Origin of the sequence: Streptomyces sp. NPDC002773 (assembly GCF_040295605.1) — a bacterium.
Taxonomy (GTDB): domain Bacteria; phylum Actinomycetota; class Actinomycetes; order Streptomycetales; family Streptomycetaceae; genus Streptomyces.
This window is the reverse complement of the sequence record NZ_JBEOVO010000003.1, coordinates 169,067-224,096: the sequence shown is the minus strand read 5'-3', so window position 1 is coordinate 224,096 and position 55,030 is coordinate 169,067. Positions and strand designations below refer to the sequence as shown.

Genomic DNA, 55,030 nt, shown 5'->3' with positions numbered 1-55,030 from the left:
CCGTCGCGCGGGCCCGCAGACTCGCCGAGGAGCGGCTCATCCTCTGGGGCTGCGGCCCCGACATACGTGACACGGTGGCCCTGGTCGTCTCCGAGCTCATCACCAACGCCGTGGTGCACACCGCGAGCGACCGGGTGATCTGCGAACTCCGCGAGGACGAGGAGACCCTGCGGATAGCCGTACGGGACGAGGGCGGCCCGGCGGGACCGCGGATACGCGACTGCGGCGAGGAGGAACGCGGCCGCGGACTCCTCATCGTCGACGCGCTGTGCACCGCCTGGGGCGCCGACCGCACCGGACACGGCACGGCACAGGTCGTCTGGGCGGAGCTGGCCCACGGCATGGGGGAACCGTGCTGAGGTCGATGACCACCCGCATGTTCCCGCTGCTTCCGCGGACCCGCAGGTCCCCCGACTCCGGCCGCGTACCGGAACCCCGCCGCTCACCGGAACTCCTCACCGGCACGCGCGGCTCCGCGGGCCCCCGGGACCTGGGCGTCACCCGCCTCGCCGTCCCCGCCGGCCTCCCCACCGACCTCGGCCGCGACGCCGTCGGCGTCCCCGCCCGCTTCGGCTTCAAGATCCTCTCCCGCCTCCCCGCCAACGGCTGCGTCTACGCCGACTCCGACTGGTGGTGGTGGCTGGTCCCGGCCGGCTCCGACCACGACCTGACCTGGCCCCTGCCCGGCTGCTACGCCCCGGGCGCCGAGATCCCGAACCGCCGACCGCGCCTCATCCACCACCCCGACGGCACCTCGCCCTACACCCCGCCGATCCCCCTCTACCTACTGGTCTGCCAACTGACGGGAACCGCCCCGTCATGGACGGCGCCGCCGGTCAGCAGCTCGCTGTAACGGCAGGCGGGGATCGCCCTGACCGTACGGGTCCTGCGCGGCGGCCGGGGAACGCCCTGACCGTACGACTCCGGACGGCATAGGGTCGGGAGCATGTTCACCCCGCAGGGTCCCAGCCTCCGCGAGCTGACCGCCCAGGCCCTCTCCTCGGTCGAGCACGGCTACGACCTGCTCGCCGACACCTTCGACGCGACCCCCTTCCGTACCTCCGACCGCCTCCTGACCGCCGTCACCCGCACCCTGGAACCCCTCGGCCCCTTCGACTCGGGGCTCGACGTCTGCTGCGGCACCGGCGCCGGCCTCGGCGTCCTCCGCGCGGTCTGCGCGGGCCGGATCACCGGCGTCGACTTCAGTACGGGCATGCTGACCCGGGCCCGCGCCGCCCACCCCACCGCCGACCTGGTCCGCGCCGACGCCCTGGCCCTGCCCTTCGCCCCGGTCTTCGACCTGGCGGTCAGCTTCGGCGCCTTCGGCCACTTCCTCCCGGACGCCCAGCACACCCTGTTCGCACAGGTCCACGCCTCCCTGCGCCCCGGCGGCACCTTCGCCTTCCCCCTCCCGGCCCCGCCCCCGGTCGGCTCCCGCCTCTACTGGATCCTGTGGGGCTTCGACGCGGCGATGCGCGTCCGCAACGCCGTCTGGCGCCCGCCGTTCGTCATGTACTACCGCACCTTCCGTCTCGCAGACGTCCGCACCCGCCTGCGGGACGCGGGCTTCGACGTCTCCCTCACCCCGGTCGAGACCCTCGGCCGCAGGGAGGACGGAAGCCCCCGGTGCCGGCTGGTGGTGGCACGGAAGGGCTAGGAAGGAGCACTCAGCGGTTCCCGGCACCGCCGGCCGCACAGGACGACGGCGCCGGACGCCCCTCCGAGGGGATGATGCCGAGGCGGCTGAGCGGCACCTTGAGCACTTCGTTCCCGTCCGGGGCCCACAGGACGACCGTGCCGCCCGCGTCGCCGATCCTGACGTACGACCGGGACGGATCGAGCACTCCTCCGTCCACCGGAATATCCGTGGTCTTGCCGACCGGCCGGACGCACACCCACTCGGGCTCGACACCGTAATAGGCCGCGGGTGTACGCCCCTGAACCGCATCCCTCACAGCTTTGGCACCGGCCTCGCCCGCCGCCAGCAGGCCGAGACCGAGCACTCCGTTGACCAGCAGCGCCACACTCACGACGAGCAGTACCGCATGGCCGAACCACCGGTCCTTCACGTGCCAGTGGAAGTGCTTCATGTAGCCGAGGAGGCTCGGGGCCATGAACCACAGGCTCATACACGCGGTGAGCTTCAGCAGTGCGAGGAACTGGTACGCCTTGGGTATCTCGATGTCCTCGAGGTCGACCCCGAACTGCTCCAGGTACATCACGTGCACGCTCAGGCCCAGGCCGGGAAGGAATCCGAAAGCCAACGGCAGCAGGGCGGGGATCAGCCAGGGGGCAGCACGCTGCCAGGTCCACTGCCGCACCAGGAGCCGCAGCCCGTTGCCCACGACGGCCGCACAGAGGGCAACGAACAACACAGCGGAGCCACGCCCCGCGTCCGGCGCCGTCAGAGCCGTCCCCGCACCGATCCCGAGCGCCGCGAGCCCGAACACCACACCCAGACCGTACGCGGCCGTGTCGGACCCCTCAGGTAGGAGGCGGCGCCCGACCCGCGCCATCCCCCAGGTCACGCCGATCGCGACCAGGGCCGCCCACCCCCACGCGCCGATGCCCTGGGCCCGGCCGTCCGTGATGCGGGCCCCGGCCCACATCCCGATGGAGAGCAGTACCGCCAGCCGGACGAACAGGGCCGACGATTCCCGCCGACCACCGGCAGGCGGCCGGGGCCGAGGGCTCGCCCCCATGGGCCGGCGTGCGGCCAAGCGACCGCTCCGCCTGGGCGCACCGGGGAGAGGGCGCGACGCAAGGTGCTCCGCGGCTCCCGCGGAGGCGGCGGTGATCAACCGTCCCGTGTCGCGTATCCCGGTGTTCTCCGCGAGCCACAGCCGCACCCGCTCCGCCCACCGCGTGCGCCGCGGCAGGTCGGGAACTGTCCGCGCGTGTACCTCGGGCCGTTCGTAGGCGAACCAGTGCGGCCTGTCCGCCGGGTCACGGACGACGCTCTCCACGGCCTCCACGTGGAGATCGAGGAGCAGGTCGTCAGCGACGAGCTCGATCCGCTCCCGCGCTCCGCGGGCGGCGTTGACCCGGCTGCCGGGGAAACGGGCCTCGATCACATACCAGACGGGCCGTTCCGAGCTCTCCGACAGTGCTGCGCCGCGTCTCTCCAGGACGGGCCACCCGCGCTCCTCGAGCGCGGCTTCGAACAGGTCGGCCTCCGGCCGAGTACACCTCAGTTCGATCAGAGCGACCGCCCTCTGATCGAATCTTCCCGCCGCCCCCACCGCTCCCCCTTGGCAGACCGCACCGATCAGGCCTTCTGTACGCCAACGCGAAATGCCGGTCGATCCGAAGATCGACCGGCATTTCTGCTGGTGTCCGAGGGGGGACTTGAACCCCCACGCCCGATAAAGGGCACTAGCACCTCAAGCTAGCGCGTCTGCCATTCCGCCACCCGGACCAGGTGTCTGTCGCTTCGGGTTTCCCTCGCGGCGACAGATGTAACTCTACCAGGGGTTCCAGGTGCCTTTCACCAGCGTTTTCCGTGGTCAGTGGGGCTCCGAGGGCTCAGCGGCCCTTCTCGCGCAGGGAGTGGAGGTGGGCGCTGGACCGGCGGGCGAAGCTGAGGGAGTCGACGGGGTTGTCGCGTTCGGTCTGCCAGTGGTGGGCGTGCCTGCCGTGGTGGGTGCGGTTGACCGCCGAGATGAAGCGCCGGTAGTCGATGTCGCCGTCGCCGACGTCCGTCATGCGGTAGCCGTAGGGCACCGCGGAGTCGTCCCGGTCGCCGTCCTTGACGTGGAAGAGGGGGAACCGGTGGGGCTGGGCGAGGACATAGTCGAGGGGGTCGAAGGGGGCCGGGGTGCCGTCCGGGCGGGTGGAGTAGCGGTACTGGCCGACGTACGCCCAGAAGACGTCCATCTCCAGGTGGACCAGGTCGGGGTCGGTCTCGGCGAGGAGGACGTCGTAGAGGCGCACGTCGGGGCGGTCGGTGGCGAAGGAGAACTCCTCCGAGTGGTTGTGCTGGTAGAACTTCATGCCGCGCTTCTTCGCCTCGGCGCCGTACCGGTTGAACTCCTCGGCGCAGCGCTTCCAGCCGTCGACGGTGGCCCCGTAGCGCCAGGGCCCGGAGGCGGTGCCGATGTGGGGCAGACCGAGGGCCGCGGCGTCGTCGAGGACGCGGTCGAGGTTCTGGGCGAAGGTGTACGCGGTGGGGTCGTTCGCGTAGTAGCCGACGTGGCTGCCGATGGGGCGCAGCCCGTGGTCGCGGGTGAGGCGCCTGAGCTCGGCGAGGGTGAGGGGGCCGGCGGCTCCCTGGCCGTAGCCGGCGTACTCGACCTCGTCGTAGCCGTACTTCTGCAGTTCGGCGAAGACGGCGGCGAAGCCGAGGGTGGCGACCTTGTCACGCAGCGAGTAGAGCTGGATGCCGAGGCGGCCGGGCGGCAGCACGGGGCGGCCGTGGCCGTGGCCCCGTGTGTCGGGGCCGGCGGCCGGGGAGGCGGCGGCGGGGGTGGCCGCCGTGCCCAGGAGGGCGGCGGCGGTCGCGCCGGCGGCGACACCCAGCATGTTCCGCCTGCTGAGCCTGTGGACGAGTTCGGGGTCGGCGGCGGCTTCGGTACGGCGGGCGCGATTCATCTGTGGATAACTCCTTGGGTGTCGTCGGGGCCTGCTTCACTGGATTCAGCAGGCGGCTCCGGCCAGCCTGAGCAGCAGGTTCTTCACATCGGTGGCCGCGACGCGGCCGTCCAGGGCGCGGGGGGTGGAGCACAGGATGAGCGGACCGTCAGCACTGTCATCGCTCGTGGGAAGGCGGCCGTGGCTGCCGCGAAGAGGTGAGGGATCGAGGGGGACGACCGCGAGCCGGTACCGCATACCGAGCTTCTTGCGGGCGATCTCCCTGGCGGCCTTGATCCGTACGTAGGGGTCGAGCGGGTCCATGAGGAGTTCGGCGGGGTCGTAGCCGGGCTTGCGGTGGATCTCGACGAGCTGGGCGAAGTCGGGGGCGCGGGCGTCGTCGAGCCAGTAGTAGTACGTGAACCAGGCGTCGGGCTCGGCGAGGGCGACCAGCTCTCCCGAGCGCGGGTGGTCGAGGCCGTGTTCCTTCTTGCCGTCGTCGTCGAGGAGCCGTTCCAGACCGGGCAGGTCCGCCAGGGCTTCCCGGACGGCCGGCAGGTCCGCGGGGCGCCGGACGTAGACGTGGGCGATCTGGTGGTCGGCGACGGCGAAGGCACGGGAGGTCATGGGGTCCAGGTACTCCATGCCGTCCTGGGTGTGGACCTCCAGGAGGCCGGCCCGGCGCAGGGCTCGGTTGATGTCGACGGGGCGCTCGACCCGCGTGATGCCGTACTCGGAGAGGACGACGACCGTACGGCCCTCGGCCCGCGCGTCGGCGAGGAGCGGGGCGAGGACGGTGTCGAGCTCGGCGGCGGCGCGGAGGGAGCGCGGGTCGTCGGGGCCGTAGCGCTGGAGGTCGTAGTCGAGGTGCGGGACGTAGCAGAGGGCGAGGTCGGGGTGGCGGGTGCGGAGGATGTGACGGGTGGCGTCGACGATCCAGCGACTGGAGACGAGGTCGGCGCCGGGGCCCCAGAAGTGGAAGAGCGGGAAGGTGCCGAACTTCTCGGTGAGTTCGTCGTGGAGGGCGGGCGGCCGGGTGTAGCAGTCGGGTTCCTTGCGTCCGTCGGCGTAGTACACGGGGCGGGGGGTGACCGTGATGTCGGTGTCGGCGCCCATGGCGTACCACCAGCAGATGTTGGCGACGGTGTAGTCGGGGTGGGTGCGGCGGGCGGCGTCCCAGAGGCGGTCGCCGGTGACGAGGCCGTTGTGCTGGCGCCACAGCAGGACGTCTCCGAGGTCCCGGAAGTACCAGCCGTTGCCGACGATGCCGTGCTCGGCGGGGAGGGTGCCGGTGAGGAAGGTGGTCTGGGCGGTGCAGGTGACGGCGGGCAGGACGGTGGAGAGCGGTGCCTGGGAGCCGTCCCGGGCGAGAGCGGCGAGGTGGGGCATGTGCGGCAGGAGCCGCGGGGTGAGACCGACGACGTCGAGGACCAGGAGGGGGGTGGGCCCGGATGTGGCTGCGGTTGCGGGAGTGGGCGCGGGGGTGGGTGCGGGGTCGCTCATGGCAGTTCCTTGAGGCCGAGGTCGGTCAGCAGGTCGCGGGCCAGGGTGAGTTCGGCGGCGATGCCCTCCGCGAGACGGGCCCGGGTGCGGGGCCGGCGGTCGGGTGGGAGGGCCTGCCAGGTGTACGTCTCGACCTCCAGGTGATGGGTGCGCGGGTGGGGGCCGCCGACGAGGAGGGCGAGGGTGTCCTGGAGGACGGGGAGCGTGGAGTCGAGCGGAGGGGCGGGGGGAGCGTGCAGGGGGACGTGGAAGTGGGCGCGCCAGGGTGTGGCGTCGGGGAGACCGGGGCCGGTGGGGTGGCCGGGGGCGGCGGATCCGGGGTCGTGACCGGTGCCGGCTGGTCCGGGGGTGCCGAGGGCTTGCGGGAGGTCGTCGGTGCCGCGCAGGCCGGCGGCGGTCCTGGTGCGGGTCTGGTGGAGGAAACGCGGCTCGGCGAACGCCGCGAGCGCCGCCCGGACCTCGGGGAGGTGCGGCTGCTCGGCGTGGAGCGCGGCGGACAACTGGGCCTTCGGGACCGGGATGCCGGCGGTGGCGAGGGCGTCGAGCGCGGTGCGGGGGTCTTCGAAGGAGGTCGCGAGGTGGCAGGTGTCGAGGCAGACGCCGATGCGGGGGCTCGGTACGGTCGCGAGCGCGGCGACGGCGTCGGCGACGGTCTCGACGGTGCAGCCGGGTTCCGGTTCGATGCCGATCCGGATGCTCCTCCCGGTGAGTTCCTCCAGGGCGTCGAGGCGCCCGGCGAGGGTGGTCAGCGCGGTACGGGCGAGGGCGGCGGCCCCGGCGTCGAAGGGGGTACGCCAGGCGAGGGGCAGAGTGGACACGGACCCGTCGGTGACGTCGTCGGGGAGCAGCGCGGCGAGGAGCCGGGCGAGGTCGGTGGTGTGGGCGAGGCGTTCGGGGTGGGTCCAGTCGGGCCGGTAGACGCGGTACTTGACCTCGTCGGCGCCGAAGCCCTCGTACGGGAAGCCGTTCAGGGTGACCACTTCGAGGCCGCGACGGTCGAGTTCGGCGCGCAGGGCGCGGAGGGAGGCCGGGTCGGTGGTCAGGGAGCGGGCGGCGTCGCGGGCGAGCCAGAGCCCGATGCCGAGGCGGTCGCGGCCGAGGCGGCGGCGGATCGGCTCGCAGTGGTCGCGGAGCTGGGCGAGGACCCCGTCGAGGGTCTCGGCCGGGTGCACGTTGGTGCAGTAGGAGAGGTGGACGGTGGAGCCGTCGGGGTGCCGGAAGCGCATGGGGGCACCTCATTCCCCGCCGCGGCGGACCGAGTTGCCCTCGTGGAGCTCGGGCGGGGCGGGGACGTCGAGGTGGAGACGTCCGCTGAGCCCGTAGAAGGCGACGGGGTTGCGCCAGAGGACCTGGTCGACGTCGTCGTCCGTGAAGCCGGCGGCGAGCATGGCGTCGGCGACCGCGCGGGTCTTGAGGGGGTCACTCCTGCCCCAGTCGGCGGCGGAGTTCACGAGGACGCGGCCGGTTCCGTACTCCTTGAGGATCGCGACCGTCCGGTCCTCGTCCATCTTGGTGTCGGGATAGACGGAGAAGCCGAGCCAGGCTCCGCTGTCGGCGGCCTCCTTGACGGTCGTCTCGTTGAGGTGGTCGAGGAGGACGCGGTCCGGGGCGAGCGCGGACTCGCGCACGACGTCGATCGTGCGGCGCAGGCCGGTGAGCTTGTCGCGGTGGGGGGTGTGCACGAGGGCCGGGAGGCCGTGGTCGGCGGCGAGTTGGAGCTGCGCGGCGAGGGCGGTGTCCTCGGCCGGGGTCAGGGAGTCGTAGCCGATCTCGCCGACGGCGACGACACCGTCCTTGGCGAGGTAGCGGGGCAGGGCGTCGAGGACGGGGGTGCAGCGGGGGTCGTTCGCCTCCTTGGGGTTGAGGGCGAGGGTGCAGTGGTGGGCGATGCCGTACTGGGCGGCGCGGAAGGGCTCCCAGCCGAGGAGGGAGTCGAAGTAGTCGAGGAAGGAGGCGGGCGAGGTGCGGGGCTGGCCGAGCCAGAAGGACGGTTCGACGACGGCACGGACACCGGCGTCGTACATCGCCCGGTAGTCGTCCGTGGTGCGCGAGCTCATGTGGATGTGGGGGTCGAAGATGCGCATCAGGACTCCTCGGCGGCGGCGGTGAGGGCGAGGACGCGGGTCAGATCGGCGGGGAGGGCGCGTCCGGCGGCGGTGCGTTCGGCGGCGTGGTCGGCGAGCATCCGGGCCAGTTCGGCATCACCGGCGGCGCGCTCGGCGAGTCCGGCGACGGCGCTGACGGGGACGCCGGTGAACAGGCATTTGAGGAGGGCGTGGCGCCAGGTGTGGGGGGTGAGGTGGGTGGCGGCGTAGGGGCCGAGGGCGGCGGCGAGCAGGGTGGTGTCGTGGGTGCGGAGGGCGTCCTCGACGAGGGGAAGGGCCTCGGGCCCGGTGACGAGGTCGGGGAGGGCGAGGAGGACGGCGCGGCGCTCGGCGGCGGCGCCGTGGTGGTAGAGGCGGGTGAGGGTGCCGGGTCCGGCGCCGGACGCGCGGAGGAGAAGGACGCGGGCCTCGTCCGCGTCCGGCCGGCCGCAGTGCCGTCCGGCGGTGACGAAGCGCTCCTCCCAGGCGGGGGTGCGGGCGGCGGCTTCCGCGAGGGCGGAGTCCAGCCAGGCACGGGCGGCGGCGGTCAGCATGTCGGGGTCTCCCGGCGCAGGAAGGAGAGGGAGGTGCGGGCGAGTTCGGGTCCGGCGTGGGAGTGCCGGGGCAGTTCGACGACGGTCAGCCCCGGGTAGCCGGCGGCGGTGAGTTCGGCGAGGGCGGCGAGTACCGGTGGGAAGTCGATCTCTCCGTCACCGAACGGCAGGTGTTCGTGGACACCGCGGCGCATGTCCTCGATCTGGACGTGGTGCACCCAGGGGGCGGCGGCGCGGAGGCAGTCGGCGGGAGGGAGGGGTTCGAGGCACTGGCAGTGGCCGAGGTCGAGGGTGAGGCCGAGGGCTGCGGGTTCGGGGTCGCCGAGGAGGCCTCGCAGGTGGTGGAAGTCGTCGAGGGTGGCGAGGAGGTGACCCGGTTCGGGTTCGACGGCCAGGGGGATGTGGGCGGCTCGGGCCGCTTCCAGGACGGGGGTGAGGGAGGCGGCGAGCCGTTTCCAGGCCTCGTCGGGCGGGGTGCCGGTGGGGAGGGTGCCGCTGAAGCAGTGCACGGCGTGCGCGCCGAGGTCGGCCGCGACCCGCACGGCCCGCAGCAGCAGCTTGACGCGGGCGGCACGGTCCTCGGGGTCCGGGTCGAGCAGGGACGGGCCGTGCTTGCGGCGGGGGTCGAGGACGTAACGGGCGCCGGTCTCGACGGTGACACCGAGGCCCAGCTCGTCCAGGCGCCGGGCGACCCGGGCGGTGCGGGCGGCGAGGGCGGGGGCCAGGGGGTCGAGGTGCATGTGGTCGAGGGTCAGCCCGACGCCGTCGTAGCCGAGGTCGGAAAGGAGCCCTAGGGCGTCGTCGAGCCGGAGGTCGGTGAGGCCGTTGGTTCCGTACCCCAGCCGTAGCGGGGAGGTGGGGCGGGCGTGGCCCGTGGTGCTGCTGCTCATGTGGGGCTCACCTTCCGGGCGAGGGCCCGGGCGGCCGGGACGAGACCGAGCAGCGCGAGCGCGGTTCCCGGCGCCCCGGCGCGGGCGGCGAGCGCGGCCTGGAGCGGGATGGTGGCCCGGATCCCCCCGGCGACGGCACGCTCGGTGAGCGCGGCGGACGGGTTGAGCGCGGCGTGCAGGAGGAGGGTGGCGGGGGTACGGGCATAGGCCAGGGCGAAGGAGGGTCTGAGACGGCCCGCCACCGCCAGGGTCACGGCGAGTGCGGCGAGCGGGGCGCGGCTGGAGCCGCCCCGGGTCTCGTGTCGGGAGACGGCGGTGACGGCGTAGGTGTGCGCCCCGAGCAGAACGGCCGAAGGAGCGGCGCGCATCGCGGCCGGGACGGGTCCGGTGGTCCTGCCGGACGCGCCGGCCCCCGGGGTCGCGGCGCACGTGGTGGCCGAGGCCGTCGCGCCCAGGAGGAGGTCCAGGGCTCGGGCGGTGGCCATGGTGGCGGGGCCCGCCGGGGTGTGTTTGAGGCCGAGGTCGTAGGCCCAGACCGTGGTGGCGAGGGCGGTGGCGACCGCGAGGGCCGGGCGGCCCGCTTGGGCGGCAAGGCCGAGGCCGGTCGCGGTCAGGGCCGCCGAGGCGGCGAGGGCGGCCCCGGGGGTGATGCGGCCCGAGGGCAGTGGGCGGTGGGGGCGTTCGGCGGCGTCCTCTGCTCGGTCGGCCCAGTCGTTGAGGGCCATCCCCGCCTCGTACAGGCAGAGCGAGGCGCCGATCGCGCGGAACGTGCCGCGTCCGGGGCGGGCCCCGGCCGCAGCCGCCCCGGCGAGTGCGTCGCCGGGTACTGAGAACAGTGCCGACACGCGGAGGAGTTCCGCCCAGGCGCGCGCCCTTCCGGCCGGCCCGGTCATCGGGTCGTCTCCGTGCCCAGGGTCCGGCCGAAGGTCAGCAAGCGGGCGTACTGGTCCGCGAGGGAGGCCGGTGGGGTGCCTTCCGGGTCCTTGAAGTAGAAGGCGAGGTCTTCCAGGGGGCCCGTGAGGCCGACCTCGTGGGCGCGGGCCGTGAGGCGGGCCAGGTCGAGGACGAGGGGGGCCGCGAGGGCGGAGTCGCAGCCCTGCCAGAGGGTCTGGAGGATCATGCGGCTGCCGAGGAAGCCGTCGAAGGCGATGTGGTCCCAGGCGGTCTTCCACTCCCCCAGGGCGGGCACGTCGTCGATGTGGACCTGGCCTTCGACGCCGGTGCCGAGGATGTCGGTGAGGACGCGCTCCTTGCCGGCGTTCTTGGCGGCGGCGGCCGCCGGGTCGGCGAGGGCGGCTCCGTCGCCGCCGCCGAGGAGGTTGCTGCCGGACCAGGCGCGTACGGTCAGGGCGCGCTGGCGGAACATCGGGGCGAGGACGGCGCGGAGGAGGGTCTGTCCGGTCTTGCCGTCGCGGCCGGCGTAGGGCAGTCCGCTCGCGGCGAGCGGTGCGGCGAGGGCGGGGTGGCGCAGTCCGGTGGACGGGGTGAAGTTGACGTACGGGCAGCCCGCGTGGAGTGCGGCGGCCGCGTAGAGGCTGCTGGGTGGGAGCCCGGCGCCCCCCGACGCCGGCTCCGTGGAGGCCACATTGACGACCACGACGCGGTCCAGGCCAATCCTCTGCCGGAAGTCCGTCAGGTCGTCGGTGAAGGCGGTGATCAGTTGTTCGTCGGTGCGGGTGTCGCCGGGGGCGGGTCCGCCGGGGCGGATCTCCCGGTCGGCGGCTTCGAGTTCGGTGCGGACGGCGTCGGCGAGGCCGTACGGGAGGACGCCGGCGGTGGTGAGCTGTTCGGCGCGTTTGGGGAGGGGGCATGGGGTGGTGTCGTGTCCGCCGAAGACGAGGGAGGCGAGTGGGGGTAGGCCGGCGTCGGCGAGCCCGGGGGTCTCGGTGGCCAGTCCGGTGGGCGGGTGGAGTCCGGCGACGAGGGCGGCGCAGCCGGCCACGGTGGTGGTGGCGACGGAGCCTCTCGCGCCGATGAGCCAGATTCCGGTGCGGGGTGCGCGGTTGGTCATGGCGTCGGCCTCCCTGGGGGTCACGTGCGGCCTCCCTGTGGCTTGGAGGGGTGGGGTGACGGTGGGCGGGGGGTACGGCGCCGCCCCGCCCACCGTCGGCTGGGTGGGCTCCCGTCAGGAGGGGAGTTCCTTGATCCGGATGTCGCGGAAGGCGGCCTGGTCGTCGGCTCCGTGGTTCTGGATGCCGATGTGGCCACTGGCGAGGCTGCGGGCCGGGTCGGTGTTCGTGAAGTCGTTGATCTTGATGCCGTTGAGGAAGACCTGGAGGCGTTCGCCCTGGACGCGGAGTTCGTACGTGTTCCATTGGCCGGGCGGTCGGAGTGCCTGGTCGCGGGCCTTGAGGTTGGCCGACTTGAAGCCGTACACGGCTCCGGTGGTGCGGTCGGGGGCGTCGATCTGGATCTCGTAACCGTTGTTCACGGCGGACCAGGGGTCGTCGGAGGCGGGGAAGCCGACGAAGATGCCGGAGTTGTCGTCGCCGGTGAGTTTCCAGTCGAGGGTGAGGGAGTAGGACCGGAATTCCTTGGCCTGGTACCAGAGCATGCCCATGCCGCCGGTGGAGCGGAGTTCGCCGTCGGTGATGTCGAAGGCGCCGGGTCCGGCCTGCCTCCAGCCTTCGCTGGTCTCGCCGTTGAAGAGGTCGCGGTAGCCGGTACGGGGCCGGCAGTCGGCCTTGACCTGCCCGGTGGCGTACTGGAGTCCGCCGAGGAGGTGCTGTCGGAAGGCGGGTTCGGCGTACGACTCCTTGGTGTGGCCGCCGCCGGTGTAGAAGGAGCGGCCGCCGCCGTAGGTCTGGCACCAGGCGATGGGGTGGTCGCCCTTCATGGTGCCGCCCTGGTAGGTGGTCTCGTCGAGGGTGGCGAGGACGCGGGCCTGGCCGCGGGGGTTGGTGCGGTAGTTGTACCACTCGTCGGTGCGCTGCCAGGGTCCGTCGAGGTGGGCGGTGGCGGGGTGGTCGTGGTCCTCGACGCGGACGGTGGCGGGCTGGATGTGGGGGTGGGAGTGGAAGTGGGCGCCGACGAGTCCGCCGTAGAAGCTCCAGTCGTACTCGGTGTCGGCGGCGGCGTGGACGCCCATGTAGCCGCCGCCGGTGGAGACGTAGTTCTCGAAGGCGGCCTGCTGAGTGGCGTCGAGGACGTCGCCGGTGGTGGAGAGGAAGACGACGGCGTCGTAGCGGGCGAGGTTGTTGGTGGTGAACTGGCGGGGTTCCTCGGTCGCGTCGACGGTGATGCCGTTCTGGGCGCCGAGTTCCTTCAGTGCCGTGATGCCGGTGCCGATCGAGTCGTGCCGGAAGCCCGCCGTACGGGAGAAGACGAGGACGCGTGGGGCGTTCCGGTCGACGGGGGCGCTGGAGAGGGTGAAGTCGTCGACGTCGTAGAGGGCGCCGGTTCCGCCCTTGAAGACGAGGAAGAGCTCGGTGGTCTTGCGGGGTAGGTTCCGCAGGGGTACGTCGATGTCCTGGAAGGTCTCCCAGCTTCCGGTGACGGGGACGGGTGCGGAGCCGTGCAGGGTGCCGGTGGGTGAGCCGGTGCGGACTTCGAGGAAGCCGCCGACGCCGCCGGAGGAGACGCGTGCGGTGAGCTTGGTGGCTCCGCTCAGGTGGTAGGGCTTGAGGGAGATCCAGTCGCCGTCGTGGATGTCGCCGACGGTCCGTCCGCCGTTCGCCTGGGTCTTGTCGAAGACGTTGACGCCGTGCTGGGCGTCGAAGTGTTCGGCCTGGCGGTGGCGGGGCTGGAGTTTGGCCTGGTCGTGGGTGGTGAGGGCGGCCTGTCCGCCGCCTCCGCCGTCGGTGTACTCGGCGTCGAAGACGGCGAAGATGTTGGCGTCGTCGTCGTGGCCGCCGTCGGAGGAGGTCTTGATGGTGCCGGTGCAGCCGTTGGCCGAGGTGACGGGGTGGCCGTGGCTGTCGTGGCCGAGGACGTAGGTGACCTTGACCTTGGCGCAGTCGATCGTGCCGTCCTCAGGGTCGGTGACCTTCACCCGGAAGGGGATCTCGTCGCCGAAGGCGAAGAGGGCTCCTTCGGCGGGGAGTTCGAGGGCGACCTTGGGTGCGGTGTTGCCGACGACGACGTGGACGGAGGCGGAGCCGGTGCGGCCGGTGGCGTCCTTCGCCGTCACGGTCGCGGTGTACGTGCCGTTCTTGCGGTATGTGTGTGTGGGGTGGGCGGCCGTGGACGTGCCTCCGTCGCCGAAGTCCCAGCTGTAGGTGAGGGTGTCGCCGTCGCCGTCGGTGGTGCCGGCCGAGGAGAAGGAGACCCTCAGGGGGGCCGTGCCGGAGGTCTTGTTCGCGCTCGCTTCGGCGACCGGGGAGCGGCCGCCGGTGGCGTTCTCGATGCGGTAGAGGCCGGAGTTGTGGTCGCCGCCGAACCAGGCGGTGCCGTAGTCGAGGACGTACAGCGCGCCGTCGGGTCCGAAGGCCATGTCCATCACCTGGGTGCCGGTCCAGGGCATGGCGTTGATGGAGGCGACGGTGCCGTTGTCGTCCTGGTCGACGCGCTTGATCCAGCGGCGGCCGAACTCGCCGGCGAAGAAGTCTCCGTCGTACGCCTCCGGGAACTTCACCGGGGAGGTGTTGGCGGGGTCGTGGCGGTAGACGGGTCCGCCCATGGGTGATTCGGAGCCGGTGCCGAATTCGGGTACGGAGCCGCCGTTGTAGGGGATCCAGGCGGGTTCGGCGGGCGGCAGGTCGACGAGGCCGGTGTTGTGCGGGGAGTCGTTCTTGAGGGCGCCGCAGTCGTAGGTGGCGCCGGAGGTCCTGGTGCCGAAGTCGTAGTCGACGTAGGGCTCGTTGTCGCCGGTGCAGAACGGCCAGCCGAAGTTGCCGGGCTTGGTGACGCGGGCGAACTCGACCTGTCCGGCGGGGCCTCGCTTGGGGTCGGCGGCGCCGGCGTCGGGGCCGTAGTCGCCGACGTAGAGGATGCCGGTGGGCTTGTCGACGCTGAAGCGGAAGGGGTTGCGGAAGCCCATGGCGTAGATCTCGGGCCGGGTCTTGGCGGTGCCGGGGGCGAAGAGGTTGCCATCGGGGACGGTGTAGGTGCCGTCGTCGGCGACCTTGATGCGGAGGATCTTGCCGCGGAGGTCGTTGGTGTTGCCTGAGGTGCGGCGGGCGTCGAAGGCGGGGTTGCGGCCGGGGCGTTCGTCGATGGGGGTGTAGCCGTCGGAGGCGAAGGGGTTGGAGTCGTCGCCGGTCGACAGGTAGAGGTTGCCCTGGGCGTCGAAGTCGATGTCGCCGCCGACGTGGCAGCAGATGCCCCGGGTGGCGGGGATGTCGATGACCTTCTTCTCGCTGGCGTTGTCGAGGGTGCCGTCGGCCTTCAGCGTGAAGCGGGAGAGGCGGTTGACGCCGTCGTACGGGGCGAAGTCGGCGGGGGTGCCGTTTTCGGGGGCGTCGCCGGCGGGGGTGTCGAGGGGTGGGGCGTAGTAGAGGTAGAGGGCCCTGTTGCGGGCGAAGTCGGGGTCGAGGCCGATGCCCTGGAGGCCTTCCTCGTCGTGGGAGTAGACGGGGACGGTGCCGATGACGGTGGTGTTGCCGGCGGCGTCGGTGCGGCGGAGTTCGCCGCCGCGGTCGGTGTGCAGGACGCTGCGGTCGGGGAGTACGGCGAGGGACATGGGTTCGCCGACTTCTTCGCCGCCTTTGGCGAGGGTGACCTGCTGGAACTGCTCGGCGGTGGGAGCGGCGGGGTCGGTTTCGGCCGCGAGGGCCTGGGGGGCGCCGAGGGCGAGCAGTCCGACGGTGAGGAGGGCGAGTGTCTTCCTGGCTCGGGGGCGTTTTCTCTGCACAGGTGTCCTCCGGAGTGGGGCCGTGGGTGCGGGGTGTCCGGGGACCGGCGTGCGCCGTCACGCTGGTCGCATCACAGTGTTACGTCATGTACACATCAGGGACCGTAGCGAGGTTCGTCCACGCCGTGAAGCCCTTGTGCACACTTCCGTCGAACTTTCCACCGCGAGAGGACAAAGCCCCGCGCGGTGGAAGCGGAGAGCTCGTCAGTCGCCGCCGCCGAAGGCCGCGTCGAAGGAGGCCGTCGGCGGGTCGAAGTCGTACCGCTTGAGGAACGACAGCGCCTCGGGCGCGCCGGTCAACCGGTCCATGCCGGCGTCCTCCCACTCCACCGAGACGGGCCCGGCGTACCCGATCGACCGCAGCATCCGGAAGACGTCCTCCCAGGGCACGTCCCCGTGACCGGCGGAGACGAAGTCCCAGCCGCGCCTCGGGTCGCCCCAGGGCAGATGGGAGCCGAGCCGCCCGTTGCGGCCGTCGAGCCGCTTGCGGGCCTCCTTGCAGTCCACGTGGTAGATCCGGTCGCGGAAGTCCCACAGGAAGCCGACCGGGTCGAGGTCCTGCCACACGAAGTGGCTGGGGTCGAAGTTGAGCCCGAACGCGGGGCGCCGGTCCACCGCGTCCAGGGCCCGCTGGGTGGTCCAGTAGTCGTACGCGATCTCGCTGGGGTGCACCTCGTGGGCGAAGCGCACGCCTTCGGCGTCGAAGACGTCGAGGATCGGGTTCCACCGCTCCGCGAAGTCCTCGAAGCCGCGCTCGACCATACGCTCGGGGACCGGCGGGAACATGGCGACCAGATGCCAGATCGACGAGCCGGTGAAGCCGACGACGGTGTCGACACCGAGCGCCGCCGCGGCCCGCGCGGTGTCCGCGAGCTCACGGGCGGCCCGCCGCCGTACGCCCTCGGCGTCGCCGTCGCCCCAGATGCGGGCGGGCACGATCGCCTGGTGGCGCTCGTCGATCGGATGGTCGCAGACGGCCTGCCCCACCAGGTGGTTGGAGATCGCCCAGCACTTCAGGCCGTACGCGTCGAGCAGTTCCCTCCTACCCTTGACGTACGCGGGGTCGGCGAGGGCCTTGTCCACCTCGAAGTGGTCGCCCCAGCAGGCGAGTTCGAGTCCGTCGTAGCCGAAGTCGCGGGCGAGCCGGCAGACCTCCTCCAGGGGCAGGTCGGCCCACTGGCCGGTGAAGAGCGTGAAGGGTCGGGGCACGGTCGGGCGCCTCCTAGCTCGGTACGGGGGTGGGGACGGCGGTGTACAGGGCGTCGTTCCTGGCGCTGTCCTCCACGGCCGCCAGGACCCGCTGGACCTGGAGGCCGTCGGCAAAGGAGGGCGCGGGGGCGGCGCCGGTCGCGACGGCGTGGACCAGGTCGCGGGCCTGGTGGACGAAGCTGTGCTCGTAGCCGAGTCCGTGGCCGGGCGGCCACCAGCCCTCCAGGTACGGGTGGTCGGGTTCGGTCACGAGGATGCGGCGGAAGCCCGCCGTCACGGCCGGTTCGGTGTGGTCGTGGAAGGACAGTTCGTTGAGCCGCTCCAGGTCGAAGGCGAGCGAGCCGTGTTCCCCGTTGAGCTCCAGGCGCAGCGCGTTCTTGCGCCCGGCGGCCATCCGGGTGGCCTCGAAGGAGGCGAGGGCGCCGGAGGCGAGCCGCCCGGTGAACAGGGCCGCGTCGTCGACCGTGACCTGCCCGTACGCCTCCGATCCCGCTCCCCCGCCGAGACCGCCCGCGCCGACGCCCGCGAGCCGCGGCCGCTTCCGTACGAAGGTCTCGGTGAGCGCCGACACGCCGACGAGGAGTTCCCCCGTCAGGTACTGGGCGAGGTCGACGGCGTGCGCCCCGAGGTCGCCCAGGGCTCCGGAGCCGGCGTGTTCGCGTTCCAGGCGCCAGGTCAACGGGAAGGCGGGGTCGACCAGCCAGTCCTGGAGGTAGGTGACCCGGACGTGCCGCAGGCTGCCGAGGCGTCCGTCCGCGACGAGCCGGCGGGCGTACGCGAGGGCGGGCATGCGGCGGTAGTTGAAGCCGACCATGGAGATCTGGCCCCGGGCCGCGGCCGCTTCGGCGGCCGCGGCCATCGTCTCGGCCTCGGCGACCGAGTTGGCGAGCGGCTTCTCGCACAGGACGTGCTTGCCGGCCTCCAGGGCGGCGACGGCGATCTCCGCATGGCTGTCGCCCGGGGTGCAGACGTCGACGAGCTGGACGTCGTCGCGGGCGATCAGGGCACGCCAGTCGGTCTCGGCGGCGGCCCAGCCGTGCCGACGGGCGGCGGCCCGGACGGCGGTGGCGTCACGGCCGGCGACGGCGGCGAGGACGGGTCGCAGCGGCAGGTCGAAGACATGGCCCGCGGTGCGCCAGCCCTGTGAGTGGGCGGCTCCCATGAACGCGTAGCCGACCATGCCGACGCCGAGCGTCGGCGGTGCGGCCCCGCTCTCCGTCTGTTCCATACGGTTCCTCCGTTTCGTGGTGCGGCGAGGTACTGCTCCCGGGGGGGCGGTCGGGCCGCCTGGGGCTGCCGGTCCGGGGTCGGTCAGTTGAAGCCGGTGGGCAGGTACTCGTCGACGTTCTCCTTGGTGACGACGGCCGAGTAGAGGGTGAGCGAGGCGGGGATCTCCAGTTCGGCCATGCCGCCGATCCCCTTCTTCTGGCCGAGGGCGCGGGCGAGGTCGATCGCGGAGGCGGCCATGGTCGGCGGGTAGAGGACGGTGGCCTTGAGGACGCTGCTGTCGGCCTTGATGGCGTCCATGGCGGACCTGGCGCCGGCGCCGCCGACCATGAGGAAGTCCTTGCGGCCGGCCTGGGCGATGGCCCGGAGCGCGCCGACGCCCTGGTCGTCGTCGTGGTTCCAGAGGGCGTCGAACTTCGGTTGCGCCTGGAGGAGTTGGGCCATTTTGGCCTGGCCGGACTCGACGGTGAAGTCGGCGGCCTGGCGGGCGACCTTGCGGATGTTGGGGTAGTTCTTGAGGGCGTCGTCGAAGCCCTGGGTGCGCTGCTTGGTGAGTTCCAGGCTGTCCATGCCAGCGAGTTCGATCACGGTGGCGTTCGGCTTGTCCTTGAGCTGTTCGCCGATGAAGTTGCCGGCGTTGAGACCCATGCCGTAGTTGTCGCCGCCGATCCAGCAGCGGTAGGCCTGCGGGGAGGCGAAGATCCGGTCGAGGTTGATGACGGGGATGCCGGCCTTCATGGCCTGGAGGCCGACCTGGGTGAGGGCCTTGCCGTCGGCGGGGAGGATGACGAGGACGTCGACCTTCTTGTTGATGAGGGTCTGGACCTGGCCGATCTGGATGGCGGTGTCGTTGGAGCCCTCGGTGATCTCCAGGGTGACCTCGGCGTACTTCTTCGCCCGGGCCTTGGCGTTCTGGTTGATGGCGTTGAGCCAGCCGTGGTCGGCCTGCGGGCCGGCGAAGCCGATGGTGACGGGGGTGCCGGGCTTGTCGTCGGCGGCGGGGGCGGCGCTCGCGGCGGGGGCGGTGTTCCCCGAGTTCTTCGGCTCGTTGCTGGTACAGGCGGTCAGCAGGGCGCCGGCGGAGACGGCCGCGCCGCCGAGGAGGAGGTGTCTGCGGCTGGTTTCGGGCATGGCGGTGGATCCCTTCCGAGGGGTGGTGGGGAAAGGGGGGCGGTTTTCGGGACAGGGGCGCCGTCGGGCGTCGCCGTCAGGTCGCGCCGTCGCGGGCCGTGCGGCGCTGGACCAGGACGGCGGCGACGATGATCGCGCCCTTGGCGATCTGCTGGACGTCGCTCTGCAGGTTGTTGAGGGCGAAGATGTTGGTGATGGTGGTGAAGACGAGCACCCCGAGGACGGAGCCGACGATGGTGCCGCGGCCGCCGCTGAGGAGGGTGCCGCCGATGATGGCGGCGGCGATGGCGTCGAGCTCGTACAGGTTGCCGTTGGTGTTCTGGCCCGAGCCGGAGAGCACGACGAGCAGGAAGGCGGCGATGCCGCAGCACAGTCCGGAGAGCAGGTAGAGGAAGAGCCGCTGGCGGCGTACGTCGATGCCGGCGAGGCGCGCGGCCTCCGGGTTGCCGCCGACGGCGATGGTACGGCGGCCGAAGGTGGTGCGGTTGAGCAGCAGCCATCCGGCGACGGTGACGGCGGCGAAGACGAGGACGAGCGGCGGGATGCCGAGGACGTAGGCGTCGGGGATGCCGAGGTCGAGGACGGACGGGACGGTGACGATCTGGGTCCTGCCGTCGGTGATCTGGAGGGCGAGGCCGCGGGCCGAGGCGAGCATGGCCAGGGTCGCGATGAAGGGGACCATGCCGCCGTACGCGACGAGGACGCCGTTCACGAGGCCGCAGCCGACTCCGACGGCGACCGCCGTGAAGAGGATGCCGGCGAAGCCGAACTCCTGGGTGGCGACGGTGGTGGCCCAGACGGAGGCGAGGGCGACGATCGCGCCGACGGAGAGGTCGATGCCGCCGCTGGTGATGACGAAGGTCATGCCGACGGTGACGACCCCGATCACGGAGGCCTGGGTCAGGACGAGTTGCAGGTTGGAGGTGGCGAGGAACTCGGCGGGCCGGGTGAGGCCTCCGACGGCGATCAGGGCGACGAGTACGCCGAGCAGGGACAGGTTGCGGATGTCGGCCCGGAGGCCGAGCGCGCTCCACCGTCCTTCAGTCGGCGGCGACTTGGCGGGGGTGGTGAGGGTCATGCGGCCGGGCTCCCTTCCATCACGAGGTCGAGTACGCGGTGTTCGTCGAGGTCACGGGCGGGCGCCTGGTGGACGACGCGGCCTTCGCGGAGCACCAGGACGCGGTCGGCGAGGCCGAGGACCTCGGGTACCTCGCTGGAGACGAGGAGGACGGCGAGGCCTTCGTCGGCGAGGCCCCGGATGACGGCGTACAGCTCGGCGCGGGCTCCGACGTCGACGCCTCGGGTGGGTTCGTCGAGGAGGAGGACGCGGCAGCCGCGGAGCAGCCAGCGGGCGAGGACGGCCTTCTGCTGGTTGCCGCCGGAGAGGGTGCGGACGGGGGCGTCGGGGAGGTCGGGGCGGAGCGAGAGGGTGCGGGTGGCGGTCCTCGCGGTCTCGCGTTCGGCGGCGCGGTCGATCCAGCCGGCCCGGGAGAAGCGGGCGAGGGAGGAGACGGAGACGTTGCGGGTGACGGATTCGAGGAGCAGCAGGCCCTGCGCCTTGCGTTCCTCGGGGGCGAGGCCGAGTCCGGCGGCCACGGCGGCGGGGACGCTGCCGGGGCGCAGGGGCCGTCCGTCGACGAGCACCCGGCCGGCGGTGGGTTTCCGTGCCCCGTAGACGGTCTCCAGGATCTCGGAGCGGCCGGAGCCGACGAGCCCGGCGAGGCCGACGATCTCGCCGGGGCGCAGTTCGAGGTCGAACGCCTCGAACTCGCCTTGCCTTGCGAGGCCTTGGACCTGGAGGACGGGTGCGGCGGCGGGTGGTCCGGCGGGGCGTTCGGGGAACACGTAGGGGACGTCCCGGCCGGTCATGAGGGCGACGACCTCGCGGGTCGGGGTGGTCGCGGCGGGCAGTCCGCGGGCGACGGCCCGACCGTCCTTGAGGACGGTGACGCGGTCGCCGATGCGGCGGATCTCCTCCAGGCGGTGGGAGATGTAGACGACGGCGACGCCGTCCGCGGTGAGGTCGGCGACGATCCGGAAGAGGTTGGCGACCTCGTCGGGGTCGAGGGCGGCGGAGGGTTCGTCCATGACGATCAGGCGTACGTCGTGGGAGAGGGCGCGGGCCATGGAGACGATCTGCTGCTGGGCGGCGGAGAGCGCGCCGACGCGCCGGTCCGGGTCGATCTCGGGGTGGCCGAGGCGTTTCAGGAGGGCTGTGGTGGTCGCCCGCGCGGCGCGGGTGCGGACGAATCCGGCGGTGGTGGGTTCGTGGCCGAGGTGGACGTTCTCGGCGACGGAGAGGCCTTCGACGAGGTCGAGTTCCTGGTAGATGGTGGCGATGCCGAGCCGGACGGCGGCGCTCGGGGAGCGGAGCCGTACGGGTTCGCCGTTCCAGGTGATGCGGCCGTCGTCGGGCTGGTGGGCGCCGGCGAGGACCTTGATGAGGGTGGACTTGCCGGCACCGTTCTGGCCGAGGAGGCAGTGGACCTCGCCGGGGGCGACTTCGAGGTCGACGCCGTCGAGGGCGCGGACGCCGGGGAAGGACTTGGTGATGCCGTGCATGGTGAGCAGGGGTGCTCGGGGCGGTTGTTCCTGAGGCATGGTGGAGGTCCCCTCGGCGGGTGCGGGTGGCGCCGGAGCGGGTGGACGGGGTGGGCCCGGCGGTGCGGGCCGGTGGACAAGGTGGGCCCGGCGGTGCGGGCCGGTGGGTGGTGTGTGCCCAGTCGTTCCGGCCTGCGGAACGACTGCCCACGCACCACGGGCGGGCCGGCGAGCTGCGTCGGCGGGGTTACGCCGGGGAGAAGAGGTGGTCGCTGATGAGGCGGGCCGCGCCGGTGACGCCGGCGGTCTGGCCCAGTTCTCCGAGGACGATGGGCAGGTTGCCGGTGGCCAGGGGCAGCGACTGCCGGTAGACCTGGGTGCGGATGCTGGCGAGGAGGTTGTGGCCGAGGCCGGTGACGCCGCCGCCGATCACCACCAGACCGGGGTTGAAGAAGCTGACGAGTCCGGCGATGACCTGCCCGACCCGGTTTCCGCCCGCTCGGATGAGGGCGAGTGAGGTGGCGTCGCCGGCGGCCGCAGCGGCGGCGACGTCGACGGCGGTGAGGTGCCCGGCCGCCGCGAGCCGGGCGGCGAGCTCCTCCGACGCGCCGCCGCGCGCCGCGTCCTCGGCGTCGCGGGCGAGGGCGGCACCGCTGAAGTGGGCTTCCAGGCAGCCGTTGTTGCCGCAGGCGCAGGGGCGCCCGTCGGGTTCGACCTGGATGTGCCCGATGTCGCCCGCGCTGCCCGTCGTACCGCGGTAGACCTCTCCGCCGACGACGATGCCGCAGCCGATGCCGGTGCCGATCTTGACGCAGAGGAAGTCGCCGACGGAGCGGGCGACACCCGCGTGCTGCTCCCCCATGGCCATGAGGTTCACGTCGTTGTCGACCATGACCGGGCAGCCGAGTTCCTGGCTGAGTGCCTCCCGTACGGGGAAGCCGTCCCAGCCGGGCATGATCGGCGGCGCGACGGGGACGCCCTCGGGGAAGCGGACGGGTCCGGGGACGCCGATGCCGGCGCCGTCGAATCCTTCCGCGAGTCCGGTGGAGCGGAGTTTCGCCGCCATCGACAGGGCCTGCTCGAAGACGGCGACGGGGCCCTCGCGGACGTCCATCGGGTGGTTGAGGTGCCCGAGCACCTCCAACTCGGCGTTGGTGACGGCGACGTCGATGGAGGTGGCGCCGATGTCGATGCCGAGGAAGCGGAGTTCGGGGGCGAGTCGGATGTTGTGGGAGCGACGGCCGCCCCGGGAGGCGGCGAGTCCGTCGGCGACCACGAGACCGGTCTCCAGGAGCCGGTCGACCTCGACGGCGAGCTTGGAGCGGGAGAGATCGATCTGATCTCCCAGCTGGGCGCGGGAGTTGGGTCCTCCGTCGCGCAACAGCCTGAGGAGCCGCGCCTGATGCCGGTTGGCAGGTCGTGCCGTCATGCGTCTCACGCGCCCCTCCCTCTCGCACACGCTCGTCTGCGGGCTTTCGAGGGGAACGTAGCAGCGGCGTACCGGAGTGGGAAGAAGTTGCGCAGGAATCGACGCTGACTTCTTCCCGAGTGGGGACAAAGTCAGGGGTACGTCGTGGTGTCGGGTGTCGGGTGTCGCTCAGCGGATCTCGACCAGGCGGGCCGAGACCACCACGTTGCCGGCGTAGCCGTTCTTCTCGGTGAAGGTGCCGCCGCAGGTGATCAGGCGGAGTTCGGGGACGCCGGCGTCGGCGTAGACCCGCTGGGCGGGGAAGCCGTCCTTGGGGACGACCTCGACCCCGTACACGGCGAAGACGGCGGTCCGTCCGTCGCGGCGCGCGATCTCCACGCGGTGTCCTTTGGCGAGAGCGCCGAGGTCGTAGAAGACGGCTCGTCCGCCCGGGGTGTCGACGTGTCCGACGACGACGGCGGTGCCGCGCTCGCCGGGGGTGACGGCACCGGTGAACCAGCCCGCGAGCCGGTCGTCCTCGGGGGGCGGGGCCTCGATCCAGCCGTCCGCGTCGAGCCCGACCCTCGTGACGGGGGCGTCGATCCGGACGGCCGGCACGCGGACCCGGAGCGGCGTGGACGGGGGCAGCGGACGGGGTACGGCCACGGGGGCGAGTACGGCCGTCGCCCGGGTGCCGTCGGGCGCGGCGGCGGAGAGGGGCTGCGGCGGACCGGCGGCTTCGAGCTCTGCCGCACCGCCGCGCACGAGGTGTACGCCGATGAGGAGGACGACGGCGATGACGCCCCAGGCGCCGTGCCGGCCCGTCGGGTCCGTCCTGCTCGTGGCGTCCGACCGGCCCGTCGGGTCCGGCCTGCCCGTGGCGTCCGACCTGCCCAGGCCCGCCGATGGTCCGGTGCCCGGCGTCCGCCCCGCGTTCTCCGACCGTCCCACGTCCGCCCTCTCCTCGCGCCCCCACCCCGTGGATCCCCGCGGGTCATGGCGCCCCTCCGTCCCGGACCTCGTCACACCGGGACGGAGGGGCCGTTTCAGGCCCCCCGGTTCCCTGCCGTCAGGCGCGGCCGCCGGCGCCGCGGCGGCGGGTCAGGACGACGGCGGCGCCGAGCGCCCCCGCGATGAGGAGGACGCCGGTGACCACCTCGGTGACGCCGAGCCCCTCGGACTCCGTGCCGGAGGCGGCGGCGGTTCCGTAGCCGGCCTTGACGCCCTTGTGCGCTCCTGGCTGCATGCCGTTGTCGTGGCCGGTCGTCTTCCCGCCGGTGCCGCCCTGGGCGATGGTGAGGGTGGTGGTGCCGCGCTCGCCCTTGCAGTCGAAGGTGATCTCGTACTGGGCGCCGGCCTTGGCGTCGAGGTCGACGGTCGCCCGGCCCGGACGGCCCTCTTCGAGGGTGACCGTGTCGAAGACGCCGGAGGTGACGGTCACCGACGGCACCTCGCAGCCGTCGGAGGTGAGGGCGACAGTGCCGCCGGGGGCCACCTTCTCGGGGGTGACGGAGAAACCGAACGACGTGATGTCGGGGTCTTCCTCCCCCGCCAGGGCCGTCGGCGCGATCACGGCCACGGCGGCGGCGCTCAGCAGGGCGGCGGAAGCGGCACGTATCGCGCGCATGGCGGTGTCCTCCGTATCACGCGAGGGCCCGGCCGCGGAGCGTTTCCGTGCCGGAAGGCGACGACCCTCACCGCGATCGAAGCTAGGTCCGCCCCCGGGGCGCCGCCACCGGGCTCCGCCGAACGGGTCATGACCGCGCGTGACGGCCCGTGCCGGGTCACGCGCGCGCGTGGCGGCCGGGCGGCCGCTTCGGGGACGTGCGCGGGGTCGCCGTCAGGGAATCCGGACGACCTGGCCCGCGTACGAGAGGTTGCCGCCGAAGCCGAACAGCAGGACGGGGGCGCCGGAGGGCAGTTCGCCGCGTTCGACCAGCTTGGCGAGGGCGAGCGGGATCGAGGCGGCCGAGGTGTTGCCGGAGTCGACGACATCGCGGGCGACGATCGCGTTGACGGCGCCGATCTTCGCGGCGAGGGGTTCGATGATCCGCAGGTTGGCCTGGTGCAGGACCACACCGGCGAGATCCTCGGGAGCGATGCCGGACCGCTCGCACGCCTGCCGGGCGAGGGCGGGCAGCTGCTGCGTGGCCCAGCGGTAGACGCTCTGGCCCTCCTGCGCGAAGCGGGGCGGGGTGCCCTCGATCCGGACGGCGTGGCCCATCCCCGGGACGGAGCCCCACAGGACCGGCCCGATGGCACCGGTGTCCGACTCCGTGGCCTCGACGATCGCGGCGCCCGCGCCGTCGCCGACGAGGACGCAGGTGGTGCGGTCCGTCCAGTCGACCACCTCGGTCATCTTGTCGGCGCCGATCACCAGGACGCGGCGCGCACCGCCGGCCCGTACGGCGTGGTCGGCGGTGGCCAGGGCGTGCGTGAACCCGGCGCACACCACGTTGAGGTCCATGGTCGCGGGCGAGGTCATGCCGAGGCGGGCGGCGACGCGGGCGGCCATGTTGGGCGAGCGGTCGATGGCCGTGGAGGTGGCGACGAGGACGAGGTCGATGTCGTCGGGGTCGAGCCCGGCCGCGGCCAGGGCCTTGCCCGCCGCGTGCGCGGCGAGCTCGTCGACGGGCTCGTCGGGACCGGCGACGTGCCGGGTGCGGATGCCGACCCGGCTGGTGATCCACGCGTCGTCGGTGTCGACCAGTTCCGCGAGGTCGTGGTTGGTGAGCACCTTGGCGGGCTGGTAGTGCCCGAGCGCGGCAATGCGAGTGCCCGTCATCCAGGACCCCTTCGGTGGTTCGATCGTCGGCAGGAGCTACCCAGTCTTGCCAGCGACTGATGGGTAACCGGTGACGTAAACCACCAAGATTCACCCGTACCCCTTGGCCGACCATGACAAGGCCCCGGGCGCGGCACGGCTTCCGCGGCGTCGGGCGGGTGCCGCCTGCCGGAATCAGTTCTTCGGCGGGTCGATCATCTGGAGGGCGAGCGTGGCCGGGGGCGGGGCGATGCCGGGGCCGCCGGCCGCCGTCCAGGCGAGGATGTCGTCGAGGGAGTCCTCGTCCAGCGTGAACGCGACCCAGGCGGCCCGTCCGCCGCGCCTGCGGCCTTCGGTGGAGGGCTGGACGACGACGATGTTGGCCTGGGCGCAGGGCCCGAGGCAGTCGCTGGTACGGACGGCGAGCCGACCGCCGGAGGCCGCGGCGGCGGCCCGGAGGCGGGCGAGCTGGCCGGTGTGGTCGGTGCCGGGGTTCTTGCGGGCGTCGCCGCAGCAGCAGCCGCGGCAGACGACGAGTGAGCAGGGGCGGGCCCCGTACCGTATCGGCACCGGTGTCATGCGGGGCCGTCCAGGGTGATCGCGGAGACGGGGGCGACCGTGCCGAGGCGGGGGAAGTCGAGGGCGACGGACGCGTGGTGCTCGTCGGCGGTGAGCGCGCTCATGGCGTCCTCGGCGAAGACGAGCTCGTAGCCGTGGTCGGAGGCGGCGCGGGCGGTGGACTCGACGCCGAGGTTGGTGGCGATGCCGCCGAGGACGAGGGTGGTGGCGCCGAGTGTGCTGAGCAGCTCGTGGAGTCCGGTGTCCTGGAAGCCGCCGATGGTGCGCTTGACGACGACGGGGTCGCCGTCCTCGACGAGGTCGGGGACGAGGTCGCTGCCGGGCGGCTGGCGGTCGACGTTCGGCCGCTCGACCCGGATGTGGACGACGGGGGCGCCGGCGGCCCGGAAGGTGTCGGCGAGCCGGGCGGCCGCGGCGAGGACGTCGGTGCCGGGCCTGGGAGCGAGGGGCAGCGCGACGATGCGTTCCATGAGGTCGACGAGGACGAGCGCGGTGCGGCCGGGATCGAGTGCGGGCATGGGAGCACCGTAGCGGCCCGGATGATCATCGCGGGCCGGGCGGGGGTGTGATCCGGCCGACGGAGGGGGCGTACGGGGGCACGAGCGGGGCGGTTCAGGCGCGGGTCGCTCGTGCGCGGGGCGGGTTCATGCGCGGGGCGGTTCAGGCGCGGGGCGTTCCGGCGCGGGTTTCCGGGGTGGGACCGAGCTGCTTCGGTGCGGCGGCCCCGGGATCGGGTTCCGGTGACCGCACGGCCTCCGGGTCGTGGGAGCGGCGTTTCGCGATGACCGCGCAGACCATGAGCTGCATCTGGTGGAAGAGCATCAGCGGGAGTACGGCGAGCGCGGCCTGGGCGCCGAAGAGGACGCTGGCCATCGGCAGTCCGGCCGCCAGGCTCTTCTTCGAGCCGGCGAACTGGATCGCGATCCGGTCGGCCCGGTCGAAGCCGAGGCGACGGGCCCCGTACCAGGTCAGGGCGAGCATCACGGCGAGGAGGACCGCCTCGGCGGCGAGCAGCAGACCGAGCCGGGCCGGGGTCACCAGCTGCCAGATCCCGGCGACCATGCCCTGGCTGAAAGCGGTGTAGACGACGAGGAGGATCGAGCCCCTGTCGACGTACCCGAGGACCTTCTTGTTCCGGGCCAGGAAACCGCCGACCCAGCGGCGCAGGAGCTGCCCGGCCAGGAACGGCACGAGGAGTTGCAGCACGATCTTCAGGAGCGCGTCGGCGGAGAGGCCGCCGGCGCTTTCGGCGAGGAGCAGCGCCGCGAGGAGCGGGGTCAGGACGATGCCGGCGAGCGAGGAGAAGGATCCGGCGCAGATCGCGGCGGGGACGTTGCCGCGGGCGATCGAGGTGAAGGCGATGGAGGACTGGATGGTGGACGGCACCAGGCAGAGGAAGAGGAAGCCGCTGTAGAGCTGAGGGGTGAGCACGGTGGGCACGAGGCCGCGTGCGGCGAGTCCGAGGAGGGGGAAGAGGAGGAAGGTGCTGCCGAGGACGGTGAGGTGGAGCCGCCAGTGCGTGAGGCCGTCGAGCGCCTCACGGGTGGAGAGTCTGGCGCCGTAGAGGAAGAAGAGGAGGGCCACCGCCCCCGTCGACGCGCCTCCCGCGACGTCGGCGGCGGCTCCGGACGCGGGGAGCAGCGCGGCGAGGGCGACCGTGCCGAGCAGGGCGAGGACGTATCCGTCGACGGGCAGCCAGGACGGCGGGCGGAGAGTGCGGAGTCGGGAGTGGACGCGGGTGCGGACACGGGTGCGGCGGGGGGCGTGGGGGGTGTGGCCGGGTGTCGGGGCGGTCATGGCTCCACTGCTCTGGGCACGAGGACTGTCGGGGCGCTGGGAACGGGGGGACGGGATGCGGAGTAGCGCGTTCCTATCCTGCTCCACGGGCCGGTGATCGGGAATCCCGTACAGCCCTCTGACTGTCATCATGAAGTGTGATGAACGCGTTGAGCGTACGGTCGTCCCGTGTACGAGCCCACGCACCTGCGTACCTTCCTCGCCGTGGCCCAGACGCTGAGCTTCACCCGGGCCGCCGACCGCCTCGGCCTGCGTCAGTCGACCGTCAGCCAGCACGTACGGCGCCTTGAGGAGGCGACCGGCCGGCCGCTGTTCACCCGGGACACGCACCGGGTGGCGTTGACGGAGGACGGGGAGGCGATGCTCGGTTTCGCGCGCACGATCCTTCAGGCGCACGAGCGGGCGGCGGCGTTCTTCGGCGGGACCCGGCTGCGGGGGCGGCTGCGGTTCGGCGCGTCGGAGGACTTCGTGGCGACCCGGCTGCCGGAGATCCTGGAGTCGTTCCGGCGTGAGCACCCGGAGGTCGACCTGGAGCTGACGGTCGAGCTGTCGGGCACGCTCCAGGCCCGGCTGTCGGCCGGCCGGCTCGATCTGATCCTGGCGAAACGGCGTGGCGCGGAGAGCGAGGGCCGGCTCGTGTGGGAGGACACGCTGATCTGGATCGGGGCGCCCGGGCTGCGGCTCGATCCGGAGCGGCCGGTGCCGCTCATCGTGTACCCGCCGCCGGGGATCACGCGGGCGCGTGCTCTGGAGGCGTTGGAGGCGCAGGGCCGGGCGTGGCGGATCGCGTGTACGAGTTCCAGCCTGAGCGCGAACGTGGCGGCGGCCCGCGCGGGGCTCGGGGTGATGGCGCACACGAGGGGCCTGGTGCCGCCGGGCCTCGTACCGGTGCCGGCCCGCGCGGGGCTTCCGGAGTTGGGTGAGGTCGGTTTCGTGCTGCGCGGGGGCCGTCGGGGCGGGGCGGTGCAGGAGGCGGCGGACGCGCTGGCGGAGGCGATCCTGGCGGGCGGCGACCGGCTGCACCGGCCGGGGTGACGAGGCCGTGGTGGCTCCGCTCCGACCATGAGCGACCCGCCGCACCGGCCCGGGTGGACAGGCGCGGCACGGCCTCCGAGCAGCGCTGCGGTGAGCGGTCGGTACAGATTCCGTGGAGATTCCCGCCCGGGGGACGTACCGAGTGGTCGGTAACGGCCCGGGGGTGCACGTGACTTGGCTCCTCCACCCATCCTGACCTGTGCGAACAGGGAATGTCCCGGCTTGGTGAAGGCCCTGCCGCCGGGCAGTCGTGTGGGGTACCGTCACCCGCGCCGTACGGAGCGCGACAACGGGCTTTTCCAGCCACCGAGCCGTCGAGGAGCAGGTCAGTGCGCGAGTTCACCGTGCCGCCCGTCGAGGCGGCGCCTCAGGTCGGCGGTCTGGCGGACGCCGTGTTCGAGCGCGCACTCGCGGAGCCGGACCGGGTCGCGTTCGGCCGGAAGGGCCCGGACGGGGAGTGGCGGGACGTGTCGGCCGCGCGGTTCAGGGACGAGGTCCTCGGCCTCGCGAAGGGCCTGATCGCAGAGGGTGTGCGGTTCGGCGACCGGGTCGCGATCATGGCCCGTACCCGCTACGAGTGGACGCTCTTCGACTTCGCGCTGTGGTCGCTCGGCGCGCAGCCCGTGCCGGTCTATCCGACGTCCTCCGCCGAGCAGGTCTTCTGGATGCTGCACGACTCCGAGGTCACGGCGTGCGTGGTGGAGCACGAGGACCACGCGATGACGATCGGCTCGGTGGTCGACCGGCTGCCCCTGCTGCGGCGCCTGTGGCAGCTGGACGCGGGCGCGGTGGCCGAGGTGACGGCGGCGGGGGCGGACATCGACGAGGAGGTCGTGCACCGGCACCGGCGGGCGGTGACCCCGGAGACAGTGGCGACGGTCATCTACACGTCGGGGACGACCGGCCGCCCCAAGGGCTGTGTGATCACCCACGCCAACTTCATGTTCGAGACGGACATGCTGGTGGGCCGCTGGGAGCCGGTGTTCCGTTCGCGGCCGGGGGAACAGGCGTCGACGCTGCTGTTCCTGCCGCTCGCGCACGTCTTCGGGCGGATGGTGGAGGTCGCGGCGGTCCGCAGCGGGGTGAAGCTGGGGCACCAGCCGGTGATGGCGGCCGGTGAGCTGCTTCCGGACCTGGCCGCGTTCCGGCCGAGTTTCGTACTCGCTGTGCCGTACGTCTTCGAGAAGGTCTTCGACGCGGCGCGGCGCAAGGCGGAGCGGGAGGGGAAGGCGGGGCCCTTCGACAAGGCGGTCGAGGTGGCGGTCGCCTACGCGGAGGCCCTCGAACAGAAGGCGTTCGGGACCGGTCCCGGCCCTTCGGCGGCGCTGCGCGTACAGCACCAGTTCTTCGAGAGGACGGTGTACGGGAAGGTACGGGCGGCCCTGGGCGGGCGGCTCCGGCACGCGATGTCGGGCGGTTCGGCGATGGACCGCAGGACCGGCCTGTTCTTCGCGGGCGCGGGGGTCACGGTGTTCGAGGGGTACGGGCTCACCGAGTCCTCGGCCGCCGCCACCGCGAACCCGCCCGAGCGCACCAGGTACGGCACGGTCGGGCAGCCGGTCCCGGGTACGACGGTGCACATCGCGGAGGACGGCGAGGTGTGGCTGCACGGCGGCCAGGTCTTCTCCGGGTACCTCAACGACCCCGAGGCGACCGCCGCCGTCCTCAGCGACGGCTGGCTGGCCACCGGGGACCTCGGCTCCCTCGACGAGGACGGCTATCTGACGATCACCGGCCGCAAGAAGGAAATCCTGGTGACCTCGGGCGGCAAGAGCGTCGCCCCCGCGGGTCTCGAGGAGCGGGTGCGGGCGCATCCGCTGATCGCCCAGTGCATCGTCGTCGGCAACGACCGGCCGTACATCGCGGCGCTCGTGACCATCGACCAGGAGGCGGTGGAGCACTGGCTGGCGATGCAGGGGCGGGCGCCGCTCGCGCCGGCGGAGCTCGTACGCGATCCGTCCCTGGAGACGGAGATCCGGCGGGGCGTGGTGGCGGCGAACACGCTGGTCTCGCAGGCCGAGTCGATCCGCACCTTCCGGATCCTGGCGCATCCGTTCAGCGAGGAGCACGGGCTGCTCACCCCGTCCCTGAAGCTGAAGCGGAAGGCGATCGAGCGGGCGTACGCGGCGGAGGTCGCGGCGCTGTACGGCTGAGCCGGGTCGCTGTGGCGGGCTGGGAGGAATGCGTGGCGGCCCGTGATCGTTGACGCTGTGAGTATTCCGTACGGCCTCCAGGGGTCGTACGGCCATCACGACCCGCGACAACGTAAGGATCCCTCCCACGTGAGCACGGACAGCAAGGACAGCACGGACAACACCGTCGGCACGGTCCCCTCGGTCACCCTCAACAACGGCGTCCGGATGCCGCAGCTGGGCTTCGGTGTCTGGCAGGTGCCGGACGACGAGGCGGCGACGGCCGTGACGACGGCCCTGGAGGCCGGCTACCGCTCGATCGACACCGCCGCGATCTACGGGAACGAGGAGGGCACGGGCCGTGCCGTCGCCGCTTCCGGGATCGCCCGCGAGGACCTGTTCGTCACCACCAAGCTGTGGAACTCCGAGCAGGGCTACGACTCGACGCTGAAGGCCTTCGACACCTCGCTCGACAAGCTGGGACTCGACTACGTCGACCTGTACCTGATCCACTGGCCGGTGCCCTCGAAGGACGCGTACGTCGACACGTACCGGGCGTTCGAGAAGATCTACGCGGACGGGCGCGCCAAGGCGATCGGCGTGTCGAACTTCCTCCCGGAGCACCTGGAGCGGCTGATCGAGGAGACCTCGGTGGTGCCCGCGGTCAACCAGATCGAGCTCCACCCGCAGCTCCCCCAGCAGGCCGCCCGTGACGCGCACACCCTGCATGACATCGCGACCGAGGCGTGGTCGCCGCTCGGCTCCGGCAAGGGGCTCCTGGACGTGCCGGCGATCGTCGCGATCGGCCGCAAGCACGGCCGGACCCCGGCCCAGGTCGTGCTGCGCTGGCACCTCCAGCTGGGGAACGTGGTGATCCCGAAGTCGGTCACCCCGTCCCGTATCCGGGAGAACATCGACGTCTTCGGCTTCGAGCTGGACGCCGAGGACCTGGCGGCGATCGCCGCCCTCGACGAGAACCGCCGTCTGGGCCCGGACCCGGCGGAGTTCAGCGCCGGCGCCTGAAGGCGGAGGACGCTGTGGTGCCGCGCCGCCGCTGTGGTGCGGCGCGGCACTGTCGTACCCGGGACGTAGGGTCGGTGACGGCCCGTGGGGGGCCCTGTCGCGGTGTCGTTCCGTGACGTCCGACAGTGGTGCGAACAGAAGGAGTCGGTACGGTGAGTGGTTCTCCGGGACCCGTCGAGGAGGGGCTGTACCGGGTGCGGAACGTGGCCAGCGGGCTGCTCCTCGAGGTGTACGAGGGGTCGGGCCGCAGCGGGGCGAACGTGCAGCAGGGCACGGGCAACGGAACGCCGGGGCAGCACTGGCACATCACGTCCGTTCCGAACGGCGGCGGGCTCTACCACCTGGTCAACGCGGCCAGCGGGAAGCGGCTCGACGTGGCGGGCGCGTCCACGGAGAACGGCGCCAACGTCCAGCAGTGGAAGGCGAACAACTTCGGCGCGCAGGAGTGGATCATCGAGCGGGACCTCCAGTCGCCGGGGACGGTCGCGCTGGTGAGCTTCATCAGCGGGCTGTTCCTGGAGGTCGCCGACAGCTCGACGGCCGACGGGGGGAACGTACGGCAGTGGGAGGACACCGACTCCCCGTTCCAGTGGTGGCGGTTGGAGCCGGTGTCCTGACCCGGGCGGGTCGCCCTCTCCCCCGTCGTCAGCCCTTGCGGGCGGTGTGGACGGTGCGGGCCGTGAGGTGGAACAGGTCCGTGCGGTGGTGCAGGGACAGCTCGTCGGCCGGGTCGAGGAGCCGGTCGAGCGTCGCCCGGTCGTCCGCGTCGAGCCGGGTGCCGCAGCCTTCCCGGAGCCGCCCGAAATGGGCCAGCGCCAGCTCCCGTACGGCCGGGGACACCGGCGCGGGGACGTCGGTGAGGAACGTACGGGTGCCCGCGGGGGTGAGGCCGGCGCCGGCGAGGAGCGCCCGCCAGTCGTCCGGTTCGTCCTTGGCGCCGGGGAGTTCGGCGCGCATCTCGCCGAACCACTCCGCGTTGACGGCGTCGAGCCGCGCCTCGAGGCCCGGTCGGCCGATCCCGATGTGCGAGGGCAGGTGCCGGGTGGGCAGGCCGCCTTCGACGAGGACCATCAGGCCGCCGGGGTTCAGCAGACCGGCGAACTCCACCAGCGCGGCCCGCTGGTCCCCGATGTGGTGCACGGAGTTGCCCGCCCAGATCAGGTCGGCCTGGCCAAGTCCCGCGATGCCCGCGGGGAGTTCGGCGTGGAGGGTGGAGACCCGGGCGCCCAGGCCGCGCGCCTCGGCGCGGGCGAGGGCGCGGGCGAGGAGTTCGGGGGTGCCGTCGACGGCGACCGCCTCGGCGGCGGGGAAGGCCTCGGCGAGGACGCCGGTGACCACGCCGGGGCCGCTGCCGACGTCGAGGATCCGGCGGACGCCCTGCGCGGGCGCGAGGGTGCCGAGCCAGGCGGCGGCGTCCGCGTAGGCGGGGCTCGCGATCTCGGCCTGCCGCTCCAGGAGGGGGGCGAGCTCGTTCCAGTCCGGGTGGGGGCTGTCGTGGCTGTGGCTGTGGCTGTGGCCCGGGGCATGGGCGTGGGCCCCGCCCTGTCCGTGACCGCCGTGACTGCCGGGACCGCCGTGGGGTTCGCTGTGCTGACTCATGGGTCCAGCGTGCGACGGGTCGACGCGGAGTGCGAGAAATGTTGCCGGTCCGGCAAAATTCCTACCGGGCGGCGGGGCGTCACGTGCCTGCCCGGTACTCCTGCGGGCTGACGCCACGGACCCGTTTGAATGCGGCGCTCAGCGCGAACGCTCCGCCGTACCCCACCTGCCGGGCGACGGACTCGACCGTGGCGTCCGTCTCGCGCAGCAGGTCGGCGGCGTGCGCGAGCCGCCAGCCGGTGAGGTACGCCATCGGGGGTTCGCCGACGAGGGCGGTGAAGCGGCGGGCGAGCGCGGCGCGGGACACGCCCGTCTTCGCGGCGAGCGAGGCAACCGTCCAGGGGTGGGCGGGGTCGTTCTGGAGCAGCCGGAGCGCCCGGCCGACCACCGGGTCGCCCATGGCCCGGTACCAGGCGGGGGCCTCGGCACCGGGCCGGGAGAACCAGGCCCGGACACCGGTGATGAGCATCAGGTCGAGGACCCGGTCGAGGACGACGGCCTGGCCGGGTTCGTCGCGTGAGATCTCCTCGCCGAGGAAGGGCATCAGGGGGCAGTTCCACGCCTCTGCGGGCAGGTGCAGCAGCCCCGGCAGGGCGTCGAGCAGCCGGCGGCCGACCTCGCCGTCCATCCGGTAGGTGCCGACGAGGAGCGTGGTGCCGCCGTCAGGGCTGTTGCCCCAGGTGCGGACGCCGAGCCGCATGGCCTCGGCGAGCGGCTCGCCGGAGAGGGTGGTGCACGCGCCGTCCGGGCCGATCCGGGCGCGCGGCGGGGCGTCGGGGACGTCGCCGACGGTGTACGGCTCGGGGCCGCGGGCGATGGCGATGGCCCCGGGCTTCAGGAGGACGGGCTCGCCGGTGTCGGGCACGAGCCAGGCCTCGCCCTCGGTCACACACATCACGCAGATCGGCGCGCCGTCCTCGATGCGTACCGACCACGGCGGCTCCATGACCATGCGGAGCAGGAAGGCGCCCCGGGCGCGGGGGCCTTCGAGGAGTCCGGCGAGTGCGTCCATGGTCGGCAAGCCTAGGCGAACGGGTGAGACGCAGACGTAGGGGTGTGAGACTGCGGAGCATGGGCGGCGGGGCCCGTGGGCGGGAGTCTTGGGGCATGACGACGCACACGAACAAGACGACCGGGACGACGCGCACGACCGGCACGAACGACACGGCGGACACGGTGGACACCGCCGATACGGCTGGCGCGAACGACACCGCCGGCGCGCCGCGGACGGTCCTGGTGACGAGCGCCACCGGCAAGACCGGGCGGCGCGTGGCCGAGCGGCTCTCGGCGCGCGGGGTGAGTGTCCGCGCCGGGTCCCGCAACGGCGCGACCCCCTTCGACTGGGAGGCCCCGGAGACCTGGGCCCCGGCGCTGCGGGGCGCGGACGCCGCGTACGTGGCCTACTACCCGGACCTCGCGGCGCCCGGCGCGGTCGAGGCGATGCGGGAGTTCGGCCGACTGGCCTCCGAGAGCGGCGTACGGCGGCTGACCGTGCTGTCCGGGCGTGGGGAGCCCGAGGGGGTCGTGACGGAGGAGGCCCTGCGGGCGGCGGCCGAAGGGGTGCAACTGACCGTCGTACGGGCTTCGTTCTTCGCGCAGAATTTCTCCGAGGGGATGCTCGCGGAGGGTGTCGGGGAGGGGGTGCTCGTCTTCCCGGCGGGTGACACGGCCGAGCCGTTCATCGACGTGGACGACCTGGCGGACGTGGTCGTGGAGACCCTGTTGGTGGACGGGCACGCGGGGCGGGTGCACGAGGTGACGGGGCCCCGGCCGGTGGGCTTCGCGGAGGTGGCGGCGGAGATCTCGCGGGCTTCGGGACGCCCGGTGGCCTACCGGGCGGCGTCGCAGGCCGAGTACGCGGAACTCCTCACCGGGTTCGGGCTCCCGGCGGACGAGGCCGGGTGGCTCGCGGCCCTGTTCGCGACCCTCCTCGACGGCCACAACGCCTCGGTGACGGACGGGGTGAAGCGGGTCCTGGGCCGCGATCCGCGCTCGTTCACCACGTTCGCGACGGAGGCCTGGGGCGGGCGGGGGGCCTGAGGCGGTTCAGCCGCGTCTGACGAAGCGGGCCAGTCGGTAGCGGGGGTCGGCGCGGGGGCGGTCCTGGTCCGGGAGGGCTGCGAGCGCGGCGGCGATCGTGTCGGCGGACTCGGTGTCGCCGTCGAACCAGGAGGCGAAGTAACCGGCGCGCAGCTTGCGTACGGTGTCACGCGGGGTGCTGCCCTGGCCGTGTCCGGTGAAGCGGGCGCCGGGGGCGGGTTCGAGGCCGTGGGCCGCGGCGTGACGGGTGATCAGGTCGGCACGGTCGGAGGCAGTCTCGGCGGACCGGTGCGGGCGGAGGATCGCGTCGATGTCGCTGCCGACGTCGTGGGCCGCGTCCTTGTCGACGGTGGCGATCAGGACTCCGCCGGGGCGCAGGACACGGGCCGCCTCGGCGACGATCTCCGCGGTGAACGGCACGAGGTGCAGCAGCCAGACGGCGCAGACCGCGTCGAGGGAGGCGTCGGGCAGCGGCAGCCGCCGGGCGTCGGCGCGTACGACCCCGTCGGGTACGCGTGCGGCGGCGACCCGCAGCATGGCGTGGGCGGCGTCGGCGCCGTGGACGCGCAGTCCGGGCCGGCTGAGCCGTTCGGTGACGAGGCCGGTGCCGCAGGCCAGGTCGAGGACGGTGCGGGCGCCGGGCGGAACGAGCCGCAGGACGGCCTCGGCCGCCGCAGCCGCCCGGGGCACTCCGCCCCGGGTCCGGTCGTAGTGCGCCGCCTCGGCCTCGTAGTCGAGCAGGGTCTCCGCCATGCCGATGATCCTACGAGGCGGCGCCGGCGCCCTGCGGAAAAGGGTCGGCCCGTGGCGCGCGGGTCGGCCGAGCCCGTGACGCAGGGTCAGTTGGCCCCGTGGCCCGGGGCGATCCCTTCGACGCGTTCGGCGAGTTCGAAGTCCTTCTCGGTGACGGCTCCGCCGGCGGAGTGGGTGTTCACGGACAGGGTGACCGTGTTGTAGCCGAGGGTCAGGTCCGAGTGGTGGTCGAGCTCCTGCTGGATCCGGGCCACGTGGACGACGAGCGCGGTCGCCGCGAAGTGGTCGCCGAGCCGGTAGACACGGGTGAGGCGGTCGTCCTCGACGGACCAGCCGGGGAGCTCCCGCAGGCGGTCCTCGATCTCCTTCTGCGACAGCGGCTGTGTGGGCACGCGGTGCTCCCTCCGGTCGGGTGGCGCGGATGACGGACAGGGGTCCCGGGGAGGAACGTACCCGGGTCCCACCTCTGGGATACCGTCTGACCATGACAACTGTCGTGAGCGACACGGGGGTAGGACCACTGCTGCGCGGCTGGCGTGAGCAGCGGCGGCTGAGCCAGCTGGAGCTGGCGTTGCGCGCGGACTCCTCGGCGCGGCACATCTCGTTCGTGGAGACGGGCCGTTCCCGGCCGAGCGAGGAGATGGTGCTGAGGCTGGCCGAGCACCTGGAGGTGCCGGTCCGTGAGCGGAACGCGCTGCTGCTCGCGGCCGGGTACGCGCCGCGGTACACGGAGTCGCCGCTCGGCGCCCCGCGCCTGGAGACGCTCCGGGAGGGCATCGAGATCCTGTTGCGGGGGTACGAGCCGTATCCGGCGCTGGTGGTGGACGGCTCGTACACGGTGGTGGCGGCCAACCGGGGCATCGGGCTGCTGCTCGACGGCCTTCCGGAGCATCTGCTGACTCCGCCGCTGAACGCGATGCGGATCACGCTGCACCCGGAGGGGATCGCGCCCCGGATCCGGAACCTGCGGGAGTGGCGGGGGCATCTGCTGCACCAGATGGAGCGTCAGATCGGGCTGGCCCGCTCGGAGCCGCTGCGCGAGCTGTACGCGGAGGTGGCGGCGTATCCGCTGCCGCCGGGCACGGACGACGAACGTGCCCCGGGTGACCCGGGGCCGGAGGCGTATCCGTACTTCGCGCTGCCGCTCCGGATCGAGCACGACGGGCAGGTGCTGTCGTTCGTGTCGTCGATCTCGACGTTCAACACGCCGCTGGACGTGACCGTCGCCGAGCTGGCCATCGAGACGTTCCTCCCGGCCGACCCGGCGACGGTCGCGTACCTGCGGTCACTGCCGCCGTTCAGCGACTAGCCGCGACGGCCTTCAGCGCGGTCCACTGGAGTACGGCGAACCCGCCGACGGTGGCCGCCTGCATCGGCGTCCAGAGGAGGCCCGCGGTGGTCGGCTCCAGCCAGACGACGAGGGCGACGATGCTCAGGACGGCCCAGAGGATGTTGATGTCGACGACGATCTTCACGGCGGTCGCCGGGGGCTGCGTGCGGGAGGCGAGCCAGCCGACGGCGCCGGCGAACACGATCAGGAAGATGCCGAGTTCGAGCAGAACTGCCGAGTCGACGCCGAGGAACTCCCCGAGCGGCCCGGAGGCGGCGGCGTAGGCGATGCCGTTGGTGCCGGTGACGACGGCGTCGAGGGCGAGGAACCGGCGGAGCGCGGTGTGCGGCCGGGTGGTGCGGGCAAGACCGGTGAGCAGAGCCTGGGACATGGCGGATCACCCTCCAGGGGGACGTTCGCGCGGGTGGTGGGCCCGGAGCCCGAGCGGAGTGCGCCGCCCGGGTTCCGGTAGCCATGAGCATGCCGCGCGGCCCGCGGGGGGTCGATTACCCGGGAGGTAATGCGCGGGTGCCCCGGAGGTAATGCGGGGGACCGGGCGGCCGGGAGCCGTGCTTCGCGCACCGGCCGCCCGGTCTCATGCCGGGTGACGCCGGGTCATGTCGGGTCCGGTGTCAGCGGACGCGGTCGTCCCGGTCCGCGGACGGCTCGGCGGCCGGGGCGGGCTCGGCGGCCGGTGCGCCGGCGGGTTCGGGCGGTCGGCGGTCGGCGCGCGGGGAGCCGGAGGCCTCCGTACGCAGGGAGCGGGAGGCCTCGGCGCGCAGCAGGGCCTGGAGGACGGCGAAGGGGTCGACGGGCATGACGGAACTCCTCGTTGGTGCGGGGGGGTGTGATGTCGGGGCTGCCGGGGGCGTGGGCCTCCTCCTCAGCAGCGCATCACCACGCACCGGAGCGCGTCGCCGCGCGGGGCGGGTACGGGGGCGGGGGCGGGGGTCCGCCGGTGCCTTCGGGCGCCGTGGGGCGCGTGTCGGGGCCGAACGGGCCGGAGGCCGGTCCGATGCCGTCGGGAGCGGCCTGCGAGTCCGGCCTCGGTGGCGGCCGGGTCCTGGGTCTCACCGCTCGGATCGGGCGCCGGGGCGGCGGTGGCGGGCCGGAGTTCGGCGCCACCGGTGAGGGTGGCCGCGGCCCCGGTACCGAGCAGGGCGGCGAGGACCAGGAGCAGCGTGATCCAGGGACGCCGTCGCCGGATCCGGCGGCCCACCGTGGTGGCGGGCCCGGCGGGCGGCTCGGGTGCGGGGCTCATGGAGATCCGTACTGCCCCGTCGGGGTCCCGGCGCGGCGCCCCGGGCGCTAGATCCGCCCGAGCGGCCTACGGGCGGGGCCCCTGATTCACCTGATTCACCGCCACGGCAGTTACCACCGTCTCGGCCGGGGACGGCTCCCCGGGCCGGGTCAGGAGCGAGGTGAGGACGACGGTGATTCCGATCCGTCCGTGGACGGCGAGATCTCCAGCGACGGCAGCGGAGGACGCGGCGGCAGCGGCACCTGCGGACCCGAGCACTCCCGCAGCCAGCGCCGCAGCACCCGGTGCACCTGCTCCGCGCCGACCAGTTCCTCCCCCTCGGCCACGGGCGGCGACAGCTCGGGCGGCGAGAGGAGGAAGGGATGCGACTGCTCGCCGCCGAGGCCGCCGTGCGAACCGATCTGTTCCTCGAAGGCGTGCACGGTGCCGGTCGCCGGGTCGTACATGGAGTTGACCATGATGTCCGCGACGTGCGGGAAGCCGTCCGTACGCCGCACGACTTCCGCCGCGCCCCGGCCGAAGACGGCCAGCGGTCCCCCGTCGTCGAGCTCGGCGACCGGGACCTCCACCCCGTCACGGGCGAGCACCACCGAACCGTGCTCGGTGCTCGCCACCAGCACGAAGCCGACGCCCGGATGGTTCGCGAGCGTGCGGAGCAGCGCCGGGTGGCGCCGGTCGATCTCCTCCCGGGTCATCCGGTGCGGCACGTCGGGGAAGGAGACGAGGCCGAGGTTGCCCGAGGCGAGGACGACCGGCTCGGAGGGCCGGGCGGGCAGTTCCCGCGCCGTCTCGTCGGTCTCGTCCACCGGCCGGTGCAGCGCGAGGCGCAGCGCGTCCCTCGCCGCGTCCCGCGCCTCCGAACCGCTGCGGGTCCTGCGTACCCGACGCGGCACCGGCAGTCCGCACCCGGCCCTGACGAGGTCCTTGAGGGTCAGCCCGTACACCCCCTCGAAGGTGGCGCCGGGGCTCTGCCCGTGGTCGGAGAGCAGCACGATCCGGTACGGACGCGGGGCGTGCTCGGCGACGGTGGCGATGAGCGCGATCGAGCGGTCGAGGCGCCGCAGGACCTGGTCGGTGTCCCGGCCGTGCGGTCCCGAGTGGTGCGCCACCTCGTCGTAGGCGACGAGGTCGGCGTAGACGGCGGTGCGGCCCGCCAGCATGTCCCCCATCACGGCGGAGACCACGACGTCCCGCTCCAGGACCGTCGCGAAGGCGCGGACGAAAGGGTACGTGCCGCCGCGCGAGACCCTCGGGGTGTCGCGGCGCAGCAGCGCCCGGGTCGACTGGACCATCTCGCGGACGCACTCGGCGGTGAACGATCCGGCGGTACGGACGGCGTTGGCCGGGTCGGAGAAGTACGCGAAGTAGCCGGCTCGTGAGCGGTTGCGGCGGCCGCGCCGAGCGGCCACCGAGAGGACCAGGGCGACCTGGTCGGCGCCGCCGCTGAAGAGGTTGCCCCGGGAGGCCCCGTCGAAGGTGAGGAGGCCGCCGTCCCCGGTGCGGCGCACGGCCCGGCGCTGGAGTTCCACGGCACTGGCCGGGCGGTTCGACACCATGAGCCGGCCGGTGTCCTTCTCGTACCAGCGGAAGGCGGGCACGTCCTCGTTGGAGCCGTGCAGGATGCCGAGCTGGCTCGCGCCGGTCTGGCTCGACCAGTCGGTGCGCCAGGGGGTGAGCCGGTGGCCGGCGTCGATCAGGCCCGCGACGGTCGGCATGTGCCCGTCGGCGACGGCTCCGCGCAGCACGTGGTGGCCGACGCCGTCGAGCTGGAGGAAGACCGTGCCGGGGACCTGCTCGGGGGCGTCGCCCGGCGCGCGGGGCCGAGTGCGTCCGGTGAGCCGGTAGAGGCGGCTCCGGTAGGCGTCGTCGTCGCGGACGGCGAGGGCGGTGGAGGTGGCGGAGGCGACGGCGGACATGACGGCGGCGACGGCGACGGCGGTCTCGGGGTCGGCGGCGCCGCGCCCGTCGGGGACCAGCCAGAGCGCGACGAGCAGCAGCGAGCCGTTGAGGAAGAAGACGAGGAGGCCGAGCACGAGGGCCGGGACGAGCAGCAGGGCCCGCACGATCAGCGGCCACACGAGGGCGCCCAGCAGACCGAACGCGCCGGCCGCCGCGGCGGCGGTGAGCGCCGTCCGCGTGAAGGTGTCGCCGTCCGGGGACTGGAGCTGGAAGTCGGGCAGCAGCCCGGCGAGGATCAGCAGGGTGAGCGTGGACACTGCCCAGACCACCGCGACCCGCCCCAGCGCCCGGCCCGCGGATCGCCAGCGCTCGGCGCCACCCCATCGCCCGTCACCCACGCCCGCTTCACCTTTCGCCCGTTTCCTGCCACAAGCGTGGCACAACGCCCACGGTCGGCGGGGTAAACGGGTGACGGCGATCGGCCCGGGTGTGTCAGGTCGGGGTCAGGTCGGGATCAGGTGGGGGCAAGCGGGGGGGTCAGGTAGGGGGCAGCTCGGGGTCGGGGCAGGCGGGTTTCAGGAACCGTCGTACCCCGCCGTCGGCATGGAGAGCCGACGATGCACCCCCGCCTTCGCCGCCGCGTCGTACGCGGGCTCGTCGGGGCAGACGGTCTCCACCCGCACCCCGCGCCGCGCGCACTCGGCGCGGAAGCCGGGCACGGAGGTCAACGCGCGTGCGAGGACCCGCTCGTTGGCGGCGACGAACAGGTCGACCGCCCCCGCCTCCACGTCCGCCCACAGGGCCGCGTGATCGGGCCGGATGCCGTAGAACAGCAACTGGCGGGCGACCACGTACCCCTTGTCGTCGGCCCAGCGGGCACAGACCGCGTGCTGGCCGCGTGTGTCCACAAGGAAAGGCTCGTTGTCCAGCTCTTCGAGCGGGGTGAGGCTGGCGATCGCCGCCACCCGAACGTCGTCCATGGCCCGACCCTACTGCCGGACGGCACGGCCGAACATCCTCCGGCGGCCGCCCCGGGCAATTACCCTCGATACGGAGGTACGGGACGGCCGCGGACATCGTGAACGGCGGCCGACGCCAGCGAGAACGGAAGGCGGCATGCCGGTGGAGGTCACCTGGTGGGGTCACGCGACCTGCACGGTCGAGGACTCCGGGGTCCGCTTCCTCACCGATCCGCTGTTCGCGCGGCGGCTCGCCCATCTGCGGCGGCGGCGCGGAGCCCTGCCGCCGCCCGAGGCCGCGGTCGCCGAGGCCGCCCTCGTCTCGCACCTGCACGCCGACCATCTGCATCTGCCCTCGCTCGCCCGGCTCGCGCCCGGGACGCGGCTCGTCGTGCCGCGCGGCGCCCCCGACGCCGTACCGGGGCTGCGCAGGCTCGACGGGAACGGGGTGCGGCTGACGGAGGTGGAGCCGGGTGACACGGTGACGGTGGAGGGCGTGACGGTACGGGCCGTCCCGGCGCTCCACGACGGGCGGCGACTGCCGGTCGGTGCACATCGCGCGCCCGCGCTCGGATACGTCGTCGAGGGCGAGGCACGTACGTACTTCGCCGGGGACACCGGCCTGTTCGACGGGATGGCGGAGGCGGTGGGGCCGGTGGACGTGGCACTGCTGCCGGTCGGCGGCTGGGGCCCGTACCTCGGCCACGGCCATCTCGACGCGGGCCGGGCCGCCGAGGCGCTGGCCGCGCTGTCGCCGGCGGCGGCGGTCCCGGTGCACTACGGCACGTACTGGCCGATCGGTCTGGACGGGATCCGGCCGCACGAGTTCCACGCGCCGGGCGACGAGTTCGTACGGCACGCGGCCCGGCTCGCTCCGAAGGTCGTGGTCCATCTCCTCGGCCACGGCGAACGGGTACGGCCGGAGGTCGCGCGGTGAGGCCGGGGGCGCAGGGGCGGCCGGGTGCGGGCGCCGGACGGCTGGGCGCGGCTGGGTGGCCGGGGGCGGGCGCCGGACGGCCCGGGGCGGAGGCGCGGCCAGCGGCGGCTGGGTGGTCGGCGGTCGCGCGGTGATCGACGGGATCACCCGGATCGTGGAGGCGGTTCGGGAACTGCCGCCCGAGTCGACCCAGCAGGCGGTCGGCTATCCCTCCCTGTTCCTGTTGGTCGCGCTCGGCGCGCTCGTGCCGATCGTGCCGACGGGCGCGATCGTCAGCTCGGCGGCAGTGGTCGCCTTCCACCAGACCGCGCCGCTCGCGCTGCTCTTCGTCTTCCTGGTGGCGGCGTTCGCCGCGTGCCTCGGCGACGCCGCCCTCTACTGGCTCGGGCAGCGCGGGGTCCGTTCCCGCAACGGTTCGCGGTGGCTCGCCGCGCTGCGGGGCCGGGCGACCCCGGAGCGGCTCGCCCACGCGCAGGAGCGGCTCGACACCCATCAGGTGTCGGTGCTCGTGCTGTCCCGGCTCGTACCGGCGGGGCGGATCCCGGTGATGCTGGCGTGCCTGCTCTCGGAGATGCCGCTGCGGCGCTTCGTCCGGGGGGACGTCGCGGCCTGCCTGGCGTGGGCGGCGACGTACCAGCTGATCGGGATCCTGGGCGGTTCGCTCTTCCCGGAGCCGTGGCAGGGTGTCGTCGCGGCGGTCGGTCTCACGGTCCTCGTCAGCGCGGTCCCTGCCCTGTGGCGGCGGGTCCGGGGGACGACGGCCGGCGAGGCCGCCCACGCGGGGAACCCGAAGAACTCAGGGCACCCAGGCAACTCGGGGCACTCGGGGCACTCAGGGCACGAGCACCCGTGAGCCGCCGACCGGCAGGTCCCACAGGTCCTCCCGGGGCAACCCGGCCTTCTCCCAGGCGGCCCTGACCCGGGCGAGGGGTTCGAGGACGGGTTCGGAGGACAGCACGAAGGTGGCCCAGTGCATCGGTGCCATCCGGCGCGCCCCCAGGTCCTGGTGGGCGCGGACCGCCTCCTCCGGGTCGGTGTGGACGTCGCTGAGCCACCAGCGGGGGTCGTAGGCCCCGATCGGGAGCAGCGACAGGTCGATTCCGGGGTAGCGGCGGCCGATCTCGGCGAACCAGTGGCCGTATCCGGTGTCCCCCGCGAAGTGGACCCGGCGCCCGGACCGGTCGGTCAGCACCCAGCCTCCCCACAGCGAACGGCAGGTGTCCAGGAGGGTGCGCTTGGACCAGTGGTGGGCGGGGACGAAGTCGAAGCGCACGCCGTCGAGTTCGGCCGCCTCCCACCAGTCGAGCTCGGTCACGCGGCTGAACCGGCGGCGGGTGAACCAGCGGCCGAGGCCGGCCGGGACGAAGACCGGGGTGTGCCGGGGCAGCCGCTTCAGGGTGGGGGCGTCGAGGTGGTCGAAGTGGTTGTGGCTGATGACGACGGCGTCGACGCGCGGCAGGTCCGCCCAGCGGACCCCGACCGGGGTGAGGCGGGCGGGGGTGCCGAAGATGCGGCGGGACCAGACCGGGTCGGTGAGGACGGTGAGCCCGCCGAGCCGCACCACCCAACTGGCGTGCCCCGCCCAGGTGACGGCCAGGGTGTCGGGACCGGCGTGCGGGAGCGGGCCCGGCTCGAAGGGCAGCAGGGGGACGTCACGGAGGCCTTCGGGGCGGGGGCGTACGGCGCCCTCGCGGGCGAACCTGGCCAGGGCCCGGAGGCCGGGGAGGGGCGCGGTGAGCCGGTCGGCGAAGGTACGCGGCCAGTCCGCCCGCAACCGCCCGACGGGCTGGAGGACGGGGGCGGGAGCGGGCGCGGGCGCATCGGCGGTCGCGGATGCGGGCCCGGACGCGGGGGCGTTCGCGGTGACGGGCGGGGACACGGGCGGGGAGACGGGGGCGGGGGCGGGGCCCGACGGGGCGGCGGGCGGGGATGCGGGCGCGGACGCCGTGGCGGGGCCCCACGCGGCCGCCGGCCCGGGCGCGGGGCCCGACGCGGTGGCGGGCGCGTTCGCGAGGGCGGGCGTGAGCCCGGGCGTCGCCGACGTGGGAGCCGTGGCCGGGGTCTGTGCGGCGCGCGCGGGCGGTGCCGTCCGTTCGGTCATCTGCGGACTCCGTTCTGCGCGGGTCGGTCGGCTCGTACGGGCTGTGCTCGGCATGTCATCGAAGTTCCTCCAGGGCTCCTCCGAACTCCGCGAGAGCGCGGGCCACATGGGCCAGGTCCAGCGGGTCCCGGAACCGCAGCGTCTCGGCCCTCTCCTCCCCCGTGGTTCCCAGGAACATTCCCGTGTCGATCCGGACGCGCAGCGCGCCGAGTTCGTCGCCGAAGCGATGGCCGCCGGTGACCGGGGCGCCGAGCCGCTCGGTGAGGTGGCTCTCCAGCTCGAGGGAGTCGGTGACGCCCCGGACGGCGAGCCCGGCCCGCAGCGGCCCGAGATCGGCGTAGAGGTGGCGGCCGGCGGCGGGGGGCAGGGCGAGGGCGCCGGCGGCGAGGACGGCGTGGTGCGCGGCTCCGGCGAGGCGGCCGTGGACGGTGGCCGCGAGCCGGGCCCGTACGGTCACGTCCTCGGGTTCGTCGAGGGCGTGGGCGGCGGCGGGGCCGAGGGGGCCGGGGACGACGGCACCGAGGGCGGTGAGCACGTCGAGGACGCGGGACCTGCGGTCGGTCCAGCGGTCGGCGCGGGACGGATCGGTGGGCGGGAAGCGGGCGACGGCACAGGGCCAGGCGGCGGGGGTGAGCGCGCCGCCGAGGTCGCTGAGGACGGTCACGTCGTCCGGGCACATCTCGGCGGGGCTGAGGAACACGGTGTCCTGGGGCTGTTGGAGGGTGTCGCGCCAGGTCTCGTCGCTGATGATGTGGAGGCCCTCGGCGACGGCGGCCTCGCAGGCCTCGCGGACGAGTTCGGGCGGGGCGACGGTGCCGGTGGGGTCGTCGGCGACGGAGAGCAGCAGGAGGCGGGGCGCGCCGCCCTCGGCGCGGACCCGCCGGACCGTCTCCAGGAAGGCGTACGGGTCGGGGACGCCGCCGCACTCGGCGGGGGTCGGTACGTGGTAGGCCGGGTGGCCGAGGAGGCGGGCCTGCGGGGTCCATCGGGCGGGGCAGGGCCGGGGCATCAGGAGGTCGCCGCCGTGGGCGGCGATCAGGGCGAGGAGCAGGGCGGGGGCGCCGGGTCCTGCCACCACGTCCTCGGGGTGGGTGCGCAGGCCGCGGCGCCACCAGTAGCCGGAGGCCGCCTCGCGCAGGACGGGTCCGCCGCCGGGCGGCTCGGGGGCGGTCCGTTCGGCGGCCGCGGTGAGGAGTCCGGCGAGTCCCGGCAGGACGGGCAGCCCGGTGTCGGGGACGGGTGGGCCGTAACGCACCGGGCCACGGCCGTCCGGAGCCGTCTGCGGCATGTCCCGTACCTCCTGAGGGCACGGGGGCGCCGGCACGGCACCCCCGTGCCCTTTATACGAAGGTTCGGACGATTCCGCCGCTCCAGGCGTCGCTTCAGGCGAAGGGCCGGAGGGCGGTCGGCGGAGACGGCCGCGGCGGTTTCCGCCGCGGCCGCGCAGGGCCGTACGGGTGAGGGGGAGGCACTGGGCGAGGGGAGGCGCAGAGGGAATTCAGGGGCGGCCACGGCGCCCGCCGGTCGACAATGCGGGATGCCGATACGTGAAGCGCTTCCGGAGGACGCGGCGGCCGTCGCCTCCGTGCATGTGCTGTCCTGGCGGGCCGCCTACCGCGACCTGCTCCCCGCCCCCTATCTGGCCGCGCTGGACGTGGAGGAGCGCGCCGCCGCGTGGCGGGTCCGGCTGACCGCCGCCGACCGGCCGACGGTCCTGGTCGCGACGGACGCCGCCGGGCGGGTGCTCGCCTTCTCCTGTTTCCGGGCCTGGCGGGGCGAGGGGTTCGAGCCCGGACCCACGGCCGAACTCGCGGCGCTCTACGCCCTGCCGGAGGCGTGGGGCACCGGCGTCGGGCGGGCGCTCCTCACGGCGTCCACGGAGGCGCTCGCGGCGGCCGGGTTCCGTACGGCGGCGCTGTGGGTGTTCGCGGGGAACGCGCGGGGGCGCCGGTTCTACGAGGCGGCGGGCTGGCGGCCGGACGGCGAGGTGGTCCGGGAGGAGACGGGAGGACGAGTCCTCGACGAACTCCGGTACCGGCGGCAGCTGTTCACCTGAGCTGGTGTCCATATATCAAGACGTGGGTCTCATTATTCGGCATCCGTGCGTACGGTGGTGACTCGCACCCGTATCGAAGGAGTCGCCGCAATGACGCATGCCTCCGCCCCGTCCACCCCCGACGCGGCCCACGAGACCGCCGTCTACACGCACGGCCACCACGAGTCCGTCCTGCGCTCGCACAGCTGGCGGACCGCCGCCAACTCGGCGGCCTATCTGCTGCCCGAACTGCGGTCCGGCCTGGACGTCCTGGACGTGGGCTGCGGGCCCGGCACCATCACCGCCGACCTGGCCGCCCTGGTCGCGCCCGGCCGGGTGACCGCGGTGGACTCGGCCGAGGGGGTCCTGGCGAAGGCCCGTGCCGTGGCGGCGGAACGGGGTCTGGACAACGTCGAGTTCGCCGTCGCCGACGTGCACGCCCTGGACTTCCCCGACGACTCCTTCGACGTCGTCCACGCCCACCAGGTGCTCCAGCACGTCGGCGACCCGGTGCGGGCGCTGCGCGAGATGCGGCGGGTGTGCCGCCCCGGCGGGGTCGTCGCGGCCCGCGACAGCGACTACGGGGCCTTCGCCTGGTTCCCCGAACGGCCCGCGCTCGACGGCTGGCTGGACCTGTACCACCGCGTCGCCCGCGCCAACGGCGGCGAACCGGACGCGGGGCGGCGCCTGTTCTCCTGGGCCCGGCAGGCCGGCTTCACCGAGATCGCGACGACGGCCGGCACCTGGTGCTTCGCCACCCCCGACGAGCGGGCCTGGTGGAGCGGCCTGTGGGCCGACCGTACGACCGACTCGGGTTACGCGGACCTCGCCGTCTCCGGAGGCCACGCGACGGCCGCCGAACTGGCGTCGATCGCGGAGGCCTGGCGGGAGTGGGGCAGCCGGGACGACGCCTGGTTCATGGTCCCGCACGGCGAGATCCTGTGCCGGGTGGCCTGACGGCCCGGTGCGGCTCAGTAGAAGTGGTGTACGCCGAGGCAGTCCGGATCCTGGTTCGGGCAGCTCGGATGGGGTGTCCGGTCGGGTTCGGGGGGCGGGGGCGGCTCCTTGACGGCCGGCGCCGGCGGCATCGCGAAGGTGTCGCAGAGGCAGGCGTCGCAGACGCCCGAGAACCGGGGTGCGCCGTGCCGGAAACGCGGATGTCCGCACCGGCACTCCTGTGTCGCCCAGGCCGCCATCTCCGGACCCCCCGTCCCGTCGCCGTCCCCGCCCCCAGGGTAGCGACCGGCCCCCCGCTCGCGCAGGCCCCGCGACCTCGAAGCCGGTGCCGAAGCCGGCACCGTCCGCGGCCGGCCGGATATTCTCGGCGGCGCTCGGCGGCCCCGCCGTAGGGTGGACGGTCGGCACGCCGACCGGCGGCCGGGGGAACCATGGTGCGGGGAGTACGGGGAATGGGCACGCAGCACACCTACCGGGTCATCGTGCGCGGCACGTTCGACGGTCTGTCGGAGGAGAGCCGGACGCGGTTGCTCGCCGAGGTGGACGCGCACGGGCTGACGGCGATGCAGTTCACGGAGGAGGGTTCGCTGTCCTACGACCGGACGCTGAAGCACTTCTCGTACCGGCTGGTCGTCGTCTCCGACGCCGAGGACGGCGAGGAGATGGCGGGCGCGCTCGCGGAGGACCGGGTGGAGACGGCACTGAAGGAGCTCGGCCACGGGTACGGGTCGCTGCGCTCGACCGTGACCGACCTGGACACGATGAAGATCAACTACAAGCGCTGAGCCGGGTTCCGCCCGGTACGCCGAGGCGAGGACGTCCCGCTCCGCCCCCTTCGGGAGCACGTCCCCGCCCGCGGCCGCCTCTCCGGTGCTCTCTGACCTGCTGCCATGACTCCTGCTCCTGCTCCTGCTGCCCCTGCTCGGCGACGCCGACACCTCGGGCGACGCGCCCGACACCGTGGCCCCGCGCGCTCGCCCACTGCGGGATCCGGGCGGGAGCCGCCGGCGAGCTGGCCGCGAAGCTCCTGGCGCGGCAGGACCCGGACGGCGGTCCTCGGTGGGCCTCGGCCGGAGACAGCCCGATCGCCGTGTGCTCGTCCCCGTACAGTCCCCGTCAGGTACCGCTCGCCCTCGGCATCACGCCGGACCAGGCGCAGGCGCTGGCCACCGCCCTCAGCGGCGGGCCGTCCGCACCCGGGGCGGGCAGGTCTCGCCCTTCCGTACGACTCCGATCATGACGGTGGCCCGGCGGTCGAGGCCCGCGCCCGCCGCCGGGTACTGGGTGCAGACCTGCCACCTCGGCGGCCAGAGCACCCGCCGGTCGCGTCCGCTCACGTCGTGGACGTCGAGCCTGGTGCGGCGGTCGAGACCGGTGAAGACGCGCCAGAGCCCGCGACCGAGGAGGTCCGGCATCGGGCGGGTCCCGGCGTCACCGTCCGCCGCCACCCTCGCCGTCTCCTCGGTCGAGGTGACGGCAACGGCGGCGAGCGCGAGGACAGCGCCCGCGCCCACGACGGCACGCCGCCTCACTTGCGCCTCCGGGCGGCGAAGTAGAAGCCGCAGGCGACGCCGATGAGGGCGGTCGCGAGGAGGGCCAGGTAGAGCGGCATGGTCACTTCGGGGATCAAGAGCCGGATCTTGACCTGACCGGTGTTCTGGAAGATGAAGACCAGGGTGATGACGGCGAGCGCGATCATCGCGATCCGGCCCGGGGTGAGCGCTTCGGTGAACCGGGACCTGCCCCCGGCCGGTGCCCGTGACGTCTCCTTGGGACTCATACGCGGCCCTCTCCTCCGTCGTGCCGTCGGTCGTACGCGGCCACCGCCGTGGGACCAGAATGGGGTGGGCGGCTCCTCACCGTGACGGTGAGGAGCGCCGTACGGGTGACTTGTCAGACAACGTCGGCCGACTACCGTGGTGCCGGACACCGGCGGGAACGAGACGAGGAGCGGCCGTGGCGGTCAGCGGACAGCGGCGGCGACCGGTCGTCGCGCTCTACGAGCGGATCGCGGACGCCGTGCACGACGGCACCTATCCGCCGGGTTCGACGCTCCCCTCCGAGCCCAAGCTCGCGACCGAGCTGGGGGTGAGCCGACCCGCCCTGCGCGAGGCACTGCTACTGCTCCAGGAGGACGGTCTGCTGACCGTACGGCGAGGGGTGGGGCGGACCGTCAACGACCGCCCGCCCCGGCGCGGTTTCGAGCACGTCCAGCCGCTCGAGGAGCTGATCGGCGCGGGGACGCCGCTGCGGGTGCGGGCGCTGCTGCGGACGGTCGAGGAGCCGACGGACTTCACCACCCAGCATCTGCTCGCTCCGGCCCGCGCCGAGCTGCGGTTCTGGGAGTCCGTGCTGACCGGAGAGGGTACGGCGGCGGCGCTGAGCCACGAGTGGGCGGCGGCCGACGAGCTGCTCGACCGGGTGCACCCGGAGTTCGCGCGGGCGCTGCGGGCGACGGAGACGGGAGCCGCGGCCAAGGCCGGGGGCGCCGGGCGCGGAACCTCGGCCTCCATGCTGTCGGTCCTGGTCGGGGCCTCGCGCGATACGGCTCTGAGCGCGCACAGCGGGATCACGGCGACGCTCTTGGGGCGCCGGCGCGGGGAGCAGCTGGGCCGCCCGGCGGACACTCCCGCCGTGCTGGTCACCCAGGTGGTGCGGGTGGGCGAGGTCCCGGTCCTCGCGGCCAAGCACATGCTCCCGACGGGCGCGCCCGCCCTGCCGGTGCTGCAGTCGCACTGAGCACCGAGCACCCGCGGCCCGGCCGGTCACAGGCCGCGGGTCGCGGCCCCGTCGGGCTCGTCACAGCGCGCCCCTCCCCCGTGGCGTACACTTCCCCGCCATGCACTTGTCTGACAACTCTGCCACGCCTGCCGCCGCCACCGTCTCCGAGTGGATCCGCCAGGCCCCTAAGGCCGTCCTCCACGACCACCTCGACGGTGGGCTGCGCCCCGCGACCATCGTCGAGCTGGCGCGGGAGTGCGGCTACACCGCGCTGCCGACCGAGGACCCCGCCGCGCTCGCGGTCTGGTTCCGGGACGCCGCCGACTCCGGTTCGCTGGAGCGCTACCTGGAGACCTTCGCCCACACCTGCGCGGTGATGCAGACCCGTGAGGCGCTCACGCGCGTCGCGGCCGAGTGCGCCGAGGACCTGGCGGCGGACGGTGTCGTCTACGCGGAGATCCGTTACGCCCCCGAGCAGCACCTGGAGGCCGGGCTGACCCTCGACGAGGTCGTCGAGGCGGTCAACGACGGCTTCCGCGAGGGCGAGCGCAGGGCCGGTGGCCGTATCACCGTCCGGGCGCTGCTCACCGGCATGCGCCACACCGACCGCTCGCTCGAGATCGCGCAGCTCACCGTCGCGCACCGGGACAACGGCGTGGCCGGCTTCGACATCGCCGGCGGCGAGATCGGCAACCCGCCGGCCCGCCACCTCCCCGCCTTCCAGCACCTGAAGCGGGAGAACTGCCACTTCACGATCCACGCGGGCGAGGCCGTCGGCGCCGAGTCGATCCACGAGGCCGTGCAGGTCTGCGGCTCCGAGCGGATCGGGCACGGCGTGCGGATCACGGACGACATCGCGGAGGACGGCACCCTGGGCCGGCTGGCCTCGTACGTCCGGGACAACCGCATCGCCCTGGAGGTCTGCCCGACCTCCAACCTCCAGACGGGCGCCGCGAAGGACTACGCCTCGCACCCGATCGACGAGCTGCGCCGCCTCGGCTTCCGGATCACGCTCAACACGGACAACCGACTGGTCTCCGGCACCACCATGAGCGAGGAGTTCCAGCACATGGTGGACGCCTTCGGGTACGGCCCCGAGGTCTTCGAGGAGTTCACGGTCGCCGCCCTGGAGGCCGCCTTCCTGCCGCTGCCGGAGCGGCGGCGGCTGATCGACGAGGTGGTCCGCCCGGGGTACGCGGCGCTCTGACCCGTACCCCGGCGGAGACGCCTCAGCCCACCCGGCCCTGGACCAGGGGGAGTTCGAGCGCCCCCGTGTCCTCGGAGGAGCTGACGACGGTGACCGGCTTGATGCCCCGGTTGCCGAAGTACGCCGTGTCGCTCGCCGCGATCACCAGCTCGAGGCGGTGGCCGGTCTCGTAGCGGTGGACGACGGCGGGCAGTTCGACCGTGAACGGGCGGGTGACGTCCGGCACCCGCACCGGTGCGACCAGGCGGTTGACCAGGGTCTTGGTGCCGTCGGGTGCGACGTCGTAGAGCTTGGCGAAGAGCACGAGCTTGTCGGCGGCGTCGCCGGAACCCTGCACGCGCTCGGTCGCCGGGGAGTCCACCTTCAGGGTGGCCTTCGGCGCGCCGACGAGGTCGACGGGCTCGGTGAGCGGGGCGCTGGTCCAGCCGAGGTGGGTGCCCGGGGTGTCGTACGGCCGCGGGTCGGGCAGTCCGATCATCCCGGCGAGCGAGGACTCCGAGTGGCTCGTCGGGACCAGCCAGTTGCTGTAGCGGCGGGCGCCCTCGGCGACCTTCGAGCGGTTGTCGACGAGCTTGCCGTCACCAGAGAGGTACAGCCGCTGGCTGAGCGCCGGGACCCGGGCCGCCGTGCCGTAGCCGCTCTGCCAGTCGCGGTACCAGGCGAAGGCGGGGCCGGTGTCCGCGGTCGGGTTCTTCCGCAGATGGCGGTCGAACCAGCCGAGGACGCGCTGCCCGACGTAACTGCTCTCCAGGTTGCCCTGCCCGAGGTCGAGTTCCCCGGGCTTCTGGCCGCCGCTGTGGCCCCAGGACTGCCAGATCATCCGGGTGTCGACGCCGCGCTCGCGCAGCCGGTCGTAGGTGGCCCGTGCCTCGTTGAGGTTGAAGAGGGTATCGGCCTGGCCCTGGACGATGAGGGTGGGGGCGGTGATCCGGTCCACGTACGAGACCGGGGAGACGCTCCGGGCGTAGGCGAGCATCTTGGCGGTCTCGGCCTTCGGGTAGCGGCCGGAGTTGAGGAGCCGCACGGTGTCGCAGGCGTCGGTGACGAAGTGCAGACAGCCGAGCGAGTTGATCCGGCTGGGGTCGAGGGAGGGGACGAGCAGCGGCTGCCCTTCACCCATCAGGTAGAAGCCGTTGGCCCACTGCCATTTGAAGACGCCGGGCGTGGCGCGGTCGGCGGCGTTGGGTGCGAGGGAGTACGCGAGGTCGTTCCAGGTGATGAGGGGGACGAGGGCGTCGATACGGCGGTCGACGGAGGCGGCGGCGAGCTGGACGGCCCCGCCGTAGGATCCGCCGATCATGCCGACGCGCGGGTCGCCTGCGCCGTCCCGGGTGACGAAGTCGACGCGGGTGCCGTCGTCGGCGGCCAGGCCGCCGGCGAGGAAGTCGACCAGCCTGGCGGCGGCCCTGCCGTCGGTCTCCGGGGCGTCGAGGGAGATCAGGCAGCCGGACTTCCCGAAGCCGAGGCCCGAGTAGACGAGGCCGACGTACCCGCGGGCGGCGAAGGCCTTGCCGATGGCGTCGGTGGAGCCGTCGTTCTTGCTGCCGCCGAAGCCGTTGGTCGCGAGCACGGCGGGCGCGGGGTGCGCGGCGTCCACGCCCGCCGGCCGGTAGAGGTCGGCGTCGACGGCGCAACTCCGGCCACCTGCCTCGACGGTGAAGCGGAGCGGGGTGACGGTGTACGAGCCGGTGCCGCTCTCCGCCTCCACCCCGTCAGCGGGGACGGCCAGAGCCTGAGGTGCGGCGAGGGCCAGGGGTGCGGCGAGCGCGGCCGCACCGGCCACGAGCGCGAGGGTCTTGCGGGGGCGGGGCACGGCACGGGACACAGAGACCTCCACGCTGAGGACGACGCCGAGAGGCCCGGCGTACCTACCGACTGGTAGGTACTGGGGCAGCGCCCATGCTGTGACACGTGTCAGACCCCGTCAACGCTCCGGACGAAGGTTGTTGACGGAGATTCAGTGAAGGCCGTGCCGGGCCGGGGCCCCGGCGCGCGGCTCAGCGCAGGGCCGCTACGTCGAGGGTGAGCGTGCCCTGCTCCGCGTCGAGCGTCCCGGGCACCCCGAGCGGCATGGTCAGGGCCGTGGCACCGTGCCCGAACCCCATCTCCTCCACGACCGGCACCCCGAGCCCGCCGAGCCGGTCGGCGAGCACCGCCCGTACCTCCTCGTAGGGGCCGCACTCCGCCCAGGAGCCGAGGCCGACGCCGGCGACCCCGTCGAGCCAGCCGGAGCGCAGCAGCTGGGTGAGGACGCGGTCGATGCGGTACGGCTCCTCCCCCACGTCCTCCAGGAGCAGCAGCCCCCCGCGGGCCGAGGGCCGTTGGTGCGGGGTGCCCAGGTCGGCGGCGAGGAGGCTGACGCAGCCGCCGAGCGTCACCCCCCGGGCCCGGCCCGGCACCAGGACCCTCGCCGTCCCGAGGCCCAGGGTCCGCACCGATTCGGGCTCGAACAGGGTCGCCCGCAGGGACTCCTGGGTGCGCGGGTCCGAGAGGAAGGTGCCGGCGGCGACCATCGGGCCGTGCAGGGTCGCGTATCCGGTCCGGACGGCGAAGGCCTCGTGCAGGGCGGTGACGTCGCTGTAGCCGACGAACGCCTTGGGTCCGGCCTCTCTGATCGCCCGCCAGTCGACGAGGTCCACCATCCGCTGGGCCCCGAATCCGCCGCGCGCGCAGATGACGCCGGAGACCGACGGGTCGCACCAGGCCTCCGTCAGGTCCCGGGCGCGTGCGCGGTCCCCGCCCGCGAGGTAGCCGAGGGCGGGGTGGGTGTCCAGGACGTGCGGGGCGACCACGGGGTCGAGGCCCCAGCCGCGCAGGATGTCGAGCCCCGCGAGGAGACGGTCCTCGGGGACGGGCCCGCTGGGCGCGACGACGGCGACCCGCGCCCCGGGGGCGAGCCGGTCGGGCCGGGTGAGCGGCCTGACGTGCGGTTCCACCCCGCCCCCGGCCGAGTGCCCGGCAGCGGTCCCGGTCATGTGCGGTAGTCCAGATCGG

The 55,030-nt window shown here is 73.5% G+C and carries 54 protein-coding genes and 1 tRNA gene (2 of these 55 cut by a window edge); 16 read left to right on the top strand and 39 right to left on the bottom strand.

The features are described 5' to 3' along the window. The 3 genes from ABT034_RS06220 to ABT034_RS06210 form a co-directional block, all read left to right on the top strand. Window positions 1-359, top strand: partial view of an ATP-binding protein gene (locus ABT034_RS06220; RefSeq protein ID WP_351211776.1) — the 3' portion only. The gene continues 73 nt to the left of window position 1, outside the view; only the last 359 of its 432 coding nucleotides appear in the window; its start codon lies off the left edge, out of view; its stop codon occupies window positions 357-359. 5 nt (window positions 360-364) lie between these two features. Next, the gene (locus ABT034_RS06215; RefSeq protein WP_351211774.1) at window positions 365-853 is read left to right on the top strand and encodes a hypothetical protein; all 489 of its coding nucleotides are present in this window, start codon (window positions 365-367) and stop codon (window positions 851-853) included. Between the two features lie 93 nt (window positions 854-946). Beyond that, window positions 947-1,657: a class I SAM-dependent methyltransferase gene (locus ABT034_RS06210; protein ID WP_351211772.1), complete on the top strand. Its 711-nt coding sequence runs from the start codon at window positions 947-949 to the stop codon at window positions 1,655-1,657. Between the two features lie 10 nt (window positions 1,658-1,667). On the opposite strand, the gene ABT034_RS06205 is transcribed toward ABT034_RS06210, so the two are convergent. The 23 genes from ABT034_RS06205 to ABT034_RS06095 form a co-directional block, all read right to left on the bottom strand. Next, the gene (locus ABT034_RS06205; protein WP_351211770.1) at window positions 1,668-3,242 is read right to left on the bottom strand and encodes a hypothetical protein; all 1,575 of its coding nucleotides are present in this window, start codon (window positions 3,240-3,242) and stop codon (window positions 1,668-1,670) included. Window positions 3,243-3,330: 88 nt separating this feature from the next. Then, window positions 3,331-3,418: transfer RNA gene (locus tag ABT034_RS06200), tRNA-Leu, on the bottom strand. 107 nt (window positions 3,419-3,525) lie between these two features. After that, window positions 3,526-4,590, bottom strand: a complete 1,065-nt coding sequence (locus ABT034_RS06195; protein WP_351211768.1) for a sugar phosphate isomerase/epimerase family protein — start codon at window positions 4,588-4,590, stop codon at window positions 3,526-3,528. Between the two features lie 45 nt (window positions 4,591-4,635). Continuing rightward, the gene (locus ABT034_RS06190) at window positions 4,636-6,072 is read right to left on the bottom strand and encodes an alkaline phosphatase family protein (RefSeq protein ID WP_351211766.1); all 1,437 of its coding nucleotides are present in this window, start codon (window positions 6,070-6,072) and stop codon (window positions 4,636-4,638) included. Continuing rightward, window positions 6,069-7,298, bottom strand: coding sequence for a metabolite traffic protein EboE (gene eboE, locus ABT034_RS06185; protein ID WP_351211764.1), 1,230 nt, complete (start codon window positions 7,296-7,298; stop codon window positions 6,069-6,071). The genes ABT034_RS06190 and eboE overlap by 4 nt, the downstream gene beginning before the upstream one ends. Before the next feature lie 9 nt (window positions 7,299-7,307). Next, a complete protein-coding gene (locus ABT034_RS06180; RefSeq protein WP_351211762.1) occupies window positions 7,308-8,156 on the bottom strand; it encodes a TatD family hydrolase in 849 nt (282 codons plus the stop codon). Further along, window positions 8,156-8,710 carry an EboA domain-containing protein gene (locus tag ABT034_RS06175; protein ID WP_351211760.1) on the bottom strand — a complete coding sequence of 185 codons (555 nt, stop codon included), beginning with the start codon at window positions 8,708-8,710 and terminating at the stop codon, window positions 8,156-8,158. Before ABT034_RS06175 ends, ABT034_RS06180 begins: the two co-directional genes overlap by 1 nt. Beyond that, a complete protein-coding gene (locus tag ABT034_RS06170; RefSeq protein ID WP_351211758.1) occupies window positions 8,704-9,600 on the bottom strand; it encodes a sugar phosphate isomerase/epimerase family protein in 897 nt (298 codons plus the stop codon). The genes ABT034_RS06175 and ABT034_RS06170 overlap by 7 nt, the downstream gene beginning before the upstream one ends. Continuing rightward, window positions 9,597-10,493, bottom strand: a complete 897-nt coding sequence (locus ABT034_RS06165) for an SCO3242 family prenyltransferase (RefSeq protein ID WP_351211756.1) — start codon at window positions 10,491-10,493, stop codon at window positions 9,597-9,599. The genes ABT034_RS06170 and ABT034_RS06165 overlap by 4 nt, the downstream gene beginning before the upstream one ends. Beyond that, complete coding sequence (locus ABT034_RS06160) at window positions 10,490-11,611, bottom strand: inositol-3-phosphate synthase (protein WP_351212065.1); 1,122 nt, start codon at window positions 11,609-11,611, stop codon at window positions 10,490-10,492. The genes ABT034_RS06165 and ABT034_RS06160 overlap by 4 nt, the downstream gene beginning before the upstream one ends. 114 nt (window positions 11,612-11,725) lie before the next feature. Continuing rightward, window positions 11,726-15,391, bottom strand: a complete 3,666-nt coding sequence (locus ABT034_RS06155; RefSeq protein WP_351211754.1) for a ThuA domain-containing protein — start codon at window positions 15,389-15,391, stop codon at window positions 11,726-11,728. A 204-nt stretch (window positions 15,392-15,595) separates the two neighbouring features. After that, window positions 15,596-16,600, bottom strand: coding sequence for a sugar phosphate isomerase/epimerase family protein (locus ABT034_RS06150; protein ID WP_351211752.1), 1,005 nt, complete (start codon window positions 16,598-16,600; stop codon window positions 15,596-15,598). 13 nt (window positions 16,601-16,613) lie between these two features. Beyond that, on the bottom strand, window positions 16,614-17,828 hold the full coding sequence (locus ABT034_RS06145; protein WP_351211750.1) for a Gfo/Idh/MocA family protein: 1,215 nt from the start codon (window positions 17,826-17,828) through the stop codon (window positions 16,614-16,616). A gap of 83 nt (window positions 17,829-17,911) precedes the next feature. Then, complete coding sequence (locus ABT034_RS06140; RefSeq protein WP_351211748.1) at window positions 17,912-18,958, bottom strand: substrate-binding domain-containing protein; 1,047 nt, start codon at window positions 18,956-18,958, stop codon at window positions 17,912-17,914. A 76-nt stretch (window positions 18,959-19,034) separates the two neighbouring features. After that, entirely contained in the window at window positions 19,035-20,036 is a 1,002-nt protein-coding gene (locus ABT034_RS06135) for an ABC transporter permease (protein WP_351211746.1), read from the bottom strand. After that, window positions 20,033-21,559, bottom strand: a complete 1,527-nt coding sequence (locus ABT034_RS06130; RefSeq protein WP_351211744.1) for a sugar ABC transporter ATP-binding protein — start codon at window positions 21,557-21,559, stop codon at window positions 20,033-20,035. The genes ABT034_RS06135 and ABT034_RS06130 overlap by 4 nt, the downstream gene beginning before the upstream one ends. A gap of 187 nt (window positions 21,560-21,746) precedes the next feature. After that, a complete protein-coding gene (locus ABT034_RS06125; protein ID WP_351211742.1) occupies window positions 21,747-22,928 on the bottom strand; it encodes an ROK family transcriptional regulator in 1,182 nt (393 codons plus the stop codon). A gap of 168 nt (window positions 22,929-23,096) precedes the next feature. Further along, entirely contained in the window at window positions 23,097-23,804 is a 708-nt protein-coding gene (locus tag ABT034_RS06120; protein ID WP_502972816.1) for a class F sortase, read from the bottom strand. A gap of 172 nt (window positions 23,805-23,976) precedes the next feature. Continuing rightward, window positions 23,977-24,534 (bottom strand): hypothetical protein, encoded by a 558-nt coding sequence (locus ABT034_RS06115; protein ID WP_351211738.1) that lies wholly within the window; start codon window positions 24,532-24,534, stop codon window positions 23,977-23,979. Between the two features lie 213 nt (window positions 24,535-24,747). Beyond that, entirely contained in the window at window positions 24,748-25,692 is a 945-nt protein-coding gene (locus tag ABT034_RS06110; protein ID WP_351211736.1) for a beta-ketoacyl-ACP synthase III, read from the bottom strand. Window positions 25,693-25,866: 174 nt separating this feature from the next. Next, complete coding sequence (locus ABT034_RS06105; RefSeq protein WP_351211734.1) at window positions 25,867-26,250, bottom strand: (2Fe-2S) ferredoxin domain-containing protein; 384 nt, start codon at window positions 26,248-26,250, stop codon at window positions 25,867-25,869. Then, window positions 26,247-26,768 (bottom strand): isochorismatase family protein, encoded by a 522-nt coding sequence (locus tag ABT034_RS06100; RefSeq protein ID WP_351211732.1) that lies wholly within the window; start codon window positions 26,766-26,768, stop codon window positions 26,247-26,249. Before ABT034_RS06100 ends, ABT034_RS06105 begins: the two co-directional genes overlap by 4 nt. Window positions 26,769-26,910: 142 nt before the next feature. Then, complete coding sequence (locus ABT034_RS06095; protein ID WP_351211730.1) at window positions 26,911-28,047, bottom strand: bile acid:sodium symporter family protein; 1,137 nt, start codon at window positions 28,045-28,047, stop codon at window positions 26,911-26,913. A gap of 168 nt (window positions 28,048-28,215) precedes the next feature. Between ABT034_RS06095 and ABT034_RS06090 the strand changes: the two genes are divergently transcribed. From ABT034_RS06090 to ABT034_RS06075, 4 genes are all read left to right on the top strand, one after another. Then, window positions 28,216-29,082 (top strand): LysR substrate-binding domain-containing protein, encoded by an 867-nt coding sequence (locus tag ABT034_RS06090; RefSeq protein ID WP_351211728.1) that lies wholly within the window; start codon window positions 28,216-28,218, stop codon window positions 29,080-29,082. Between the two features lie 329 nt (window positions 29,083-29,411). Continuing rightward, window positions 29,412-31,235, top strand: a complete 1,824-nt coding sequence (locus tag ABT034_RS06085) for an AMP-dependent synthetase/ligase (RefSeq protein WP_351211726.1) — start codon at window positions 29,412-29,414, stop codon at window positions 31,233-31,235. A 207-nt stretch (window positions 31,236-31,442) separates the two neighbouring features. Next, window positions 31,443-32,237 carry an aldo/keto reductase gene (locus ABT034_RS06080; protein ID WP_351212063.1) on the top strand — a complete coding sequence of 265 codons (795 nt, stop codon included), beginning with the start codon at window positions 31,443-31,445 and terminating at the stop codon, window positions 32,235-32,237. Between the two features lie 152 nt (window positions 32,238-32,389). Then, window positions 32,390-32,854 (top strand): RICIN domain-containing protein, encoded by a 465-nt coding sequence (locus ABT034_RS06075; protein WP_351211724.1) that lies wholly within the window; start codon window positions 32,390-32,392, stop codon window positions 32,852-32,854. A 28-nt stretch (window positions 32,855-32,882) separates the two neighbouring features. On the opposite strand, the gene ABT034_RS06070 is transcribed toward ABT034_RS06075, so the two are convergent. Continuing rightward, window positions 32,883-33,836: a class I SAM-dependent methyltransferase gene (locus ABT034_RS06070; protein WP_351211722.1), complete on the bottom strand. Its 954-nt coding sequence runs from the start codon at window positions 33,834-33,836 to the stop codon at window positions 32,883-32,885. A 79-nt stretch (window positions 33,837-33,915) separates the two neighbouring features. After that, window positions 33,916-34,848, bottom strand: coding sequence for an AraC family transcriptional regulator (locus tag ABT034_RS06065; protein WP_351211720.1), 933 nt, complete (start codon window positions 34,846-34,848; stop codon window positions 33,916-33,918). 95 nt (window positions 34,849-34,943) lie between these two features. Between ABT034_RS06065 and ABT034_RS06060 the strand changes: the two genes are divergently transcribed. Further along, the gene (locus tag ABT034_RS06060) at window positions 34,944-35,876 is read left to right on the top strand and encodes a Rossmann-fold NAD(P)-binding domain-containing protein (protein ID WP_351211718.1); all 933 of its coding nucleotides are present in this window, start codon (window positions 34,944-34,946) and stop codon (window positions 35,874-35,876) included. Between the two features lie 6 nt (window positions 35,877-35,882). Here ABT034_RS06060 and ABT034_RS06055 read toward each other — a convergent pair whose 3' ends face one another. After that, entirely contained in the window at window positions 35,883-36,629 is a 747-nt protein-coding gene (locus ABT034_RS06055; protein WP_502972805.1) for a class I SAM-dependent methyltransferase, read from the bottom strand. Between the two features lie 86 nt (window positions 36,630-36,715). Further along, window positions 36,716-37,021 (bottom strand): 4a-hydroxytetrahydrobiopterin dehydratase, encoded by a 306-nt coding sequence (locus ABT034_RS06050; RefSeq protein WP_351211716.1) that lies wholly within the window; start codon window positions 37,019-37,021, stop codon window positions 36,716-36,718. A 92-nt stretch (window positions 37,022-37,113) separates the two neighbouring features. On the opposite strand from ABT034_RS06050, the gene ABT034_RS06045 reads away from it, so the two are divergent. Next, window positions 37,114-37,938 carry a helix-turn-helix domain-containing protein gene (locus tag ABT034_RS06045; protein WP_351211714.1) on the top strand — a complete coding sequence of 275 codons (825 nt, stop codon included), beginning with the start codon at window positions 37,114-37,116 and terminating at the stop codon, window positions 37,936-37,938. On the opposite strand, the gene ABT034_RS06040 is transcribed toward ABT034_RS06045, so the two are convergent. The 5 genes from ABT034_RS06040 to ABT034_RS06020 all read right to left on the bottom strand — a co-directional run bounded on the left by ABT034_RS06040 (window position 37,928) and on the right by ABT034_RS06020 (window position 42,099). Beyond that, window positions 37,928-38,350 carry a hypothetical protein gene (locus ABT034_RS06040; RefSeq protein ID WP_351211712.1) on the bottom strand — a complete coding sequence of 141 codons (423 nt, stop codon included), beginning with the start codon at window positions 38,348-38,350 and terminating at the stop codon, window positions 37,928-37,930. The genes ABT034_RS06045 and ABT034_RS06040 overlap by 11 nt on opposite strands. A 241-nt stretch (window positions 38,351-38,591) precedes the next feature. Beyond that, complete coding sequence (locus ABT034_RS06035) at window positions 38,592-38,777, bottom strand: hypothetical protein (RefSeq protein ID WP_351211710.1); 186 nt, start codon at window positions 38,775-38,777, stop codon at window positions 38,592-38,594. Window positions 38,778-38,842: 65 nt separating this feature from the next. Beyond that, on the bottom strand, window positions 38,843-39,220 hold the full coding sequence (locus tag ABT034_RS06030) for a hypothetical protein (protein WP_351211709.1): 378 nt from the start codon (window positions 39,218-39,220) through the stop codon (window positions 38,843-38,845). A 149-nt stretch (window positions 39,221-39,369) separates the two neighbouring features. Beyond that, window positions 39,370-41,517, bottom strand: a complete 2,148-nt coding sequence (locus ABT034_RS06025; RefSeq protein ID WP_351211708.1) for a phage holin family protein — start codon at window positions 41,515-41,517, stop codon at window positions 39,370-39,372. A 177-nt stretch (window positions 41,518-41,694) separates the two neighbouring features. After that, window positions 41,695-42,099 (bottom strand): recombinase family protein, encoded by a 405-nt coding sequence (locus ABT034_RS06020; RefSeq protein ID WP_351211706.1) that lies wholly within the window; start codon window positions 42,097-42,099, stop codon window positions 41,695-41,697. Window positions 42,100-42,235: 136 nt separating this feature from the next. Between ABT034_RS06020 and ABT034_RS06015 the strand changes: the two genes are divergently transcribed. Both ABT034_RS06015 and ABT034_RS06010 read left to right on the top strand, forming a co-directional pair. After that, on the top strand, window positions 42,236-43,015 hold the full coding sequence (locus ABT034_RS06015; protein WP_351211704.1) for an MBL fold metallo-hydrolase: 780 nt from the start codon (window positions 42,236-42,238) through the stop codon (window positions 43,013-43,015). Between the two features lie 130 nt (window positions 43,016-43,145). Further along, window positions 43,146-43,868, top strand: a complete 723-nt coding sequence (locus tag ABT034_RS06010; RefSeq protein WP_351212059.1) for a DedA family protein — start codon at window positions 43,146-43,148, stop codon at window positions 43,866-43,868. Here the strand turns inward: ABT034_RS06010 and ABT034_RS06005 are convergent. Both ABT034_RS06005 and ABT034_RS06000 read right to left on the bottom strand, forming a co-directional pair. Next, a complete protein-coding gene (locus ABT034_RS06005) occupies window positions 43,848-45,116 on the bottom strand; it encodes an MBL fold metallo-hydrolase (protein ID WP_351211702.1) in 1,269 nt (422 codons plus the stop codon). The genes ABT034_RS06010 and ABT034_RS06005 overlap by 21 nt on opposite strands. Before the next feature lie 55 nt (window positions 45,117-45,171). Beyond that, window positions 45,172-46,404 (bottom strand): aminotransferase class I/II-fold pyridoxal phosphate-dependent enzyme, encoded by a 1,233-nt coding sequence (locus tag ABT034_RS06000; RefSeq protein WP_351211700.1) that lies wholly within the window; start codon window positions 46,402-46,404, stop codon window positions 45,172-45,174. Window positions 46,405-46,653: 249 nt separating this feature from the next. Here ABT034_RS06000 and ABT034_RS05995 point away from each other — a divergent pair, with 249 nt between their 5' ends. The 3 genes from ABT034_RS05995 to ABT034_RS05985 all read left to right on the top strand — a co-directional run bounded on the left by ABT034_RS05995 (window position 46,654) and on the right by ABT034_RS05985 (window position 48,893). Beyond that, complete coding sequence (locus tag ABT034_RS05995) at window positions 46,654-47,172, top strand: GNAT family N-acetyltransferase (RefSeq protein ID WP_351211698.1); 519 nt, start codon at window positions 46,654-46,656, stop codon at window positions 47,170-47,172. Between the two features lie 90 nt (window positions 47,173-47,262). Then, window positions 47,263-48,108 carry a methyltransferase domain-containing protein gene (locus tag ABT034_RS05990; protein WP_351211696.1) on the top strand — a complete coding sequence of 282 codons (846 nt, stop codon included), beginning with the start codon at window positions 47,263-47,265 and terminating at the stop codon, window positions 48,106-48,108. A 452-nt stretch (window positions 48,109-48,560) separates the two neighbouring features. Beyond that, on the top strand, window positions 48,561-48,893 hold the full coding sequence (locus tag ABT034_RS05985; RefSeq protein WP_351211694.1) for a DUF6204 family protein: 333 nt from the start codon (window positions 48,561-48,563) through the stop codon (window positions 48,891-48,893). 390 nt (window positions 48,894-49,283) lie between these two features. Here ABT034_RS05985 and ABT034_RS05980 read toward each other — a convergent pair whose 3' ends face one another. Both ABT034_RS05980 and ABT034_RS05975 read right to left on the bottom strand, forming a co-directional pair. Further along, on the bottom strand, window positions 49,284-49,640 hold the full coding sequence (locus ABT034_RS05980) for a hypothetical protein (protein WP_351211692.1): 357 nt from the start codon (window positions 49,638-49,640) through the stop codon (window positions 49,284-49,286). Beyond that, a complete protein-coding gene (locus ABT034_RS05975) occupies window positions 49,637-49,888 on the bottom strand; it encodes a lipopolysaccharide assembly protein LapA domain-containing protein (RefSeq protein ID WP_351211690.1) in 252 nt (83 codons plus the stop codon). Before ABT034_RS05975 ends, ABT034_RS05980 begins: the two co-directional genes overlap by 4 nt. A gap of 176 nt (window positions 49,889-50,064) precedes the next feature. Here ABT034_RS05975 and ABT034_RS05970 point away from each other — a divergent pair, with 176 nt between their 5' ends. After that, window positions 50,065-50,847: a GntR family transcriptional regulator gene (locus ABT034_RS05970; protein WP_351211688.1), complete on the top strand. Its 783-nt coding sequence runs from the start codon at window positions 50,065-50,067 to the stop codon at window positions 50,845-50,847. A gap of 100 nt (window positions 50,848-50,947) precedes the next feature. Then, the gene (locus tag ABT034_RS05965; protein WP_351211686.1) at window positions 50,948-52,036 is read left to right on the top strand and encodes an adenosine deaminase; all 1,089 of its coding nucleotides are present in this window, start codon (window positions 50,948-50,950) and stop codon (window positions 52,034-52,036) included. Window positions 52,037-52,058: 22 nt separating this feature from the next. Here the strand turns inward: ABT034_RS05965 and ABT034_RS05960 are convergent, their stop codons facing one another. The 3 genes from ABT034_RS05960 to ABT034_RS05950 all read right to left on the bottom strand — a co-directional run. Further along, window positions 52,059-53,861, bottom strand: a complete 1,803-nt coding sequence (locus tag ABT034_RS05960) for a CocE/NonD family hydrolase (protein ID WP_351211684.1) — start codon at window positions 53,859-53,861, stop codon at window positions 52,059-52,061. A 172-nt stretch (window positions 53,862-54,033) separates the two neighbouring features. Continuing rightward, a complete protein-coding gene (locus ABT034_RS05955; protein ID WP_351211682.1) occupies window positions 54,034-55,011 on the bottom strand; it encodes a S66 peptidase family protein in 978 nt (325 codons plus the stop codon). Then, on the bottom strand, window positions 55,008-55,030 hold the end of the coding sequence (locus ABT034_RS05950; RefSeq protein ID WP_351211680.1) for a prolyl oligopeptidase family serine peptidase. Its footprint extends 2,032 nt past the window's final position; 23 of the gene's 2,055 nt are visible here — the last part of the coding sequence; its start codon lies beyond the right edge, outside the window — the gene reads right to left on this strand; its stop codon occupies window positions 55,008-55,010. Before ABT034_RS05950 ends, ABT034_RS05955 begins: the two co-directional genes overlap by 4 nt.

Bases quoted from the DNA above. Each gene is read 5' to 3' on its own strand.
- ABT034_RS06215 (WP_351211774.1), top strand. From the start codon at position 365: ATGACCACCCGCATGTTCCCGCTGCTTCCGCGGACCCGCAGGTCCCCC.
- ABT034_RS06210 (WP_351211772.1), top strand. From the start codon at position 947: ATGTTCACCCCGCAGGGTCCCAGCCTCCGCGAGCTGACCGCCCAGGCC.
- ABT034_RS06195 (WP_351211768.1), bottom strand. From the start codon at position 4,590: ATGAATCGCGCCCGCCGTACCGAAGCCGCCGCCGACCCCGAACTCGTC.
- ABT034_RS06190 (WP_351211766.1), bottom strand. From the start codon at position 6,072: ATGAGCGACCCCGCACCCACCCCCGCGCCCACTCCCGCAACCGCAGCC.
- eboE (WP_351211764.1), bottom strand. From the start codon at position 7,298: ATGCGCTTCCGGCACCCCGACGGCTCCACCGTCCACCTCTCCTACTGC.
- ABT034_RS06180 (WP_351211762.1), bottom strand. From the start codon at position 8,156: ATGCGCATCTTCGACCCCCACATCCACATGAGCTCGCGCACCACGGAC.
- ABT034_RS06175 (WP_351211760.1), bottom strand. From the start codon at position 8,710: ATGCTGACCGCCGCCGCCCGTGCCTGGCTGGACTCCGCCCTCGCGGAA.
- ABT034_RS06170 (WP_351211758.1), bottom strand. From the start codon at position 9,600: ATGAGCAGCAGCACCACGGGCCACGCCCGCCCCACCTCCCCGCTACGG.
- ABT034_RS06165 (WP_351211756.1), bottom strand. From the start codon at position 10,493: ATGACCGGGCCGGCCGGAAGGGCGCGCGCCTGGGCGGAACTCCTCCGC.
- ABT034_RS06160 (WP_351212065.1), bottom strand. From the start codon at position 11,611: ATGACCAACCGCGCACCCCGCACCGGAATCTGGCTCATCGGCGCGAGA.
- ABT034_RS06145 (WP_351211750.1), bottom strand. From the start codon at position 17,828: ATGGAACAGACGGAGAGCGGGGCCGCACCGCCGACGCTCGGCGTCGGC.
- ABT034_RS06140 (WP_351211748.1), bottom strand. From the start codon at position 18,958: ATGCCCGAAACCAGCCGCAGACACCTCCTCCTCGGCGGCGCGGCCGTC.
- ABT034_RS06135 (WP_351211746.1), bottom strand. From the start codon at position 20,036: ATGACCCTCACCACCCCCGCCAAGTCGCCGCCGACTGAAGGACGGTGG.
- ABT034_RS06130 (WP_351211744.1), bottom strand. From the start codon at position 21,559: ATGCCTCAGGAACAACCGCCCCGAGCACCCCTGCTCACCATGCACGGC.
- ABT034_RS06125 (WP_351211742.1), bottom strand. From the start codon at position 22,928: ATGACGGCACGACCTGCCAACCGGCATCAGGCGCGGCTCCTCAGGCTG.
- ABT034_RS06115 (WP_351211738.1), bottom strand. From the start codon at position 24,534: ATGCGCGCGATACGTGCCGCTTCCGCCGCCCTGCTGAGCGCCGCCGCC.
- ABT034_RS06110 (WP_351211736.1), bottom strand. From the start codon at position 25,692: ATGACGGGCACTCGCATTGCCGCGCTCGGGCACTACCAGCCCGCCAAG.
- ABT034_RS06105 (WP_351211734.1), bottom strand. From the start codon at position 26,250: ATGACACCGGTGCCGATACGGTACGGGGCCCGCCCCTGCTCACTCGTC.
- ABT034_RS06100 (WP_351211732.1), bottom strand. From the start codon at position 26,768: ATGCCCGCACTCGATCCCGGCCGCACCGCGCTCGTCCTCGTCGACCTC.
- ABT034_RS06095 (WP_351211730.1), bottom strand. From the start codon at position 28,047: ATGACCGCCCCGACACCCGGCCACACCCCCCACGCCCCCCGCCGCACC.
- ABT034_RS06080 (WP_351212063.1), top strand. From the start codon at position 31,443: ATGCCGCAGCTGGGCTTCGGTGTCTGGCAGGTGCCGGACGACGAGGCG.
- ABT034_RS06070 (WP_351211722.1), bottom strand. From the start codon at position 33,836: ATGAGTCAGCACAGCGAACCCCACGGCGGTCCCGGCAGTCACGGCGGT.
- ABT034_RS06065 (WP_351211720.1), bottom strand. From the start codon at position 34,848: ATGGACGCACTCGCCGGACTCCTCGAAGGCCCCCGCGCCCGGGGCGCC.
- ABT034_RS06060 (WP_351211718.1), top strand. From the start codon at position 34,944: ATGACGACGCACACGAACAAGACGACCGGGACGACGCGCACGACCGGC.
- ABT034_RS06055 (WP_502972805.1), bottom strand. From the start codon at position 36,629: ATGGCGGAGACCCTGCTCGACTACGAGGCCGAGGCGGCGCACTACGAC.
- ABT034_RS06045 (WP_351211714.1), top strand. From the start codon at position 37,114: ATGACAACTGTCGTGAGCGACACGGGGGTAGGACCACTGCTGCGCGGC.
- ABT034_RS06040 (WP_351211712.1), bottom strand. From the start codon at position 38,350: ATGTCCCAGGCTCTGCTCACCGGTCTTGCCCGCACCACCCGGCCGCAC.
- ABT034_RS06035 (WP_351211710.1), bottom strand. From the start codon at position 38,777: ATGCCCGTCGACCCCTTCGCCGTCCTCCAGGCCCTGCTGCGCGCCGAG.
- ABT034_RS06030 (WP_351211709.1), bottom strand. From the start codon at position 39,220: ATGAGCCCCGCACCCGAGCCGCCCGCCGGGCCCGCCACCACGGTGGGC.
- ABT034_RS06020 (WP_351211706.1), bottom strand. From the start codon at position 42,099: ATGGACGACGTTCGGGTGGCGGCGATCGCCAGCCTCACCCCGCTCGAA.
- ABT034_RS06015 (WP_351211704.1), top strand. From the start codon at position 42,236: ATGCCGGTGGAGGTCACCTGGTGGGGTCACGCGACCTGCACGGTCGAG.
- ABT034_RS06005 (WP_351211702.1), bottom strand. From the start codon at position 45,116: ATGACCGAACGGACGGCACCGCCCGCGCGCGCCGCACAGACCCCGGCC.
- ABT034_RS06000 (WP_351211700.1), bottom strand. From the start codon at position 46,404: ATGCCGCAGACGGCTCCGGACGGCCGTGGCCCGGTGCGTTACGGCCCA.
- ABT034_RS05995 (WP_351211698.1), top strand. From the start codon at position 46,654: ATGCCGATACGTGAAGCGCTTCCGGAGGACGCGGCGGCCGTCGCCTCC.
- ABT034_RS05990 (WP_351211696.1), top strand. From the start codon at position 47,263: ATGACGCATGCCTCCGCCCCGTCCACCCCCGACGCGGCCCACGAGACC.
- ABT034_RS05985 (WP_351211694.1), top strand. From the start codon at position 48,561: ATGGGCACGCAGCACACCTACCGGGTCATCGTGCGCGGCACGTTCGAC.
- ABT034_RS05975 (WP_351211690.1), bottom strand. From the start codon at position 49,888: ATGAGTCCCAAGGAGACGTCACGGGCACCGGCCGGGGGCAGGTCCCGG.
- ABT034_RS05965 (WP_351211686.1), top strand. From the start codon at position 50,948: ATGCACTTGTCTGACAACTCTGCCACGCCTGCCGCCGCCACCGTCTCC.
- ABT034_RS05955 (WP_351211682.1), bottom strand. From the start codon at position 55,011: ATGACCGGGACCGCTGCCGGGCACTCGGCCGGGGGCGGGGTGGAACCG.